Origin of the sequence: Halococcus hamelinensis 100A6 (assembly GCF_000336675.1) — an archaeon.
Classification (GTDB): domain Archaea; phylum Halobacteriota; class Halobacteria; order Halobacteriales; family Halococcaceae; genus Halococcus; species Halococcus hamelinensis.
The window spans coordinates 1-49,487 of record NZ_AOMB01000044.1 but is presented as its reverse complement, the minus strand read 5'-3'; the positions used below and the strand labels follow the sequence as shown (position 1 = coordinate 49,487).

The window sequence follows — 49,487 nt, the reverse complement described above, 5'->3', positions numbered from 1 at the left end:
TCGCCGTAGCCGTCTCGGTGGCTGTCGCGGTTGCGGTGGTGTCGGACACCGCTTCCGCCGAGGCGGCCGTGACGGCGGTCGCCGTCGGTGTCGATGGGTCGACGGTCGAGGAACCGACCGCGACACTGGCTTGTGCGGTTTGCTCCGCCGTCGGTGTCTCGGTGGCCGTTTCGGTCTCGGTGGCCGTCTCGGTCTCGGTTGGGGTGTCAGTCGCCGTATCCGTGGCCGTCGTCTCCGTCGTCGTAGCGGTGTCGGTTGCCGTCGCGGTTTCAGCCGTCGTCGGTGTCGAGGTTGTCGTTTCAGTATCGGAGCCGGACTCCGTATCCGTGTCGGCCTCAGTATCGTCGTCAGCTCCGGTATCGGAACTGGACCCAGTACTGTCGTCAGCTCCAGCACTCTCGTCAGCTCCGGTATCCGTGTCCGTCTCGGTATCGGTGTCGGCCCCAGTACCGGAGTTAGGGCTAGCTCCAGTATCGGAACTGGCTCCAGCATCGGAACTGGCTCCAGTATCGGGATCGCCTCCAGTATCCGACTCCGTCTCGGTATCGGTGTCGGCCCCAGTATCGGCGTCCGCTCCGACATCGGCATCACCTCCAGTATCGCCCTCTGTATCGGAATCGGATCCAGTATCTGACGCCGTCTCGGTATCGTTGTCCGCTCCGGTGCTGGAATCGGCCCCACTATCGGAATCGTCCTCAGTACCCGACTCCGTCTCGGTATCGGTGTCCGCTCCGGTGTCGGAACCGGCCCCAGCGTCGGCGTCCGTTTCGTTGTTCGAGTCCGTTTCAGTATCGGAGTCAGCGGTTGCTGGGGCATCGGCGGTCGGCTCCGTGGCGTTCGTGGCCTCCGTAGTGGTCGGTGTCGCCGTGGCTGCTGTAGTCGAGTTCCCCGTCGCTGACGTCGTCGCCACCGCCGTCACGGTGTCGTTCGTCGCCACGTCGCGCGTCGTCGGGATATCGCTCGCCGTCGAGGTGCCGTTCCCGGCCGCGACGCCGACGCCGTTCGACTGGTCGGCACCCGCGCCCGCGGCGTCATCACCGAGGTAGTCGGTGAGGAGGAAGCCGACGCTGAACAGGAGGACGAGCACCACGGCGACGCCGACCGCCGGAGCCAGCCACTTCTCGACGGCGGACAGCCGCTCGTCGTCGGGAAGTACTGAGTTCGACTCCGGCTCCGGTTCGATCACGGTTGAGTTCCGTACGTTCCGTTGCCTTATCTGTCTTGTCCGAGGGTCGGTAGCGAGGCGGGCTAAATTCAATCGTCGAGCGGACGAATGGCCTTCGCGGGAAGTCGGTCGGCGGCCAGTGGCTCCGAGACGACCGTCCCGCTCGGCCGACCACCTACCGGCGACCCGAAGCGATTTGTGGTCGTCGGGGGTACGTGAGCCATGCCCACGGACATCGAGCGGTATCTCAACGTCCGCAGCGCCTACGGCGGCTCGTTCTCGTCCGACGGCGAACTCGCCTTCCTCCTCGACGCCACCGGTACCCCGCAGGTCTGGTCGCTCCGCGAACCGGGTGCGTGGCCCGAACAACGCACCTTCTTCGACGAACGCGTCACGTTCGTCTCGCACTCTCCCGAACGCGAGGAACTAATCTTCGGGATGGACGACGGCGGCAACGAGCGCGCCCAGCTCTTCCGGCTCGACGGCGGAGACGTGAGGCCGCTCACCGACACCCCCGAAGCCAAACACCGCTGGGGCGGCTGGAGCCACGACGGCGAGCGGTTCGCGTTCGCGGCGAACCGGCGCGAGAACTCGGTGTTCGATGTCTACGTCCAGGAACGCACCGAAACCGGCGACGAGGCGACCCTCGTTCACGAGGGCGAGGGCTGGCTCACCCTCGGCGGTTTCTCGCCCGACGACGACCGGCTGATCGTGAGTCAGGCCCACTCGAGCTTCGACCAGGACCTCTCGGTGCTCGACGTCGAGAGCGGCGAGATCGAGCACGTCACGCCGCACGAGGGCGACGTGCGATTCCTGAACGCCGCGTGGGGGCCACGGGGCGAGGCGCTCTACGTCGTGACCGACCACGACGCCGATACGCTGTCTCTCGCCCGACTCGACCTCGCGACCCACGAGCTCGCGTCGGTGGTCGACGGCGACGACTGGAACGTCGAGGGGTTCGCGCTCGACGAGGACACTCGAAGAGTGGTCTTCGCCCGCAACGTCGACGGCTACACCGAACTCACCGCCGGCCGCCTCGTTGACGAAACCGAGGTCGAGCCGTTCCCCGACCCCGACCTCCCCGACGGCGTCGCGGGCGGGATCGCCTTCGACGGGAACGCCGACCGGTTCGCGGTGACGGTGACCGGTCCCCGGGAGAACACCAACGTCCACGTCGTCGAGGTCGAAACCGGCGAAGCCGAGCGGTGGACCCGCGCCGCGAGCGCCGGGTTCGCGCGTGAGGACTTCCGCGAACCCGAGCTCGTTCGCTACGAGACCTTCGACGGCCGGGCGATACCCGCGTTCTTCTCGGTTCCCGCGAACGCGGCGGCGGGTGATACGCCCGTCGTGGTCGACATCCACGGCGGGCCCGAGGGCCAGCGCCGACCGTCGTTCAGCCCGGTCACGCAGTACCTCTGCGAGGCGGGGTACGCGGTGTTCGAGCCGAACGTGAGGGGGTCTGTGGGCTACGGGAAGGCCTACACCCACCTCGACGACAGGGAGAAACGGATGGATTCGGTGGCCGACATCGAGCGTGGCGTCGCGTGGCTTACGGAGCACCCGCTCGTGGATCCCGACCGGATCGCGGTGATGGGTGGCTCCTACGGGGGCTTCATGACGCTCGCCTCGCTCACGGAGTACCCGGACCTGTGGGCGGCGGGGGTCGATATCGTGGGCATCGCGAGCTTCGTGACCTTCCTCGAGAACACCGGGTCGTGGCGGCGCGCGCTCCGCGAGGCCGAGTACGGTTCGCTGGACGAGGACCGGGAACTCCTCGAATCCATCAGTCCTCTCACGCACATCGAGAACATCGACGCGCCGCTGTTCGTCCTCCACGGCGAGAACGACCCGCGGGTTCCCGTCGGCGAGGCCGACCAGGTCGCCGAGCGCGTCCGCGACCAGGGGGTCCCCGTCGAGAAGCTGGTCTTCGACGACGAGGGCCACGGGATCGTCAAGCGTGACAACCGGATCGAGGCCTACGGCCGGATCGCCCGATTCCTCGACGAACACGTGTAAATATAGCCAGTTATTTGAGAAAATACCACTATGAAACGTCTGAAAGGATGAAATGAGGTGAATCGGCGGCCGGTCGGCGGTGAACGATACACCGGATTTATACTGCCGACCGATGTGGTGGTGTCATGAGCGCTTCCGAGCGGTCGGAGGGCTGGGTCACCGACCAGCTCTCGCGACTGACGGACGAGTACGGCTCCGCGCCGGTCCACCAGGCGAGCTGGTCGGTCTCGGGCCCCCGGTACGAGGAGGCCGCCGCGGTCGACACCGCCGAGCACGCCGCGGCGGGCGTGCGGGTCACCAACGACGCCGACGAGACCCTGCTCGTTCGCGACCGCCACAACGAGTGGGCACCGCCCCGCGGCGCGGTCGCCGCCGACGAGTCGCTCGAAGCCGGGGCGAAACGGAACGTCCGCGAGGCGACCGGGATCGACTGCGAGGTCGAAGGGGTCGAACGGATCACGATCGTGAGCATCGGCGACGAATCCGACCGCGACCGCCCGCCGATCTACTGTCTCGTCGTGCTGTTCGTCGGCTCCTGTGGCTCGGACCAGACCGTCCAGTGTACCGAGAGCCCGGTTCGCTGGCGACACAGCCGGCCGGGCGACAGCCTCGACCCCGGCGTCCTCGCGATCTGAGGCGACCCCCCGATCCGACGGACAGATACATAGCTATCCGACGAGAACCTCCGATAGATGTTTCGCTGGCTCGTCGGCGCGGTCGGCTGGGTCGTCTCGACCCTCCTGCGGCTCGCGTTCGTGGTCTGTGTGGTCGCGCTCGCCGCCGGTTTCGCGTTCGGCGGGCTGCCGAGCCAGCCGTCCGACCTGGGCGAGGCGGTCGGGAACGCGACCGACCTCGGCCCGTTCGAGGGCGTGGACGAACTCGCCGACGTCGGCACGATCGGCGTGAGCGACGTCGCGGGCGACACCGGGTCCGTGGCCGATCCGGAAACGAACGCGTCGGTTCCGAGTTCGAACGCCGGCGAACTCAACGGCACGCGCCTCGAGTATCTCGTCCACGAGGGGATCAACGAACAGCGTGCCGAGCGCGGGCTCTCGAACCTCAGCTTCGACACCGGGCTCCGGTCGGTGGCGCGCTACCACAGCGCCGACATGGCGAACCGGAGCTACTTCGCCCACGTCGGCCCCGACGGCGAGACCGTCGCCGACCGCTACGAGAAGTTCGGCTACCAGTGTCGCGTCCCGATGGACGGGCTCCGGTATGCCACCGGCGGCGAGAACATCCTCTACACCTACTACGACGCCCCCGTTCGGATGGAGAACCGTACCGTCGAGTACGACACCCAGGAGGAACTCGCCCGCGGCATCGTCAACGGCTGGATGAACTCGACCGAGCACCGCGAGAACCTCCTCAAACCCTACTGGGAGAACGAGGGGATCGGGGTCTACATCCAGGAGACCGACGGCCAGACCAGGGTGTTCGCGAGCCAGGAGTTCTGCTGACGGCGACCGAATCTCTGCAGGTTACGGCGACGACGCCTCAGACGATCCGCCGAGTGAGGAAGAGAAGTACCCCCACCAGGATGAAGCCGATCCCCCAGTAGAACGATGGGTAGGGTGCGTAGACGAGGGCGAGGGTGAGGATCCCGGACGTGATGAGCGAGACGCCAGCGGTCGTGCGATAGGACACGTGTGATCAGGTATCTCTACACTGAAAACACGTTCCCTCAGCACTCCTCACCTGTGTACTCCAACTCCTCGAACTCGGACGAGCCACAGTCGGGACAGTCGACCGCTCCCATCGCGTAGTCGCCCGCTTCGGATTCGGAGACGACGAAGATGCACCCACACTTCCCGCACCGGGCGGGGTATTTCTCCTGCTCGGAGGTGTGCTCCATGCGACTCAATTCCTGCATTCGGGACAGACCCCGTCGCCCAGATACGCCGCCAACACGCTCTCGCCGCATTCGTCACACGTCTCCGTTGGCGATTCCGTCGTCTGGTCGTCCGGTTTGGACATGCATGAGTCACCAAGCCCCACTTTCATAACGTTTAGGAAGCCACGACGGATCTCAGTCCGCCTCGCATCGAACACTGCGGACACGTCTCGGATGAGAACTCCCGCGAGCGTTCAGTGAAGAGGGCGAGGGTCGTGACCATAAACGGTATCCGGCCGGGCCAGCGAGGGCGCGCATGGTCCAGAAGTCCACGGTGTTGATCCTCGCCGGTGTCGTACTGCTCTTCCTCCCGGTTCCGCCGATCATGAGCGCCATCGCGGGCCTCGCGGTGATCGCCCTCGGCGTCGCGCTCCGGTTCGTCGGCGACGACTGACCACCCCTTTCGCGACCGTGGGTACGAGGGATTCCCGACCGCTCAATAGCGGTAGCTGTTCTACGGCTAGTGATACTTCCACTCGAAATCGAGGCTGGTCGGGTCGGTGAACGCCTCGTGTACCGAATGTGACGTAGCTAAATTCGAGATGTGAGGGTACACACAAAGCTTATGGCGAACTGGCATCGAGGATCGGGTAGGACCACCGCGGGGATCCGTTGCCTGGCATCACTCGTAACTACTCCCCCCGGTCCTGTCCTTCCCCTCCCCCTGTTTTCGACTCGAAGAGCGCGCCCGCCGTCGGTTCCGCCCTCGTCACTGTTCCCGCGACCACCCGTTCTCCGACGACCGACTCTAGCCGATCGGTCGGAACAACCGTTCTCGATGAGATGGCTCTCGGCGTCCGAAGACCCTCGTCGGGACCGCAATCCTACGAACGGCTACCGGTCCCGACAGTGATAGCAGATCCCGTCGTTGATGTAGGGGCTCGACATCCCCTTCCCACACCGCTGACAGGTTCGTGTGCGCCCGTTCTTCCGGTCGGCTCCGTTGTTCCCTTGCATGGCATCACCCACCGGGAGCCAGCACGGGAACGCACATAAACGTCACCGATCACTCAGAGCGGGTTCGGGCGGCTCGGTTCGTCCCGAGGATCGCGTGCTCCGTCCATCGATCCCGGTTCGGTGACTCTCGACGATACTCCAAGCGGTTCCGGCCGTCAAGAAAACCTCAACTGGCCAAAAGGACCATAACGAGCGCACCGAAACGCCCACTTGCCGGGTAGGTTCGATCCAGTCACCCCCCACATCCGTCGTCTGTCAACCCGTTCCCCTGCTCGGCTGGTCACGAGAACGTGGGCCCGGGCCACCCCCCGGCCCATCGGCCCACGACACGAACGTCTCAGCGGCTGGCCTCGTCCTGCAACTCGAAAGTACGTACGACCGTCAGCGTGTTCTCCGTTCACCGAACCCGGGATGCTCGGTGCCGAACCGGTTGACAACCGTCTCCACGAACATCGGCGTCAGCGTCACGAACTCCTCGCGCTCGGCGTCGGGGCTGTCTCTTATACACATCTCNCAGAGATGTGTATAAGAGACAGCCTCGGGCCCGCGGATGACGCGACCGATGGCCTGACGCGCCCGCCGGACCGCGGGCACCGTGAGCGCGTACCGGAACGCCTTCGATTCGTCGAAGGCGGCCCCGTAGGCCCGCCGCACCGCCCGGATCCGGGGTGAGGCCACGTTGACGAGCGGCACCCCGACCACCGCACACGTCCCGAGTTTGTCGCCGTCGTAGTCCACGCCCTCCGTGAGGGTTCCCCGGGTCGAGGTCACGAGCACCTTGCCCCCGCCCGCGAAGAACTCGCGTTTGAGCGCCTCGGTCGCCGCGTCGCTCGACGGCTCGTCGACGAGTACGGGTTTGTCGAGCGCCTCCGCGAGGCGCTCGCCCGCCCACGCCGCCTCGCGATAGCTCGGGAGACAGAGCAGGACGTTGCCGGGGTTCCGCGCGAGTTCGCGGAGCGCGTAGGCGTAGGTCTCGCGAACGTCGTTGCCCTCCGTCGGCGGGCCGCGGTTTCGGGCGGTGAACGCCGGCGCGTCGACCACCCAGCTCGCCCGGTTCTCCGGGGGAAACGTCAGGTCGTAGGTCCGCTCGACCACCGGGCGGGGTTCGGCCGCCTCCTCGTCCGTCCCTTCGTCCGTTTCGTCGTCCGTCCCGTCCGAATCCTCGACCGCGACCCCGTCGAGCCCCACGCACTCACGGAAGACGTCGATCGGTTCGAGCGTCGCGCTCATCAGCACGCCGCCGCCGAGGTTCGCGAAGCGCGCCTTCAGGTCCTCGGCGGGCAGACAGTCATAGCAGAACAGCGCGGCGGTGTAGTGGCGCTCCCAGCCCTCCAGATGCTCGCGGTCGGTGCTCGTGAGCGTGACCTCCCGGAAGTAGGAGGCGTGGTCGCGGGTCCACCACCGCGCGACGAGCCGGCCGACGTCGCCGCAGACGCACGAGCGCTCCGGCGCGACGGTCCCCAGCACGTCCTCGACCGCCGCACCGACCGAGTGGAGCGACTTGCAGAAGGAGGCCGAGTAGCCCGCCTCGCGTGCCCACTCCGAGAACTCGTCGCGTTCCTCGACCTCGGGGTCGCGAAGCGGGATCTCGATGTCGTCCGGGAGGTCGCCCGCCGCCCGGTCGAGGTTCCCGTATTCGTTCGCGAGATACGTCTCCACGCGGTCGTCGAGCCAGTCGATGGCCTCGTCGAAGAACGCCTCGACGCGTTCGAGCGAGTCGGTGCCGACCTCGTGGGGGTCGAGCAGTTCGGCGACCTGGGCGCGGTGCTCGCGCGACTGACCCGCCCGCGTGCGGAGGTACTGGACGTCGTTGCGCGCCCGCCGGAGCGAGTGGATCCCCACTCGATCGCTCAGCATCTCCCGAACCCTCCCCTCCAATCGGTGGGCCTCGTCGACGATCACGAGGGTCCGGTCGTCGACCGCGCCGTCGGTGAGCGCGCGGGTTCGCGGGTCGAAGAGGTGGGTGTAGTTCCCCACGATCACGTCGGCGTCGTCGAGCAGCGTCCCCATCGAGCGGTGCGGGCAGGTGCCCGCCGGAACCGACCCCGCGAGGAGTTCGTCCGTCGTGACGACGTTCCCCTCGCCGGCGTCGAAGCTCACGGGGACCGACTTGTCACGCGCGTACCAGTCGGCCTCGAACGGGCAGAAGGTGGGTGCGTGGTCGCCCTCGGCCAGCGAGTCGGGCGCGGTCGGCCGTGCGGTGGGGTACGGTGCGGTGTGGCCCGCCGTCGTGAGGTTCTCGTCGAGCGTGTTCCAGGTGTCGGCGTCGACCCGTGCCGAGGAGACGAGCTCGCCGGCACGCGCCGAGTCCCACCAGACCTCGCCCTCACCGCCGCCGTCGCCGTGCGCGACCAGCCCCGAAGTGTGATCCCGGAGCTCCTCGCAGGCCTCTTGTGTACTCTCCTCGAACGCGCCGACGCGCTCGTAGGGACAGAGGTCGGCTTTGCCGACCAGCGCCAGCCCGTCGAAGGGCTCGTCGACGCTCTCGTTGATGGCTCTGAGGTCCTCGATGAACTGCTGGCGCTGCTGTTTGACCGGCGTCACGACGAGGACGTTGTCGTAGCGGTCGGTCTCGCGGAGGAGGGTTCCGGCGGCGGTGAGCGCCGCCATCGTCTTGCCGGTCCCGCAGGCCCCCTCCATCACGAGGTAGCCACCCTGCTCGCCCGTCTCGATCGCGGTCTCGATCGCGTCGGCCTGGTTCTCGTAGGGTTCCTCGTAGCCGAAGACGTCGCGCCAGGCGGTTTCCGAACCGGGTCCGGTTGGGTTCTCGCGGGGCTCGCCGGTCGCGGCGGCCGTCTCGCTGCCGGTCCCTTCGCCGCTCATCGTTCGTGTGCCGGGTTCGTGCGCCCTCGGGTATAGGGCTTCGCTCGCCGCGGCCGGACGGTTCGGTGACAGCTGTCCCCGACGAAACCCGGTGTGTGGCTCACGCGAGACCGTAGTGGCCGGGTTCGTCGTCGGCGACGGGGTCGGCGAAGCAGAGCTCCTCGGCGTTCGTCACCATCCACGGGATCGCCCAGTCGAGCAGCACGTCCTCGGTCTCGATGTCGAGTTCGGTCTCGGGGTCGAGCCCCTGGAGCAGCCGGGCGATCTCGTAGACGGTGTACATCGTGTCGTCGTCGAGCACGTCACCGGGTTCACGGAACTGGAACGGGCGGAGCCGGTCGAACGAGGACTTCGGGCGTGGCATGGGTCGGATAGACGCGACCGGACTAAATCCTCGGCGGTCTCGTCAATGGCGGCCAACGGGAACGTGGGCCGGTATCGGTACGCTATTGACGGTGCGACCGAAGGGTCGATTATGGACTACGAGGACGTTCGGCACACGGACCCGGCGGTCGCGGAGGCGCTCGACGGCGAACTCGACCGGCAGCGTTCGACGCTCTCGATGATCGCGAGCGAGAATCACGTCAGTCCCGCGGTGATGGACGCCCAGAGCAGCGCGCTCACCAACAAGTACGCCGAGGGCTACCCCGGCGAGCGCTACTACGGCGGCTGTGAGTACGCCGACGAGGTCGAACAGTTGGCCATCGACCGCGCGACGGAGCTCTGGGGGGCCGAGTACGTCAACGTCCAGCCCCACAGCGGCTCGCAGGCAAACATGGCGGTCTACCTCGCCGCGCTCGAACCCGGCGACAAGATCCTCTCGATGGACCTCACCAACGGTGGCCACCTCTCACACGGCTTCAAGGCGAACTTCGCCGGGAAGGTGTACGAGGTCGAACACTACGGGGTCGACCCCGACACCGGGCGACTCGACTACGAGGCCATCGAGGAACACGCCAAGGCGTTCGATCCCGACATGATCATCTCGGGCTACTCGGCCTACCCGCGCGAGGTCGACTGGGAGCGCTTCCAGGCGATCGCCGAGAGCGTCGACGCCTACCAGCTCGCCGACATCGCCCACATCACGGGACTGGTCGCGGCCGGCGTTCACACCTCGCCCGTCGGGGTCGCGGACTTCGTCACCGGGAGCACCCACAAGACCATCCGCTCGGGCCGCGGCGGGATGATCCTGTCGAGCGAGGCGCACGCCGACGCCATCGACGCGGCGATCATCCCCGGGATGCAGGGCGGGCCGCTGATGCACAACATCGCGGGCAAAGCGGTCGGGTTCGGCGAGGCGCTCGAACCCGAGTTCGAGGAGTACGCGAACCAGGTGGTCGAGAACGCGACGGCGCTCGGCGACCGGCTGCAGGAACACGGCCTCGGCCTGGTTTCGGGTGGAACCGACACCCACCTCGTGCTCTGCGACCTCCGGGAATCCCACCCCGACACCACGGGAAAAGATGTCGAGGAAGCCCTCGAAGAGACGGGCATCGTGCTCAACGCGAACACGGTCCCGGGCGAGACCCGCTCGAACTTCGTCGCCAGCGGGATCCGAGCGGGCACGCCCGCGCTCACGACCCGCGGCTTCGATTCCGAGGCCTGCCGCGAGGTCGCCGACTGTATCGCGCGCGTCGTGGACGCCCCCGACGACGGGAGCGTCGTCGAGGAGGTCTCGGCCGACGTCGACGCGCTCTGCGAGCGCTTCCCGCTCTACGAGTAGGCCCGGACGGCACCGACCACTCCCCGGACCGAGGCATTGATTAGCACGGCTCCCAGTGGTCCCCTATGACCGACGTCATCGACGGCAACGCCGTCGCCGACGATATTCGATCGAGCCTCGAAGACTGTATCGCGACCTTCGAGGACGCCGGCGTGACGCCCGGGCTCGCCACCGTACTGGTCGGCGACGACCCCGCGAGCGAGACCTACGTCTCGATGAAACAGCGCGACTGCGAGGAGGTCGGGATCAACGGCGTCCACGTCGAACTCCCCGCCGACGCCTCGCAGGACGACCTCAACTCGACCATCGACGAACTCAACGACGACCCCGAGGTCCACGGCTACCTCGTCCAGGACCCGACCCCCGACCAGATCGACTATCGGGAGGTCATCCGCCGGATCGACCCCGCGAAGGACGTCGACGGCTTCCACCCCGAGAACGTCGGCCGCCTCGTCGCGGGCGACGCGCGATTCAAACCCTGTACGCCGCACGGGGTCCAGAAACTCCTCGCATCGGCGAACGTCGACACCGAGGGCAAGGACATCACCATCGTCGGGCGCTCGCGCATCGTCGGCAAACCGCTCGCGAACCTCCTGCTCCAGAAGGCCGACGACGGCAACGCGACGGTCACCGTCTGTCACTCACGAACCCAGGATCTGGCCGAGAAGACGCGAAACGCCGACGTCGTGGTCGCGGCGGTCGGCGCGCCCGAACTCGTCGACGGCTCGATGATCGGCGAGGGTGCAGTAGTGATCGACGTCGGGGTGAACCGGGTGGACGCCGACACCGAGAAAGGCTACGAACTCGTCGGCGACGTCGAGTTCGAGTCGGCGAAGGAGCAGGCGAGCGCCATCACGCCCGTGCCCGGTGGTGTGGGGCCGATGACGCGCGCGATGCTCCTCTACAACACCGTGAAGGCCGCGAGCGAACAGGAGGGCGTCGACGTCGACCTTCCGTAATTTCTCAGTCGAAGCTCGGCAGGACTTCGTTCTCGTAGAGGTCGAGGAGCGCTTCCTGGTCGTCGCCGATCTGGTGCATGTAAATGTGGCTATAGCCCGCGTCGATCGCGTTCTGGATGTTCTCGATGTGGGCGTCGGCGCTGGGTTCGGTGAGGATCGACCCCTCGCGGATGTCTTCCTTCGTCACCATCTGACTGGCCTGCTCGAAGTGGGTCGTGGTCGGGAGTTCGGCGGCGAGCTCACCGGGGAGCCCGGAGTTGGGCCACACCTCGTGGGCGGTCTCGACGGCCTCGTCCTCCGAATCGGCGTAGCAGGCGTGCAGTTGGCAGTACGACGGGTCCGAACCGCCGGCCTCCTCGTAGGTGTCGAGGAGGTCGTCCCGCGGACCGACGGACCAGAACGCGTCCCCCATCTCGCCCGCGCTGGTTGCGGCGCGCTCGCCGAAGGCCGAGACCACGATCGGCGGGAGCTCGTCGGGGAGGGTGAACAGCCGCGCGTTCTCGACGGTGTAGTGGTCGCCGTAGTGGCTGGTCTGTCCGCCCTCCCAGAGCTTGCGGATGACCTCGACGGCCTCTTCGAGCATTTCGAGGCGAACGGGTTGGGAGGGCCAGTGCTCGCCCACGACGTGCTCGTTGAGGAGCTCGCCGGTGCCGACGCCGAAGAAGAAGCGTCCCTCCAGCATCTCGGCGGCGGTCGCGGCGGCGTGGGCCACCACGGCGGGGTGGATACGCATGATGGGGCAGTTGACGCCCACACCGACGTTGATATCGTCGGTGGCCTCGGCGACCCCACCCAGCACGGGCCAGACGAAGGGCGCTTCGCCCTGCTCGCTGGTCCAGGGGTGGTAGTGGTCCGAGCTCGACACGAAGTCGAAGCCGACCTCCTCGGCGCGCTCGGCCTGGCGAACGAGTTCGTTCGGGCCGAACTCCTCGGTCGAGAGGGTGTAGCCGATATCCGTCATCGGGTCTCACCGGTAGTCGTCGACATGCGCCGGGGTTCGACGGTTGCGGGCTAAGGTCTGCTGCCGACGTGTGCCGGGTCGCGCTACCCGAGCCGCGAGAGCCGGTCGCGTGCGGCCGCCAGCGCGTTCTCGTCGTCCTCGCGGAGGTACGTGCCGACGTCGCGCGCGACCCCGAGGAGTCGTTCGGCGTGGTCGGGCGAGACGTCGCCGTCGAGCGCCTCGACCCGCCTGACGTGGTCTTCGAGGCTGTCGAGCGCCGCCCGCGCCTCGCTATCGGGGTGGTCGTCGAGATACGCCGTCGCGTCCCGTCGATAGGCGTCGAGCGCGCCCGCGACCGCCCGGCCGCGAGCCGCCCGCAGCGAGTCCGGGACGGCTTCGGGGGGCGGGCGCTCGCCCGTTTCGACGCCGCCGAGGAGGTCGAGGAAGTACCGTTCCTCGTCGTCGTCCGTTCGCAGCCCGCGCGCGAGTTCGGTGCCGACCTGTCGGAGTTCGCGTGCGCCGACGGCGGTCCCGTCGAGCGGCGCGAGCTCCCCGGCGCGGATGAACCCCTGTTCCCGAACGAACTCCCGGCAGGTCTCGGCGGCGCGTTCGGCCGCGGCGCGGGTGTCGGCGGCTTCGGACCCGAGCAGGCTTCGCGCCTCGGTGAGGTCGAGCGTCGCCGCGCTCGCGGTGTGCTGGGTACGCTCGTCGCGGCCGACGCTCTGGAGGCTCCCGCAGTTCGGGCAGTCGACGCTCCCGGTCTCGTAGTACGACCACCGCGTACCGCAGTTCTTGCACTCGCGTTCGCCCCGGATGCGCATACCCTCCCTCGAACCGCGAGCGTGAAAAGGTGGCCGTCGTGCGGGAGCCGAACGCGACCCGAACCACGGACGACAGCTCGGTCTGCACCACCGCTGGGATTTATGTTCGTGCCGCGCCGAGCGGTCGGTATGCCTTCGAGTTCCCGCGCTCGTGGTCGAGAAATCCCCTGGCGATGAGGTATCGGTCCGACGGACTCCGGGTTCGGTGACGGTTTCGGTCGCCGGTCGCACGCACGAACTCACCAGAGCGGAGGCCGTCTCGCTCCGGGAGGCCCTCGACGACTCGCTCGCACGACATCGAGAGTTCGTTCGTACCACCGGCACCCATCGCCCTGACGGGAGCTACGTCGTCGCGCGCCGGGGTGTGGAGTCGGCGGGCCACCGCAAGGTGTTCGACTCGTTCGAGGCCCTCCGGGACCTGTTCGGCTCGCTTCCGGCGTCGTTCACCGCCGACGACGTCGATACCCCCGCGGTCTCGGGTCGCCGCCGTCATCTCGTAGTGCGTCACCTCGCGGAGCATCCCGACTTCCCGTGCGAGCTTGTGGCTCGCCAGCCGCTGACCGCCGAAAAGCGCACTTCACCAGAGGTAGCTACCGAGGAGCTGTAAGAGGAGTGTCTGGCCGAACACCGCGCCCGCGAGGAGCCAGCGGTCCCGAAACCCCGGTCGGAGGCGGTGGACCACGGCGGCCACCGGCAGGCAGAGGTAGGGGTAGATGTAGAGCGCGCCGCGGGCGGTCTCGCCGGTGTGGTAGACGCCCGCGACGAGCATCGCACAGAACCCGACGACCGCGGCCGCCGCGATCACGAACGGCTCGCGCTCGCCGGTGTCCACGAGCCACCACCGGCCCTCGGGGCGGAGGTCACCCCAGAGGTCCCGGAGGCCACGGGCCGCGAGCAGACAGAGGAACGGGGTGAAGAACAGCCCGAGTTCGACGATATCCTCGAAGCGGCTGAAGACGTAGTCCGAGGGGTCGGCGAGCAGCATGAAGCCGTCGGGGTTCTGCTGGTCCGAGGCGATCGAGAGGCTGTGGAGGTAGTCGTACCCCAGCCCGAACTTCACGACCAGGTAGCACGCCACGAGCCCGACGCCGATGCCGACGAGCGGGAGCAGCTTCTCGCGTCGGAAGAACGCGATCCCGGCCAGGATCGGGAGGACGAAGACGAACAGGAACAGCTGGCTGGCGGCGACGAGCAGGCAGGCGAGCGTCGCGAGGCTCCACCACCACGACTCGCGGGTGAAGAAATACACCGACCCGAGCAACAGCGTGGCGATGACCGCGTCGATCGTCGCGAGGTAGAACACCTGGACGGCGGGGAGCAACACGAACAGCAGCGTGGTGTACTGGGCGACCGATCTCTCGTAGTAGGTCCCGACGAGCCGGTAGACCAACGCGGCCGAGGTCGGGAGCGAGAGGGCCGCGATGGCGGCCGTGACGACCGGGCGCGACCCGAAGACCCGATCGAGGAGGGTGAAGGTCAGGACCGTCCCCGGCGGGTGCGTTCGCGCGTGGACGACGTACGAGAGCTGGTTCGCCTCGTAGGTCCGGACGAACGCGACCGGATCGACGACGGTGGCGGCGAGCTGGTAGTAGCCCTCGCGGGTCGAGAGCGGGACGACGAACCCGTGGGTGAACCCGTGCAGGAGGTTCGAACAGACCAGCAGGACGACCCCCGCGACCACGACCGGCGCGAGGCGCGTTCGCTCCTCACGGAGGTACCACGCCGTCACCGCGAACACCCCGACCGCGGCGACGAGCATCGGGATCGCCCAGCCCAGCCGGAGCCGCCCCAGCCGGAAGACGAAGATGCTGACCGGCCAGTAGACGGGGGTGCCGTAGGGATTCCCGAGGAGCTGGCGGTTGACGAACTTGATGAAGACGTTGAAGAAGACGACGGAGGTGGCGGTCACCCACGCGATGACGGCGAGTTGGCGGGCCGAGAACAGCGCCCCCTCGCGTTCGTGGTGCCCACCGGTCATCGAGCGGGGGTGTGACCGGGCGTGATTAAGCGCTTACGAACCACTTTTTTACTTCGTCGGGTTCGCCGGAGGCGAACCACTCCTCGCAAAAACCTGGACTAAAAAAGGCCGCTCGTTCGCCTGCGGCTCACTCGCGGTACAACCACTAACTCCCCCGCCCCGCCTCCGCCACCGCCCCGCGACAGCCACATTCCTCCCCAACCGACTGTGCTTCTCGCTCGTTCGCCTGCGGCTCACTCACTGCGATGCTCATCCCTCGCACAATGTCCGCGACCGGCCCTCACTTTCGTTCGGACCGGTCGCGAGCGCGCGCCACTGCGGCTGATTCGTCGTGGAGCACGATAATCCCGGACGATCCATTCGCCGATTTCGTTGAAGTGGTGCGGGTCGAATCGCGAACTCGCTGTGCGATGGTATCCGGAACGACCAAATAGGCGGTGGGACAAGCCTCACTGAACGACATGGCCAGACCAGAGGTGCTCGACCGAATTCAGGGGGCAGAGCGCGAGGCCGAGGAGATAATCGAGGAGGCGGAAGCCGACCGCGAGGAGCGGATCGCCGAGGCCCGCGAGGAGGCCGACGAGATCCGTGAGGAGGCCGAACAGGAGGCCGACGAACTCGAAGAGGAACGGCTCGAAACCGCCCGCGAGGAGATCGAATCCGAGCGCGAGGCGATCCTCGACGAGGCCGACGCGGAGCGCGAGGAACTCGAATCCAACGCGCGCGAGAACCTCGACGACACCGCCGACTACGTCGTCGAGCGGTTCACCGAGGAGGTTCATGCTCAGACCTGAACGGATGAGCCGGGTGTCGGTCACGGGCGCGAAGCGCGTCCTCACCGACACCATCGAAACCGTCCACCGGCTCGACCTCCTCCACGTCACGGGCTACGACGGCGAGTGGGAGGGCTTCGAACCCGGGAACCCGGTCACGGGGGCCGACGAGGCCGCCGACCGTCTCGTCACCGTGCGCTCGCTCCTCTCGCTCCTCGACGTCGACGAGGACCGCGAGACGAGCCACATCGACCTCGACGGGATGGGCGACCGGATCGAGACCGTCCGCACGCGGGCCAACGAGCTCGACGACCGGCGCGAGGACCTCGAAGGCCAGCGTGCCGACCTCGCCGACCGGATCGACGCGCTCGAACCCCTCGCGGCGCTCGGGATCGACCTCGACCTGCTCTCGGGCTACGACTCGCTCGAAACCCGCGTGGGCGAGGCCGACGAAGCGGCAGTTCGCGAGGCGCTCGACGATTCGGAAACGATCGAACGCTACGAACTCTTCACCGACGAGCGCGCAGTCGCGGTGTTCGCCGAGCCCGCGCCGGGCGAGACGGACGTCCTCGACGACGCACTCACCGGTACCGAGTTCGTCGCGGTCGACGTGCCCGACGCCGAGGGCAGCCCCGAGGACCACCTCGACGACCTCGACAGTCGCCGGAGCGCGCTCGCCGACGACGTCGAGGACGTCGAAGCCGAGATCCGTGAGGTCCGCGACGAGCACGGGGACTTCCTGCTCGCCGCCGAGGAGGAGCTCGCGATCGAGGTCCAGCGCCGCGAGGCCCCGCTCTCCTTCGCGACGACGAAGAACGCCTTCGTCGCCGAGGGCTGGGTGCCAACCGACCGGTTCGACGACCTCGAATCGCGGCTCAGGGAGGCGGTCGGCGACCACGTCGTCGTCGAGGAACTCGAACAGGCCTCCTACAACAGCGACGGCCAGGTGACCGAGCGCGAGCCGACCGAATCGGGTGGTGACGGTGGATCGAGCGACGAGACCGAAGCGGAGGTCGCGGCCGACGGCGGCACCGACGTCGCCATCGGCAAGCGCGACCCGCCGGTGGTCCAGGACAACCCGGGCCCGGTGAAACCCTTCGAACTCCTCGTCAAGACGGTGAGCCGGCCGAAGTACTCGGAGATCGACCCGTCGATCGTCCTCTTCCTGACCCTCCCGCTGATGTTCGGGTTCATGATCGGGGACGCCGGCTACGGGCTGGTCTACCTCACCGTGGGCACCCTGCTGTTCAAACGCTTCGAGAGCGACGGGATCCGCGCCCTCGGCGCGATCACGCTGTGGGCGGGTGGGTTCACGCTCGTGTTCGGGATACTCTACGGCGAGATATTCGGCACGGAGCTCATCAAGCTGTACCTCTGGGAGGGCGCGCTCGGCCTCGAAAGCCAGCCCCTTCACAAAGGGCTGATGCCGACGTACGGGGCCTACGCGAACGCCTGGCTCCTGATCAGCGTGCTCTTCGGCCTGCTCCACATGACGGTCGGCTACCTCTTCGACTTCGCCGACAACCTCCGGACGAGCTTCAAGACCGCGATGCTCGAGAGCGGCTCGTACCTCGTCCTGATGCTCGGCGTCTGGGTCTGGCTCATGAGCCGCACCCTGATGGGCGTCAAACCCGAGCTGATGTTCCAGGCCTTCAACGGCCAGCCGTTCGCGTTCGGCTTCGCGGGCTTCTCGCCGACCGTCGGCTGGGCCGGCCTCGGCGTCGGACTGGTGGTCGGACTCACCCTCGTGATCGTCAACGAGGTCAACCACTTCGGGGGCATCGGTGTCCTCGTCGGGTTCCTCGAAGGGCTGCTTCGAGCGGCCTTCGTCAACCCCCTCTCGTACACCCGGCTCGCCGCGGAGGTGCTCGCGGAGGTCGGGCTGGCGTTCGCGGTCAACCTGCTGGTCTTCGGGGCCTACGAGCACAACGGCGAGTTCCACCTCCTGTTCACCCACGGACCGGGCTACGTCGAGACCCTGAGCGGCGAGGCCTCGCTGATGTTCGGCGGGCTGATCCACATGGGCATCGCCGGTGCGGCCTTCGGGATGGTGCTGCTCGTGGTCGGCCACCTGCTGGTGCTCGGCGTCGGCGTCATGAGCGCCGGCCTCCAGGCCGTGCGGCTTGAGTACGTCGAGTTCTTCAACCAGTTCTACGAGGGCGGCGGCGACCAGTACGAACCGTTCGGCCACGAACGGACCCACACCCTCGAAGAGTAGGGCGGGTTCGTTTCGAAACCGGCCGATTTCGAGAACTACTCAAACCACGTATTTGAGCCTGTTCGTTCGGTCTACGGCGAATATTTTGAGAAGTTTTATGTGGCTGGTGCGGGGACTTTAGCCCGTTCGACAATGACCGACGACACACGGAACGAGGACAACTGACGCCATGCTAGAACTCATCAGCGCGCTCGTCGATCCGGGGGTACTGCTACAACAGGGCGGCGGTGGCGGTGGAATGTCGACCGAAGCCGCGGCGGCGCTCGCGAGCGGTCTCGCGGCGATCGGCGTCGGCCTCGCCGGGGTCGGTACCGGGAACGCACAGCGCGGCATCGGTGCCGCGGCCGTCGGTGCGTACTCGGAAGGCTCGATCTCGCTCGGGATCGCCATCTTCCTGACGGTGATCCCCGAGACCGTGATCATCATCGGATTCGTGGCGTTCTTCCTCGCCGGCGCGTAAGGTGATGGAATGAGTCTCGAAACCGTCGCCGAGGACGTCAAGGAGGAAGCACGCGAACGCGCCGAACGCATCCGCGAGGCGGCCGACGAACGCGCCGCGGAGATCGTCGACGAGGCCGAAGCCGACGCCGAGGAGACGGTCTCCGAACGCGAGCGCGAGGTCGAAACGCAGATCGAGCGCGAACGCGACCAGCGGCTCTCGAGCGTGAAGCTCGAGGCCAAACAGCTCCGGCTCGAAACACGGCGGGAGGTCCTCTCCGACCTCCGCGAGACGGTCGAAGACCGGGTCGCGGGTCTCTCGGGCGAGGAGCGCGAGGAGCTCACGCGGGCGCTGCTCGAGGACGCCGCGGCGGAGTTCGACGACGGCGCGTCGGTCGGCCTCTACGGTCGAGCCGACGACGCCGACCTGCTCGCCACGCTCGCCACGGAGTACGACGGCTTCGAGCACGCCGGGGAGTACGACTGTCTCGGTGGTGTAGTCGCCGAGAGCGAGGCCTCGCGGGTTCGGGTCAACAACACGTTCGATTCGATGCTCGATTCGGTCTGGGACGACGAACTCAAAGCCGTGAGTTCCAGGCTGTTCGACCAATGAGCACGCGCGCCACCGACTCGAACTACGAGTACGTCACCGCCCGGGTACGATCGCGCCGGGCGAACCTGTTCGACGAGGAGGACTACCAACAGCTGGTGCGGATGGAGCCAAGCGGTATCGCGCGATTCATGGAGGAATCGCAGTACGAAGAGGAGATGAACGCGCTCGGGACTCGCCACTCGGGCGTCGACCTGGTCGAGCACGCGCTCGCCCGGAACCTCGCGAAGGACTTCGAGGACCTCCTGCGGTGGGCGAGCGGCCCGCTCTACGACGACATCGCGCGCTACCTCCGGAAGTTCGACGCGTGGAACGTCAAGACGATACTCCGGGGGATCTACGCCGACACCGGTCGCGAGAGCGTCGAGAACGACCTGGTTCGAACCGGCGAGTTCGACGAGGACCGTCTCGACCGGCTGCTCGAAGCCGACTCGATCGAGGCCGTCGTCGAGGGGCTCTCGGACACCGTCTTCGGGCCGCCCCTGGAGAGCGCGCTCGACGAGTACGAGTCGACCGGCACGCTGGTGCCGATCGAAAACGCGATCGACCGGGCCTACTACGAGGAACTGCTGGCGGTGCGACCCGGCGAGAGCAACGCTCGACGGCTCTACCTCAAGTTCCTCGAAGCCGAGATCGACTTCCGGAACGCCCGGAACGCGCTCCGGCTGGCGCGCTCGGGCGCGGACACCGACCCCGCGGCCTACTTCATCGAGGGCGGGCGGCTGTTCGACGAATCGGACCTCGCGGGGGTCGCGGACAACCCCGACGAGCTCGCCGCCCGGCTGGCCGACAGCCGGTACGGCGACGAACTCGACGCGGCGCTCGACGCGCTCGACGACGCGGACAGCCTGACGGGTTTCGAGCGCGCGCTCGACGCCGCGCTGGCGGAGTACGCCGGCCGGCTCGCGAACTGGTACCCGCTCTCGGTCTGTCCGGTGTTCGCCTACGTGCTCGCGAAGGAGCGCGAGGTCGACAACGTCCGGGCGATCGCCCGCGGTCGGGCCGCGGGGCTCGACCCCGAGACGATCGAGGAGGACCTCGTCCTCCGATGAACCGACACGCCGAAACCGGTGGGTCGCGTAGGGCGGGGGACGAACACCAATGAGCCAGGAGATCGCGGTCATCGGCACGCCGGAGTTCACCACCGGCTTTCGCCTCGCGGGCGTTCGCGAGATCGAGAACGTCGCGGAGGACGAAAAGGACGAAAAGCTCGACGACGCCGTCGAGCGGGTGTTCGCGAACGATGACGTCGGGATCGTGGTGATGGCCGACGCCGACACCGAGTACCTCTCGCGCGGCGTACGACAGGACGCCGAAACCAGCATCGAACCCACGCTGGTGACGCTCGGCGGCGACGAGGCGGGCAGCGGCGGGCTGCGCGAGCAGATCAAACGCGCCATCGGCATCGACCTGATGGACGACACCTAAATCATGAGTCAAGCAACAGAGACACGAACGACGGACGACGGCACCATCGCCAGCGTGAGCGGTCCCGTGGTGGTCGCCACGGGCCTCGGCGCGCGGATGAACGACGTGGTCTACGTCGGCGACGAGGGGCTGATGGGCGAAGTGATCGAGATCGAGGGCGATCGGACCACCATCCAGGTCTACGAGGAGACCTCGGGGATCTCGCCGGGCCAACCCGTCGAGAACACCGGTGAACCGCTGTCGGTCGACCTCGGTCCCGGCATGCTCTATTCGATCTACGACGGCGTCCAGCGCCCGCTCGACGTGCTCGAAGACCGGATGGGCGCGTTCCTCGACCGTGGCGTCGACGCGCCGGGGATCGACCTCGACGAGGAGTGGGAGTTCACGCCCACGGTCGAGGTTGGCGACGAGCTCGAAGCCGGCGACGTCGTGGGAACGGTCCCCGAAACCGAGAGCATCGAACACCGCGTGATGGTGCCGCCCGACTACGAGGGCGGCGAGGTCACGAACGTCGAGGAGGGGTCGTTCTCGGTCACCGACTCGATCGTCGAACTCGACTCGGGCGAGGAGGTCACGATGCACCAGGAGTGGCCGGTGCGCGAGACCCGCCCGACGGTCGACAAACAGACGCCGACGACGCCGCTCGTCACTGGCCAGCGGGTCCAGGACGGCCTCTTCCCGCTCGCGAAGGGCGGGACGGCGGCGATCCCGGGGCCGTTCGGCAGCGGGAAGACCGTCACCCAGCAGAGCCTCGCGAAGTTCGCCGACGCCGACATCGTGATCTACATCGGCTGTGGCGAGCGGGGCAACGAGATGACGGAGGTCATCGACGACTTCCCGGACCTCGAGGACCCGAACACGGGGAAACCGCTGATGAGCCGGACGTGTCTCATCGCGAACACCTCGAACATGCCGGTGGCGGCACGCGAGTCGTGTGTCTACACCGGGATCACGATCGCCGAGTACTACCGCGACATGGGCTACGACGTCGCGCTGATGGCCGACTCCACCTCGCGGTGGGCCGAGGCGATGCGCGAGATCAGTTCGCGGCTCGAAGAGATGCCAGGCGAGGAGGGCTATCCCGCCTACCTGGCGGCACGGCTCTCGGCGTTCTACGAGCGTGCGGGCTACTTCGAGAACATCAACGGCACCGAGGGCTCGATCTCGGCGGTCGGGGCGGTCAGCCCGCCGGGCGGCGACTTCTCCGAACCCGTCACCCAGAACACGCTGCGTATCGTGAAGACGTTCTGGGCGCTCGACTCCGACCTCGCCGAGCGCCGGCACTTCCCGGCGATCGACTGGAACGAGTCGTACTCGCTCTATCGAGATCAGCTAGATCCGTGGTTCGAGGAGAACGTCGCGGCCGACTGGCCGGAGACTCGTCAGTGGGTGATCAACACCCTCGACGAGGAGGCCGAACTCCAGGAGATCGTGCAACTGGTCGGCGAGGACGCGCTGCCGGACGACCAGCAGCTCACGCTCGACGTGGCGCGCTACCTCCGGGAGGCGTTCCTCCAGCAGAACGCGCTCAACCCGACCGACGCCTACTCCTCGCCGGAGAAGACCTACCGGATGATGGAGGCGATCCAGACCTACAGCGAGGAGGCCTTCGACGCGCTCGAAGCGGGCGTTCCGGTCGAGGAGATCACGAGTATCGACGCCGCACCCCGGCTCAACCGGATCGGGACCACCGAGGAGTACGGCGAGTTCATCGAGAATATCGAGTCCGACATCCAGGACCAGCTCCGGGAGAAATACTAACATGAAGGAATATCGAACGATCGAGGAGATCAGCGGGCCGCTGGTGTTCGTCGAGATCGACGAGCCGGTCGGCTACGACGAGATCGTGGAGATCGAACTCCCCGACGGGGAGCGAAAGCGCGGCCAGGTGCTCGAATCCTCGGAGGACTTCGTGTCGATCCAGGTCTTCGAGGGCACCGGCAGCATCAACCGCGATGCCTCGGTCCGCTTCCTCGGCGAGACCATGACGATGCCCGTCACCGAGGACCTACTGGGGCGAGTGCTCGACGGCTCGGGCCGACCGATCGACGACGGCCCGGAGATCGTCCCCGACAGCCGCGAGAGCATCGTCGGTTCGGCGATCAATCCGACGGCCAGAGAGTACCCCGAGGAGTTCATCCAGACGGGTGTCTCGGCCATCGACGGCATGAACACCCTCGTCCGGGGTCAGAAACTCCCGATCTTCTCGGCCTCGGGGCTGCCGCACAACGAACTCGCCCTCCAGATCGCGCGCCAGGCAACGGTGCCGGAGGAGGACGAGGCGGACGAGGAAGGTGACGGCAGCGAGTTCGCGGTGGTGTTCTGTGCGATGGGTATCACCGCCGAGGAGTCCAACGAGTTCCTCGCGGACTTCGAGCGCACGGGCGCGCTCGAACGCTCGGTCGTCTTCTCGAACCTCGCGGACGACCCCGCCGTCGAACGCCAGATCACCCCGCGGCTCGCGCTGACGACCGCGGAGTACCTCGCGTTCGAGAAGGACTACCACGTGTTGGTGATCCTGACGGACATGACCAACTACTGCGAGGCGCTCCGGGAGATCGGGGCGGCGCGCGAGGAGGTTCCGGGTCGCCGGGGCTACCCGGGCTACATGTACACCGACCTGGCGCAGCTCTACGAGCGCGCGGGCCGGATCCGCGGCCGGGACGGCTCGGTGACGCAGATCCCGATCCTCACGATGCCGAGCGAGGACGAGACCCACCCGATCCCCGACCTCACGGGCTACATCACCGAGGGACAGATCATGCTCGACGGCGACCTCAACAGCCAGGGCGTCGAGCCGCCGGTGAACGTGCTGCCGAGCCTCTCGCGGCTGATGGACGACGGCATCGGTGAAGGGCTGACCCGCGAGGACCACGGCGACGTCTCCGACCAGCTCTACGCAGCCTACGCGGAGGGCGAGGACCTCCGGGACCTGGTGAACATCGTGGGCCGCGAGGCGCTCTCCGAACGCGACAACCAGTACCTCGACCTCGCCGACCGGTTCGAGGCGGAGTTCGTCGACCAGGGCTACGACACCAACCGCGACGTCGAGGAGACCCTCGACATCGGGTGGGAACTGCTCTCCGCGCTCCCGAAACAGGAACTCAACCGGATCGACGAGGAGCTCATCGAGCGCTACTACAACGAGGACGCCGACGACGCCCCGGAGGAGGGCGAGGAGTCGAGCGGAGCCGAGGCCGAGGCTTAAGGACCTCGGTGTCATAACACCAACCAACAATGGCCAACGACGTCAAACCCACCCGCAAGGAGCTGATGGGGATCGAGGACCGCATCGACCTCTCCGAGCGGGGCCACGACACGCTCGAACAGAAGCGTGACGGCCTCATCATGGAGTTCATGGATATCCTCGACGAGGCCCAGGACGTCCGTTCGGGGATGGGCGACGACTACGAGCAGGCCCAGGCGAAGATCGACATGGCGCGGGCGATCGAGGGCGACGTCGCGGTCCGCGGTGCGGCCGCGGCCCTCGAGGACCACCCCGAGATCACGATCCAATCGAAGAACATCATGGGCGTCGTGGTGCCCCAGATCGAGTCCTCGAAGGTCAAGAAGCCGCTCGACCAGCGGGGCTACGGCGTGCTCGGGACGAGCGCCTACATCGACGAGGCCGCCGACGCCTACGAGGACCTCATCAACTCGATCGTGCTCGCCGCCGAGGTCGAGACCGCGATGAAGAAGATGCTGAACGAGATCGAGACCACCAAGCGCCGGGTCAACGCCCTCGAGTTCAAGCTCCTGCCCGAACTCCGGGAGTCCCAGGAGTACATCGAGCAGAAGCTCGAAGAACAGGAACGCGAGGAGATCTTCCGGATGAAGAAGGTCAAGGACAAAAAAGAGGAACAGGAGCGCGAGGCCCGCGACGAAGCCGACGCCGAGGCCGCCGAGCGCCCCGAGGGCGAAGTCGCGGTTACCTCATAGACCTCCTCCACCCACCTCTCGCACTCCCACCTTTTGTTGCGGTCGCTCGTTCGCCTTCGGCTCACTCGCTCCCTGGCAAAATGTGGATCAAAAGCCTGTCGTTCGAAACGGCGAAGCCGTTTCGTGATGACGAGGGAGCTCCGCTCCCTCGAACCACGTCACCCCCTCGCTCCGCTCGGGGATTCCTTGGTCCGCTCGCTCGCTTCACTCGCTCACGGTACAATCACTAACGTTCCCGCACAGCACCGCCGAAGCCCTCGCTCACTCCGCTCACGGTTCACTCCGTTCCACCGTTCGCATCGAGGTGCTCGCGCTGCTCGCACCTCGCTCCGTTCGCTCGCCCTTCATCCACCAGGACATCAGAACCGCAACCGCACCACTGGCCGCCAGCCGCCGCACCGCCACCGGCCCGCGGCCGGCCGACGGCGGCCAACGTCGCGGCTTCGTTCGAATCGTCGGTCGGGATCGGCGACTATCGGCGATGCGGTCGTTCCCCGCTGCGACGAAACCCTCCTCAGACCTCGCGTTCGACCATGAATCGGGTGAATTCGGCGAGCTGGGTCGCGGACTCCTCGTCGAGGTCGAGCGCCGCGAGGTGGTCGCGGGCCTCGGAAGCGATATCGAGCGCGCACTCGCGGGCGTAGGCCACGCTGTCGGTCTCGCGGAGGAGGTCGATGACCTCTCGGACCTCCTCGTCGGTGTTCTCGTCGGCCCAGAGGATCGCCTCCAGTCGGGCGGCGCGTTCGGGGTCGGCGTTGCGCGCGGCGTGGATCGCCATCAGGGTCTTCTTCCCCTCGCGGACGTCGTTGCCGATCCCCTTGCCGAACGCGCCGCCGTCCTCGGTCGCGGTCTCGACGTCGAGGATGTCGTCGCCGATCTGAAAGGAGATGGACATGAGCTCGGCGTAGCGTGCGGCGTGGCGTTCGTCCTCTGCGAACTGGCCGGTGAGGATGGCGGCGAGCCGCGCGACGATCCGGCCGAGACACCCGGTTTTACACGCACACATCTCGAGGTACTGGGCTTCGGTCATCCGGATCTCGCGCTCGTTGTGCCACTGGATGTCCATCCCCTGCCCGAGGTGGGTCCGGTTGAGCTCGTGCATCAACATCTCGTAGAGCGCGAGCCGGGTTTCGGCGTCGAGGTCCCCCGGGTTCCGGGCGACGATCTTGAGCGGGAAGAAGTAGAGCGCGTTGCCCGCGTTGAGCGCGATGTCGGTGCCGAAGTCGTGGTGGAGGGCGGTCTCGCCCCGGCGCATCGTCGCGCCGTCCTCGACGTCGTCGACGATGATGGTGCCGTTGTGGAGGATCTCGGGGATACAGGCGTAGGGGAGGTAGTCGTGGGGGTCCGCGCCGAACCCCTCGATCAGGAGACAGCAGACCACGGCGCGCCAGCGTTTGCCGCCGCGGTCGAGGAGGTCCCAGGTGAGGTCGGGGAGGGCGCGCTGGATCGCGGTCGAATCGTACTCGTAGGTCGGCTCGCCGAAGAAGGAAGCGACGTACTCGGCGTCGATCTCGCGCGGGAGCAGCCGCTCGATCTCGGTGTCGATGACCGGTCGCCACGTCGCGAGCACGTCACGCATACGAATACGGGTGGGGGTGACGAGTGAAAAAGTCTCCTCTCCGTCCTCGATCCCCCGCTGGCTCGCGAAAACGCGCCGTGCGTGGAGCTTTGTCCGTCCCCCTCTTCCGGGGCTCATGGCGAACCCGATGCCCGAGGCGGTCGCCCGGCTCTGTCGACGCGCCGCCCCCGAACCCGACGACGTACTCGACGAGATGGAGACCACCGCCCGCGAGTCGGGCTTTCCCACCATCGGACCGGACGCGGGCGCGTTCTATCGGCTGAGCGCCCGGCTGACGGCCGCCTCGTCGGTCTTCGAGTTCGGCTCCGGTTTCGGCTACTCGGCCTACTGGGTGGCCCCGGCGCTGCCGAGCGATGGTCAGATCGTCCTCACCGAACACGACCCCGACGAACTCGACATGGCTCGCGAGTTCTTCGCACGCGGCGGCTACGACGACCGCGCGGTCTTCGAGGAAGGCGACGCCATCGAGACCGTCGAGCGGTACGATGGTCCCTTCGACCTGGTACTCGTGGACAACGAGGACGACCGCTACGTCGAGGCGTTCGAGGCGGTTCGGGGGAAGGTGGCTCCCGGGGGGATCGTCCTCGCCGACAACGTCCTCGCGGCCGGCGAACAGTTCGGACCCGACGCGGTCCTCGATGCGCTCGACGGCGACGAGGCCCCGGCCACCGCCCACCACATCGCCGACTACTACGAACGGGTTCGGGCCGACCCCGACTTCGAGACGGCGCTCGTCCCGGTCGGCGAGGGACTCCTCGCGAGCGTGCGGCTGTAACGGGATCCGTCCCCGACGCTCTCACCGAATGGTCAGCGATTTACTCCCCGTCGGCCACGGGAGCGTATGGCAGACTGGATCGGTGAGACGTTCACCAGCCGGACGGGATGGGACCACCTCGAAACCCTGGTCGATATCGAGAACGGGGAGCGAATGGCGGGCAGCGAGGGGGAACGCCGCGCCGCCGAGGCGACCCGCGACGCGCTCGCCGAGGTCGGGGCGCGAAACGCACGCCTCGACGAGTTCGAGATCCAGGGCTGGACGCGCGGCGAGAGCGGTGTCGTGGTCGACGGGATCGAACACGACTCCATCGCCCTCCCCCGAAGCCCGAGCGGCGAGGCCACCGGCGAGTTCGTCGACCTCGGCTACGGGCTGCCCGCGGATTTCGAGAACCACGACCTCGGTGGCAAGGTCGTGATGGCGGCCAGCGACGTGCCCGACCACCACGACCGCTTCATCCACCGGACGGAGAAGTACCACCGCGCGGTCGCGGCCGGCGCGGCGGCGTTCGTCTTCCGGAATCACGTGCCCGGCCAGCTTCCACCCACCGGGAGCGTGAGCGGTGCCGACGGCCCGATCGGCGAGATCCCCGCCGTCGGCGTCTCGAAGGAGGTCGGGCTCCGGCTCGGACGGCGGTTCGCCGGCGAGGCGCGCGCCTCGGACCGGTCGAGCGAACGACGTCCACGAGACGGCGAGCCGGCGACGGTTCGGGTCGAGGCCGACGTTCACGACGCTACCAGTCAGAACGTCCGCGCCGAACTCGGTCCGGAGAGCGGGACGCGAGTCCTGGTGACGAGCCACGTCGACGCCCACGACATCGCCGAGGGGGCGGGCGACAACGGCGCGGGCACGGCGATGGTGGTCGAGCTCGTACGAGCGCTCGCCGGACGCGAGGACGAACTCGATCGTACTGTGGAGTTCGTCGCGTTCGGGGCCGAGGAGGTGGGGTTGCGGGGTTCGGAGTACATGGCCGACCACGCCGACCTCGACGGGATAAAAGCGATACTCAACCTCGATGGGGTCGTCGTCGGGCGGACGCTCTCGTTTATCACCCACGGGTTCGACGAACTCGACGCGGCCGCCGAGCGCGTCGGCGACCGGTTCGACCACCCCGTCGAGGTCGTCCCGAAACAGGGTCCCCACAGCGACCACTGGCCGTTCGTCCGCTGGGGCGTGCCGGGCTATCACGTCGGGAGCGACACCGGCCCGGACCGCGGCTGGGGCCACACCCACGCCGACACCCTCGACAAACTCGAATCCAGAACCCTCCGCGAGCAGGCGGTCCTCCTCACCGACCTCACGGTGGACCTCGCGAGCGACGACCTCTCGGTGGCCCACAAGGACCCGGAGGACATCGCGGCGGCGCTCGAAGCCGAGGACGAGGCCCCGGGCATGAAGGTCACCGGCGACTGGCCGTACTGACGCCACGGCCGACCGCTTTCGACCGTCTCGACTCGACCACGGAATCCCCGGAGAGAGCGGTTTTCAGCAGGTTCATCCGGTCGGGTGGCGAAGGCGGTCCATGACCGGCCTGATGGAGACGTTCATCCAGAATCGGACGATGGTCCAGCCCCACCACGCCAACAACCTCCAGACCGCCCACGGGGGAAACGTGATGAAGTGGATGGACGAGGTCGGCGCGATGAGCGCCGCGCGGTTCTCGGGCAACCCCTGTGTCACGGCCCGGATCAACCGGGTCGACTTCGAGCGACCGATCCGGGTCGGCGACGTCGCGCTGATCGAGGCCTACGTCTACGAGGCGGGCCGAACGAGCAGTCACGTACGCCTCCGGGCCTACCGCGAGGACCTCGCGGAGGACGAGCGCGAGAAGACCACCGAGTCCTACTTCGTCTACGTCGCGGTCGACGACGACCTCGAGCCCACGTCCGTTCCGGAACTCACCGTCGAGACCGCCGACGGCGAACGCCTCTACGAGGCCGCGGTCGAGGGCAACGGCGACGGCGAATAACATCAGTTCCGCTCGACGGACGTTACTACTCGTTCACACCGCTCGATCCCCTCGCTCAGATGGCCTCCCGACCGCTGGTCGCGGAGGGCTGTTCCTCCTCGAAGCCGAGCGTTTCGTCGTCCTCCATCGCGGTGAGCTCGGTGTAGGCCGACGCGAGCACCGCGACCGAGAAGACGCTCGTGATGGCGCTGCCGACCGCCGCGATGAGCCCGCCGAGGACGGGGCCGGTCACCATGCCAATGCCGAAGACCGCCTGGACGACCACCGTCGCGAGCATCACCGCGACGCCGAGCCCAAGGAGACTGAGGCGGTGGCCCTTGGTGAGCCGCCAGCTCCCACGGAACCCGTCGAGGAAGTTCCGGTCCTCGACCGCGACGAAGACGGTCCAGAACGCGAGGGTCACGAGCAGGAAGACCCCCGGGACGATCAGCAGGGCGAACCCGGCCGCCACGGCGATGCCGAAGACGACCCCGCCGACGATGGCGTTGAGCGCGACCCATCCCATCCGCCGGGTGAAGGCCTCGCGGGGCAGTCGTTCGGTCTCGTCGCTGACGAACACCCGGATCGCCGCGATGCTCACCACGAGGCTCGCGAACGCGAGGACGAGCGAGAGCACCCCGGCTCCCACCGCCGGCAACGCGAACAGCGCGTCCGCTGCCGCGTCGGGCGAGGCGAAGCCCTGGTCCGGGACGTACCGCGCGACTCCGGCTCCGAGGAGGCTGCTGACGGCCGAGAGCACGAACAGGATCCCGACCAGTAGCAGGCCGTTCCGTTCACGGGTTCTGTCGACGCCGCTCCGCAGTATTTGTGTTATCTTTAATGACATAACGTGTTCCTAGAGGTGCCCTCAGAGCATAACGGTTCCGTGATAGATAATATCCTTGAGACGGGACTGGTGGCGTCGGGGTTCGTCGAGCCTGAAGACTGGAAACGGCCGCCCTGGTGGTCGGATCCGTCGCCTCGTGCTCGTCCGACAGGGGTAAGAAAGCCGGGTTCATCCACTCGCCAATGAGCGATCCTGCGGCGACCACGGACGCCGAGGGCAGCGTCCGGGTCGTCGGCACGGCTCACGTCTCGCCCGAGAGCGTCGGCGAGGTCGAGGAGACCATCCGCGAGGAACGACCCGACGTCGTCGCGGTCGAACTCGACGAGGGCCGGTTTCGCCAGCTCAAAGGCGAGGAGCCCGACGACCTCGCGGCGGGCGACCTCCTCCGAGGGAACACCGTCTTCCAGTTCCTCGCCTACTGGATGCTCTCGTACGTCCAGACCCGCCTCGGCGACGAGTTCGACATCACCCCCGGTGCCGACATGCTCGCTGGCGTCGAGACCGCCGAGGAACTCGGGCTCGGGCTCGCGCTGGTCGACCGCGACATCCAGATGACCGTCCAGCGTTTCTGGGCCCGGATGACGGCGGGCGAGAAGTTCAGTATGCTCCTCAGCCTGCCGCTGGCGTTCGCCTCGCCGATCGCGGTCGGTCTCGGTATCGGGCTCTCGCTCGGGGTCGTCCTCGGGATCCCGGTCGAGGCCTTCTTCGGCCCGCTCGTCGTGCCTCCGGCGCTCGCTATCCCGGGACTGGCGGTCTCGATCCTCGACTACACTCTCGTCGCCATCGTCCTCGGGCTAGGGCTCGCGGCGGTGCTTTCCCTCGCCTTCGTCTGGAGTCTCCCCGAGGAGGACGAAGTCGAGGAGTTCGACATCGCGGACATGACCGACACCGACGTCGTGAGCACGATGCTGGAGGAGTTCCGGGGGTTCTCGCCCGGTGGGGCCGAGGCCCTGATCGACGAACGCGACGCGTTCATCGCCCACCGGCTGGTGGCGCTCCGCGCGGGCGGCCATCGGGTGGTCGCGGTGCTCGGCGCTGGCCACATGGAGGGCGTCGAACGGTATCTCGAGAACCCCGAGACGCTGCCCCCGATGGAGTCGCTGGTCGGCCACGAGAGCGGCCGGCGGTTCTCGCCCTACAAGGTCGTCGGCTACCTCATCACGCTCGGCTTCCTCGCCTTCTTCGTTCTGCTCGCGATGGCGGGTGCGCGCAACGAGTTCCTGCTCACGCTCTTCGGCGCGTGGTTCCTGATCAACGGGGTCTTCTCGGCGACCCTCGCCCGGCTCGGCGGTGCCCACTGGACCAGCGCGCTCGTCGGCGGCGCGGTGGCGTGGCTCACGTCGGTCAACCCGCTGCTCGCGCCCGGCTGGTTCGCGGGCTACGTCGAGCTCCGCTACCTCGACGTCAACGTCGGCGACGTCGGCACGCTCAACGAGATCCTGAGCGACGAGGAGACGCCGATGGGCGAGCTCTGGACCCAGTTGAAAGCGGTGGGACTCTTCAGGCTGATCGCGGTGGTCGCGCTCACCAACGTCGGCTCCATCGTCGCGAGCTTCCTGTTCGCGGCGGTCGTTCTTCCGGTACTGGCCTCCGGGGTCGGCGGCGTGGGCGGCGTCGCCGACCTGATGGTCGAGGGGGCACGCAACAGCGCCGACCTGATCTGGGGGACGGTGACGTGAGATTCCACACCCGCGAGGTGTTCGACCTCGCGATCGCCTGGCTCGCGCTCGGCGTCGCGTTCGCACTGTTCTTCGATTCGTTCCTCGGCATCGACCTCAGAGCCGCGCTGCTCGCCGGCGACCCGAACGCCCTGCTCTCGCCGGCCATCCTCCAGGTGTTCGGGCTGAGCATGCTCACCGCCGGCGTGGGATTCCTGTTCCACGAACTCGCCCACAAAGTCGTCGCCCAGCGCTTCGGCCAGGTCGCGGCCTTCCGCGCCGACTACGGGATGCTCTTTCTGGCCGTCGCAAGCGCCTTCGCGGGTTTCCTGTTCGCCGCGCCCGGCGCGGTCTACCACCGGGGGCGGATCACGAAGCGCCAGAACGGGCTGATCGCGCTCGCGGGGCCCGTCACGAACCTCGTGCTCGCGGTCGGGTTCGCGACCCTCGCGCTGTTCTCGACCGGGTTCCTCGGCGCGGTCGGGGTCTTCGGGGTCGGGATCAACCTCCTCCTCGCGGGCTTCAACATGCTGCCGTTCGGCCCGCTCGACGGCCGGACGGTGTTCGCGTGGAGCAAGACGGTGTTCGCGGTCACGTTCGTCGTGAGCGCTGGCTCGGCGGTGTTCGTGCTCCTCCAGTTCGGGTTCGGGCTCTGAATCCGGCGCATCGATGGGCTTTTGCGCGCCTCACCCCCGGGTTTCGCCATGAGCGACGACGAGGAACTCACCTACGCCGACTCGGGCGTCGACATCGAAGCCAGCGAGGCCGCGACCGCGGCGCTGGTCGGCGCGGCCGGCGAGGGCGAGGGCGACTACGCCGGTCTGGTCGACATCGGCGGGCAGTACCTCGCGCTCGCCACCGATGGAGTGGGCACCAAACTCCTCGTCGCCGAGGCGCTCGACGACTATTCGACCGTGGGCATCGACTGCGTCGCGATGAACGTCAACGACCTCGTGGCCGCCGGGGTCGAACCCGTGGCGTTCGTGGACTACCTCGCCGTCGACGAACCCGACGACGGGACCGCCGCCGCCGTGGGCGAGGGGCTCGCCGTGGGGGCCGAACGCGCGGACGTGGCGCTCGTCGGCGGCGAGACCGCGGTGATGCCCGAGGTGATCAAGGGCCTCGACATCGCGGGAACCTGCGCGGGGCTGGCGGACGAGGACGACCTCTTCGGGGAGGCACGGGCGGGCGACGCGCTCGTCGGCTTCCCCTCGACGGGCATCCACTCGAACGGGCTGACACTTGCTCGGGAGGCCGCGGGCCGCGCCGGCGGCTACGACGAACCGTTCCCCGACGACTCCGAGCGAACCGTGGGTGAGGTCCTGCTGGAACCGACGCGGATCTACACCGACCTCCTCGACCCGCTCGCCGACCACTCCGCCCACGCCGCCGCCCACGTCACGGGTGGCGGCTGGACCAACCTCTCGCGGATGGGGTCGTTCCGGTACGAGATCACCGACCCGCTACCCGTTCCCCCCGTCTTCGAGTTCGTCGCGGACGCGGGCAACGTCCCGGAAGAGGAACGCTACCGGACGTTCAACATGGGGATGGGGTTCGTCGCGGCGCTCGACCCCGCCGACGCCGACGACCTGGCCGCGGCGACCGACGGCGCGGTCGTCGGCCACGTCACCGAGGGAACCGGAGTGGGCGTCGGTGGGCTGGCGCTCGACTGAGTTCACACCGCGGGACGCAACGCTTTTGATTACCGCTGGTTATCACCGTGTATGGAGCTCCCGACGCCGGAGGAGTTACGCGAGCGTCGCCACCGGGTCGACCTCACCCAGAGCGCGCTCGCCGAGCGCGCGGGCGTCTCCCAGCCGCTGGTCGCCCGGATCGAGGGTGGCGACGTCGACCCGCGGCTCTCGACGCTCCGGCGGGTCGTTTCGGCCCTCGACGCCGCCGAGGGGAGCATCCGGCGTGCGCGCGACCTGATGCACGAGTCGGTGGTCGCGGTCGCGCCCGACGACAGCGTTCGGGACGCCATCGACCGGATGCGCGCCGAGGGCTACTCACAGCTTCCCGTCGTCCACGACGGTTATCCGGTGGGGATCATCTCGAACGGCGACGTCCGCCAGGCCGGCATCGACGACGCCGCGTCGCTGCCGGTGGCCGACGTGATGCGCGAGTCGATCACCACGGTGGCCCCCGACGCGGCCCTCGACGCGGTCGATACCCACCTCGACCACCACGACGCCGTGATCGTCGTCGAGAGCGGCGAACTGCTCGGGATCATCACCGAGGCCGACGTCGCCGCCCACCTCTCCTGACGAGGCTCGGCCCGAACGATCGACCGTGCTTCCCGGTCAGCCCTGCCCCACGAGCCGTTCCTCGCCTTCCCAGTACTCCTGGCGGAGCTGATATTTTTGGACCTTTCCGGTCGCGGTCTCGGGGAGGTCGTCGACGAACTCGACGCGTTTTGGAACCTGGTACCGCGCGAGGTGCTCGCCGGCGAACTCCCTGATGGCCTCGGCGCTCGGCGACGCACCTGATTTCGCGACCACGAGCGCCGTCACCGCCTCGCCCCACTCGTCGCTCGGGGTCGGGATCACGGCGGCCTTCGCGACGTCGGGGTGGTCGTAGAGCACGTCCTCGACGCCGATCGAGGAGACGTTCTCGCCGCCCGAGATGATGATGTCCTTGCTTCGGTCCTGGATCGCCACCATCCCGTCCTCGTCGATGGTCGCGAGGTCGCCGGTGTGGAAGTAGCCCGGCAGTTTCGCGTTGAACGCCTCGTGGGTGGCGTCGGGCTTGTTGAGGTAGCGGTCCATCACCTGATTCCCGCGCACGACGATCTCGCCGATGGTCGCGCCGTCGCGCGGTACGTCCCGACCGTCGTCGTCGACCACGCGGACGTCGGTGGCGATCATCTCGGATCCCTGATTCACTTTGAGGTCGCGCCCGCGCTGGGCGAGCCGGCGCGGCGAGTGCGAGGTCGTGATCATCGGGGCGGTCTCGGTGAGGCCGTAGAGGTGGATCACGCGCCACCCGATCTCCTCTTCGACGGTCGAGAGCGTCGCGGTGGCGGGCGCGCTCCCGGCGGTCGAGATCCGGACCTCGCGCTCGCCGGTCGTCACGGCGTCCGGGTGGTCGTCGTAGTAGGCGATGAGCCGGTTCAACACCGTGGGCGCGCCCGAGAGGTAGGAGACGTCGTGTTCCCTCACTCGGCGAAGTGTCCCCTCGGGATCGAAGGTGCGCTGGCAGACGTGCGTGCCCCCCATCCCGGTGATGGCGTAGGTGTGCCCCCAGCCGTTACAGTGGAACATCGGCAGCGTCCAGAGGTAGGTGTCGTCGTCCGCGACCTCCATGTGCTGGTTCAGAACGAGGGCGTGCCAGTGTTCGGTCCGGTGGGTTCTGACCACCCCTTTCGGGTCGCCGGTCGTCCCCGAGGTGTAGTTGATGCTCGCGTCGTCGTCCTCCGCGATCTCCGGCCGGTCGGGCGCGTCCGCCGACGCGCCCGCGAGCCAGTCCTCGTAGTCGGTCCACTCGCCGTCGATATCGTCGGCGCGATAGCCGACGAACCCCTCGGCGGGCACCGACTCACGGACGGCCTCGACCTTCTCGGCGTAGTCGTAATCGGCGATCACGACCCTCGCCTCGCAGTCGTCGAGGATGTACTCGAAGTCCGAGGGAGTGAGGAGGTAGTTCATCGGGACGAAGACCGCCCCCAACTGGTTCACCCCGTACATGGTTTCGAGGAAGTAGTGGGTGTTCGGCGCGAGCAGCGCCACCCGGTCGCCCTGGCCCACACCCATCCCCGAGAGCGCGTTCGAGACCCGGTTCACCTGCTCGGCGAACTCCGCGTAGGTGTACTCGGTGCCGTCGTGAGCGACGACGCCGACGACGTCGCTGTAGCAATCGACCGCTCGATCGAGGAAATCGGTGGTGCGCATCTCGACATTCATGAACTACCAGGAGGATTGGCCGGCTCGGGACTAAGCCTTTGCGCCCCCACCTTTTTTCGCCTCGGGTCCGCTTCGCGGACCGCTCGGCCAAAAAATGTGGATCAAAAAAGGCCGCTCGCTCACTCCGTTCGCTCGCGGAACGATAACTGACACCTCCGCAACCGCCACCACACAGCACCGCCGAAGCCCTCGCTCACTCCGTTCCCGTGAGCGGAGCGAACGGAAGGACGGAGCGCGCGAAGCGTGCTCCGAAGTTCGCTCGCCCTTCATCCACCAGGAGAACACCGTTCTCCTGAGCCTCGGCTCGCGCCTTCGGCGCTCGCCGAGACACCAGGAACCGCAGCCACGACCACCGTAACCGCACTGCGGCGGCCGCCCCGCACCGCCACACCACGACCGCACCGCAACCGCCGCGACCGCACCGGCGGCCGCAGCACCGCGAAACCCGCCTCAGCCGTCGTTTCCGTCGCGGGTCTTCACCGCGACGCCGGTCTCGAAATCCGCCATCGCGTCGGCCGAGAGTCGCGCCCGACCGACCCCGAGCAGGTCGTCGGCGGGGTCCACGATACAGACCTCGTCACTGGGCCGCACCGCGGGGTCCACCTCTTGTACGAACTTCGCGAAGGCGTTCTTGCCGTCCCTGACGAACGGGTCGCTCTCCTCGCCCACCACGACCCGCGCGGTCGGCGCGTCGAGCCCGAGGAGCCGCCGCCCGCCTGCGACTCCGAGGGTGAATCGCCCGTCCGTGTTGTACGAAACCAGCCGTCGCTCGCCGTCGAACACCTGCTGTGGGCGGCCGCTCACCGACCGCCGCACCGCGAGGTCGGCATCGGGGAACAGCGCCGCCCCCGCCCCTGCACCGAACTGGTAGTCGGCGATCGTTCGGAGTCGCGCGGTCTCGTCCTCGTCCATCGGCCGAACCTCGGGCGCGGCGGGCAAAAGCCCGGCCATCCCGCTCGACGGCTTCCGAAGCTGTTTATATCGGCGGCGGCCACTGGTCCCCATGGATCAACGCACACAGACCATGGCCGGTGGCGGGATGCTCCTCGTCAGTTCGATCGTCGTACTGCTCTACGCCATCCCCGAGTTCGACTGGATCCCGGGTCTCGTCGCGTTCGTCGCGGCGCTCGTGATGGCCGGCGGCACCCTGCTCCTCGGCGTCTCCGACGGCGGCGTGTAGACGACCTACAGCAAAAACCGGTCGACGCGCTCGGAGAGGTCGGTGAACGAGTCCACGGCGTCGACCATGTCCTCGGAGGTCGATTCGCCGAAGGCCATCCCCTCGACCCGAACGCCCTCGTGGCGGAGGTGCGAACAGAGCCTGGAGAAGTCGCCGTCGCCGGTGCAGATCACGGCGGTGTCGATGTGCGGTGCGAGGGTGACGGCGTCGAGGATCATCCCGACGTCCCAGTCGGCGGTCTTCGACCCGTCGGCGTGGGTCTTGAGGTCCTTGATCTTGGTCTCGAAGCCGATCTCCGCGAGCGCCTCGAAGAAGCTCTCCTCCTTCGGCGAGTCCGCCCGGATGACGTAGGCGATCGCCCTGGTGAGTTGGCGACCGTCGACGGCCTCCTCCAGGAGTTCGCGGTAGTCGATGTTGCGCGAGTAGACGCTCTGGGTGGTGTGATAGAAGTTCTGCGCGTCGACCAACACCGCGACGCGCTGGGCCGGATGGACGTTCGACATGCCGGTAATCGCTCGACTGAGCGCTAAAACGTTTCGTCACGAGCAGGTGACGAAAACCACCGGGTCAGGTGTCGGCGGTCTCGGCGTTCCGTCCCTCGATCTTCGAGAGGAGTTCCCGTTCGGTGCGTTCGAGCAGCCGACGGTGGTGAACCGCCTCGCCCGAGCCCCGATCGAAGAGGTAGAAGGTGTCCTTCGGGACGTGGACGAACCACGTCTCGCTCGACTCGACCGGGAGCTGGCCGTCGACCTCGGCCACGAAGGTCTCGTCGCTCCCGTTCTCGTCCTCCGGGCGGGTGAAGTAGACGTACTTCCGGCTCCCCATCGGCTCGACGACGTCCACGACGCACTCGAAGTCGTCGGGCGAGTCGGCCTCCTCGCGGAGCTCGATGTCCTCCGGACGGACGCCGAACAGCAGCTCCGTCCCGTCGTCGATCCCCTCGGTCGCGTCGGGGTCGACGTCGTAGGAGATGCTGTCGGCCGTCAATCGGTCGCCATCGAGCGTGACCTCGAAGAAGTTCATCGACGGGCTGCCGACGAACCCCGCGACGAACGTGTTCGCCGGGCGGTAAAAGCACTCCAGGGGTGTGCCGACCTGCTGGAGCTTGCCGTCGTTGAGGATCGCGAGCCGGTCGCCCATCGTCATCGCCTCGGTCTGGTTGTGGGTGACGTAGACCGTCGTGACGCCGAGCTCGCGCTGGAGGCGCTTGATCTCGGTGCGCATCTCCGCGCGGAGCTTCGCGTCGAGGTTCGAGAGCGGCTCGTCCATCAGGAAGGCGTTCGGGTCGCGGACGGTCGCCCGCCCGATCGCCACGCGCTGTTTCTCCCCGCCGGAGAGCTGGCTGGGGTCGCTGTCGAGCATGTGCCCGATGTTCATGGTTTGGGCGGCGTCCTCGACCCGGCCGTCGATCTCGTCGTCCGAGAGGTCGGTCGACATCTTCAGCCCGAAGCTCATGTTCCCACGGACCGACATGTTCGGGTAGAGCGCGTAGTTCTGGAACACCATCGCGATGTTGCGCTCGCCGGGTTCGAGGTCGCCGATCGGCTCGCCGTCGATCGTGATCTCGCCCTCGGTCTGTCGTTCGAGCCCCGCGATCATCCTGAGGAGCGTCGACTTCCCGCTCCCCGAGGGGCCGACCATGATCAGGAACTCGTCGTTCTCGATCGTGAGGTCGACGTCGTCGACCGCGACGATCTCGTCGCTTCCCTCCGCGAACGTCTTCGTGATGCCGTTGAGTTCGATTCGTGCCATTAGTGGGTCTCCGTCTGTCGGTTGTCGGTCGTCGTTGCGTGGGCGGGTCGAAGGATCATTCCTTCAACACCACCCCGAAGCTCAGCCCGGAGGCGAGGTACCGGTTCGCCGCGATCAGGAAGATCAATACTGGGACGATCATCGCCATCGAGGCCGCCGCCAGCATGCTGTACTCGATGTTTCGCGACCCGATGAAGGTGTAGACCTGCAACGAGACGGTCACCGCCTGGTTGTTGGTGAGCACCAGCGAGAACAGGAGCTCGATCCACGCGAAGATGAAGCTGATCACGGCGACCGAGATGATCCCCGGCACCGCCGAGGGCAACACCACCTTCCGGAACGCCTGCGAGCGCGTCGCACCATCGACCATCGCGGCCTCTTCGAGGGATTCGGGGATCCCATCGAAGAAGGACTTCATCACCCAGACCACGACGGAGATGTTGATGGTGATGTACATGAACACCAACCCGATCAGGGTGTCGTAGAGGTCGAAGGTCCGGAAGATCACGAAGAACGGAATGACGACCGCGACCGGCGGCAACATCCGCGAGGAGAGGATCCAGATCAGGACGTCGGGCTTCTTCGGGACGTCGTAGCGCGAGAGCACGTAGGCTCCCGGGACCCCGACTAGGAGCACGAGCACCACGGAGGCGCTCACGCTGATGAGACTGTTCGCGTAGGCGTGGACGAACGCCGCGTCCTGCACCAGTTGGATGTAGTTGTAGACCGTCGGCAGGAAGATCCAGTCCGGGGGGAGGGTGATCGCCTCGCCCGGCGGCTTCAGCGACATGAACGTGATCCACGCCAGCGGGAACAGCGCGACGACCGTCCAGAGGACGAGGACGGCGTGGCGGCCGACCTCCTTCAGCCCGCCGTCCGAACTGCTGGTCGCCATCAGTCGAGCACCTCCCCGAAGCCGACGACGCGGATCAGGACGTTGCAGATGATCAACACGACCACGAGGTAGACGATCGCGAGCGCGCTCGCCGCCCCGAGGTCGACGTAGGTGAAGCCGGTCTGGAAGATCTGGATCCCGATCAGCATCGTCGCGTTCCCCGGTCCACCCTGAGTGAGGGTGTAGACCAGCCCGAACGACCGAAAGAGGTCGATCAGTCGGATGAGTATCGCCACGAACAGCACGGGTTTGAGGTAGGGGATCACGACGTGGACGTAGCGCCGCCACATCGGTGCGCCGTCGATCCGGGCGGCCTCGAGCAGTTCGTCGGGCACCGACGAGAGGCCCGCGTAGAAGATCAGGAACATGAACGGCGTCCAGTTCCAGGTGTCGATCAGGATCACCGTGAGCAGCGGGACGTCGGTGAGGAAGGCGGGCGCGGCGAACGGGGTGTAGCTGTTGATCAGGTAGGGGACGATCCCGAGCTGGGGCTGGAGCATCACCTGGCCGATCGTCGCGAGGCTCACGGGCGCGACCGCCATCGGCAGGATGAACGCCACGCGGTAGAACGACTTCGCCCGCCCGCTCGCGACGTCGTTGACGAGCGCGGCGAGCCCGAACCCGAGCACGGTCTCGAGCACGAGCGCGCTCAGGACGAAGACCGTCGTCACCATCACCGACTGCCAGACGGTGGGGTCGGTGAAGACCACCGCGAAGTTGTGGAGCCCCGCGAACGTTCCCAACCGGTCCGGGTTGACGTAGGTGTAGTTGACGAGGCTGAGATAGAGGTCGTAGACCCCGGGGAAGATCGTGATCAGGAGGACCACGAGCACCATCGGGGTCGCGAGCCAGACCGGGAGGTAGTCGTTCCAGACGCCCTTGAGCGAGCCGAGCGCGCCCTCGCCCTGGTCCGAGCCGACCGACCGGGTGTCCGTGCTCATCGGATCACCCGCTCCCCGCGGTGAGTTCGGCTTGCTGGGCGGCCTTCTCGAAGGCCGACTGAACCGACTTGTTGCCGGCGATGGCCTGCTGGAGCTGGATCGAGTACTTCTGCCCCCAGACGGGATACTGCGGGTCGAACGGCTCGATCTTCGCCTCCTGGAGCGACTGGAGGGAGACGTCGGCGAAGTTCTGGCCGTACTTCTGGCGGTACGGGTCGGCCTCCCAGACCGACCGTCGGACCGGGAACGACGCCGAGCCCTGAATGGCCATCGCGCGCTGGGTGGGCTTCGCGGTCGCCCAGATCATGAACAGGAACGCGGCCTCGGGGTTGGCGGCGACCGGCGAGGTCGAGAGCTGCCAGACGAACGCGCCCGGCACGAACGAGGTGTTCTGTCCCTTCGGCACCGGCATCTTCGCGATCGCGATGTCGTCGGCGACCTGCGAGGAGCTCGGGTCCGAGAGGCTCCCCCAGAACAGGTTGGCGTCGTTCAGGATGTGGCCGGCCCCGCCCTGTTGCATCGTCGCGACCACCTGGGACCACTCCATCGTGGCGGCCGAGGCCGAGCCGTACTGCTGGAGGGTGTCGACGTAGAACCGACCCGCCTTCATCGCCGTCTCCGTGTCGAGCCCCGAGTCGTTGGGATAGGACTCCCAGAGCTGCCCCCCGAACTCCCGGATCCACGGGTCCATCGTGTAGATGTTCATCCCGTAGCCCTTCTGGCCACGGTTGACGACCCCGACGGTGTCGGACTCGTTGGCGTGGATCGTCTTCGCGTTCTTTAGGAACTGGTCGGTGGTCTTCGGCACCGAGAGCCCGTGTTTGTCGTAGAGGTCCTCCCGGTAGAACATCGTCTGGACCTCGACGGTGATCGGCAGGCCGGTCCAGTAGGGCTGGCGACCCGCGCCGTGGGCGGCCTGTCGACAGACCTGGAGGAGGTCCTGGGTGCCGTACCAGTCCTCGTCGAAGAGGGTGTCGCTGTCGAAGTACGGGTCGAGGTTCTCGAGCCAGCCCGCGCGGGCGAACTGGTTGACGACCTGGTCCATGAAGAACAGGTCGAAGTTGCCCGCACCGGTGCTCACGTCGGTGAGGCGTTTGGTGCGGAACTGCTGTTCGGGGAGGATGCTCCAGACGACGTCGATCCCCGTCAGCTCCTCGAAGACCGATACGTAGGGTCTGACGTTCGTCACCCAGTCGTGCTGGACGGCCCCGAGGTTGATGCTGGTCCCCTCGTGGGCCCGCCAGTCGATGTTCGCGTCCCGATAGGCCGCGGGGTCGAGTTCCGACGACGGGGACGTCGTCGACGAGTTCCCCGACGAGTTGCCGCCGGAGCTCGTGCCGCCTCGGGTACAGCCCGCGAGCCCGACACCGGTCGCGAGCCCGGCCGTCGTGAGGAACCGACGACGTGTTTGTTTATTAGTCATAGATACGATGCCACCGGTTATTTTCCCACATTTTTATACTTATCGTCCGGTCTGGATCTAACCCGACGCCATCGGTAGCCCGAACCGCTATGACTCGTTCCACAGGCGGTAGGCCTCTCTACAGGCGTTTTGCAGGCACTACGTGTCGTCGCCGGTCGTGATGGCCTGCGGTCCGGGCGTCGAACTCTCACCAGAACGACTATTGAAGCCACCGCCGTCTCTGAAGGCATGACCGACGCGGCCGTCGTCGCCGAGGAGTACCGTCCGAAGCTCGAAGCGGTGTTGCGGGAGAACGTACTCGACTTCTGGTTTCCCCGGTGCATCGACGAGCAGGGTGGCTTCCTGACGAGCTACGAGAGTGAGGGCGAGTTCGCGGGCAACGGCCACAAACAGGTCGTCACCCAGGCCCGGATGGTCTGGTTCACCGCACGCCTCGCGCGCGAGGGCTACGGCGAGCGATATGAGGGGATCGCCGACCACGGCCTCGAGTTCCTGCTCGACGAGATGTGGGACGAGGAGCACGGCGGGTTCGTCTGGGAGGTCGAACGCGACGGCACGACTTCGAAACCAAACAAACACCTTTACGGCCAGTCGTTCGGCCTCTACGCGCTCTCGGAGTACCACCGCGCGACCAGCGACGAGCGCGCGGCCGAGTACGCCCACGAACTCGTCGACCTGCTCGACGAGCACGCCAAGGACGAGGCTCACGGCGGCTACGTCGAGTACTTCACGCCCGAGTGGGAGCCGATTCTCGACGGACGGACCTACCTCGACAACATCGAGCCCGACTGGTCGCCGAAGGAGTCGGGCGACGATGCGCTCGACGCCTCCCTGAAACTCATGAACACCCACCTCCATCTGATGGAGGCGTTCACGACCTACTACGAGGTCTTCGAAACCGATCGGGGACGCGAATGTCTGCACGAACTCCTCGACATCCTCACCAACACGGTAGTCCGAAAGCGGTTAGGCGCGTGTTCGGACAAGTACACCCCTCGATGGGAGCCGAAACTCGACGGCGAGGACCTCCGAGTCGTCTCGTACGGTCACGACATCGAGAACGTCTGGCTCTCGATGGACGCCGCCGACGCGCTCGGGGTCTCGAAGGACCTCTACACGGACCTCTACGAGACCCTCTGGGAGTACACCCTCGAATACGGCTACGACGACGAACAGGGAGGGTTCTACTTCTACGGTGGCTTCGACGAGCCGGCGAGCTTCCGGGTCAAGGCGTGGTGGGTGCAGGCCGAGGGGCTGACGAGCGCGCTCAGGATGTACGAACACACCGGGGAGTCGAGATATCTCGACGTCTTCACCGAGACCTACGACTTCCTCGACGAGCACGGCATCGACCACGACGTGGGCGAGTGGCACTCCGGCGTGACCGACGAGCTCGAACCCGTCGGCCGGAAGGGCGCGGTCTACAAGGCCGCCTACCACAACGGTCGTGCGCTGCTCGAATCCATCGCGGCGCTCGAACGGCTGTAGGGCGGCACTGGCAGGTATCGCACCCGTCACAACGCCTAAGTCCTCCGGGTGCCGTGGTCGTGATATGCCACGCGTCACACCCTCACAGACCCGGTCGGCGAGCGATGGGTGTGACGAGTTCGAGGCCGCGGCGGGGACGAAATCGAAACGCGAACCGGCTGGTTCGCGGCGGGTGTAGCGCCCCGTTGCGCACCGTTCTCGTGAATCGACTTCAGAGTCCCCACTCCACCACCACATGACACACCAGATCGACCTCGACGGCGTCTTTCCCGCGATGGCGACGCCGTTCGAGGCGGACGAAAGCATCGATTTCGACGGACTACGGGCCGAAGCCCGACGGCTCGCACAGGCGGGGGTCGACGGCCTGGTTCCCGTCGGCACCACCGGCGAGAGCGCGACCATGACCCACGACGAGCACGTCGCGGTCGTGGAGACCGTGGCCGAGGCGGTCTCGATACCCGTCGTCGCCGGCGCGGGGTCGAACTCGACACGCGAGGCGGTCGAACTCGCCGAACGCACCCGCGACGCCGGCGCGGACGCGCTGCTCCTCATCTCGCCGTACTACAACAAGCCCGAACCCGCCGGGATGGAGACCCACTTCCGGACCGTGGCCGACGCCGTCGACCTCCCGCAGGTCGTCTACAACGTCCCCGGCCGGACGGGCCGCACGATAGAGGTCGACACCGCCGTGACGCTCGCCGAGCACCCCAACGTCGTCGGCTACAAGTCCGCGAGCGGCGACCTCGCCGCCGTCAGCGAGGTCATCGAGCGAACCCGCGAGAGCGACTTCGCCGTGCTCTCGGGCGAGGACGCGGTCACACTCTCGACCCTCGCGACCGGCGGGCGCGGCACCATCAGCGTCGCGGCGAACGTCGAACCAGAGCGCGTGAGCCGGATGGTTCACGCCGGGCTCGACGGCGACTTCGAGCGCGCCCGCGAGCGCCACCACGAGCTCGGACCCCTGTTCCGCGCGCTGTTCTGGGAGACCAACCCGATCCCGTTGAAGGAGGCGCTCTCGATCCGGGGCCACATGGACCCCACGATGCGCTCGCCGCTCTCGCGGCTCTCGGCGAAGCGTCGCGACGCGCTCGCCGAGATCCTCGCCGACCTCGATACCGACGACCGACGAACCCCCGCGGAGGTCGAACGGTGACGGCGGTCGGGGTCACGGGCGCGACGGGGACGATGGGTCGGGCGGTCCTCGACACGGCCGCCGGGCGCGACGATACGACTGTCGCTTTCGCGACGAACCGCGACCCGGCGGCCGAGCACGTCGCGGGTCACGAACTCCGTCCGGCGGTCGACTTCCCGGATCTCCTAGCAACCCACGCGCCCGACGTCGTGGTGGACTTCACGGGACCGGAGTCCGCCGTCGAGTACGCGTCGGCGTGTGCGGAGGCGGACGTGGGATTCGTCACCGGCACCACGGGCTTCGACGAGGCCCATCGCGACGTGCTCCGCGGCGTCGCCGACCGAGTTCCGGTTCTCCGGGCGACGAACTTCTCGCGCGGGGTCCACGCGCTTGCCGAGGCGCTCGCCGAGACGGTCGAAACCCTCCCCGACTACGATATCGAGCTCACCGAGACCCACCACAACCGAAAGCGCGACGCGCCGAGCGGCACGGCGACCACTTTACTCGACCGTATCGACGACGCGAGCGGGGCGAATCACGACCGGACCTACGGCCGCGAGGGCGAACAGCCCCGCGACGGGGACGAGGTCGGGGTTCACGTCCGGCGGGCGGGGAACGTTCGTGGCGAACACGAGGTCCTGCTCGCGGGCAACGACGAGGTGCTCACGCTCACTCACCGTGCCGAGAGCCGGGGGGTCTTCGCCGCCGGCGCGCTCGACGCGGCGGTCTGGCTCGCCGGGCGTGATGCGGGCTGGTACGAGTTCGAGGAGGTGCTCGCGTGAGCCTCGAAACCGAGATCGAGGACCTCTGGGCGCGCGCCGACGAGGGACTGACCGCGAGCGAGGCGGGCACGGACGAACGCGACACCCTCGACGCGTTCCTCGACGCGCTCGAAGCCGGCGAGGTCCGGGCGGCCGAAAAGCAGGGCGACGACTGGGTGGCGAACGAGTGGGTGAAGCAGGGAATCCTGCTGAACTTCAGTCTCCGTGAAACCCAGCGTCGGGAGTACGGCGATGTCGCCTACCACGACGTGCTCCCGCTTCGCTCGACCGACGACCTCGGCGAGCGCGGCACCCGGAACACCCCGGACGGAACCGTCGTGCGACGGGGCGCGTCCATCGGCAGTGACGCCATCCTGATGAGTCCGTGTTTCCTCAACGCGGGCGCGTACGTCGGCGACGGCACGCTCGTGGACTCGTGTGATACGGTGGGGTCGTGTGCCCAGGTCGGCGCGGACGTGAAACTCGGCGCGAACACCCTCCTGGGTGGCGTGCTCGAACCCGTCGAGGATGCTCCAGTCGTGGTCGAGGAGGGCGTCTCGCTCGGCGCGGGCTGTCGCGTGACCTCGGGGTTCGTAGTGGGTCACGACTCGGTGGTAGGTGAGAACACCCTGCTGACGCCCCGAATCCCGGTCTACGATTTGGTAGAAGAAGAGGTCGTCTACGGCGAACTCCCGCCCGAGCGGCGGGCGTTCACGCGGTTCGTCGAGTCCTCCGTGGGCGAGCACGACCTCTTCGAGGGCGGGGCCTACAAGCCCGCCGTGGTCGCCACCGCCGTCGAGAACAGGACTCTGGAAGCCACCGAGCGCGAGGAGGCGCTTCGGTGATGGCGGGGGCCGTCGCGGACCTCGACGGGAACCCGGCCGTGCGACGGCTCGGGGACTGGTCGGCGGCGCGGCTGCGCGACCTCGCCGCCGACCACGGCACGCCGCTCTACGTGGTCGACCTCGGTCGTGTGCGCGAGAACGCGGCTCGTCTTCGAGCGGCGTTCCCCGACGCCGCGATCGACTACGCGGTGAAGGCCAACGCCAGGAAGCCGGTTCTCGAAACGCTCGCCGAGGAGGGACTCGGTGCGGAGTGTGCCTCCGCCGGCGAGGTCGTCCGGGCGTACGAGGCGGGCGTTTCGACCCTGCGATACACCGCGGTCAACCCGCCCGCCCGCGACCTGGATCGAGTCGTCGAGATCGCCGCCGAACGTGAGGTCACGATCACCGTCGGCGCGCGCGATACCCTGACCCGACTGGCCGACCGGGACTGGACGGGCCGGGTCTACCTCCGGGCGAACCCCGCCGTGGGCGCGGGCCATCACGAGAAGGTCAGAACCGGCGGCGACCCGACGTTCGGCATCCCGGCCGAACGGATCGAAGCGGTCGCGGCCGACGCCGAGGGGATGGGGTTCGACCTCGTCGGGCTCCACGCCCACGCCGGCAGCGGCATCCTCGGCGACCTGAGTGGTCACGCGGCGCTGGTCGAGCGGGTGAGCGAGATCGCCGCCGACCTCGCCGACCACGACATCGACGCGGTGAGCATCGGCGGCGGGTTCGGGGTCCCTTACCACGAGACCGACCCCCCGCTCGACCTCGGGGCGCTCGCCGAGGCCACTCGCGACGCGTTCGGGGCCGACGCGCGGCTCGGCATCGAGCCCGGCCGGTATCTCGTGGCCGACGCGGGCGTCCTCCTGGCGCGTGTCAACACCGTCAAGCCGACGCCCGAGACCACTGTCGTGGGTGTCGACGCCGGAATGACGGCACTCGCCCGACCCGCGCTCTACGACGCCTACCACGCGATCCGCTCGCTCGCGGCGGATGCGTCCGAGCGCGGGACGGTCGCGACGACCGTCGCCGGGCCGGTCTGTGAGTCCTCGGACACCCTCGCGCGCGGCCGGAGCCTTCCCGTGCCCGAGCGCGGGGACCTCCTGGCCGTCGGCAACGCCGGCGCGTACGGCTACGAGATGGCGAGCACCTACAACTCCCGCCCACGACCCGCGGTCTGTGCCCTCGACGGCGACGAGTCCTGGGTGTGCGTGCGGCGCGAGACGGTAGACGACCTTTCGAGGCTCGACCAATGATATCATTCGACAAGTTCCACGGCACCGGCAACGACTTCTTCGTCATCGACGCGGCCCAGCCGGTGACGGACCGACGACGACTCGCGATCGACCTCTGTGACCGCGACAGCGGGATCGGGGACGGAGACGGCTCCACCGGCGCGGACGGCGTGCTCTTTCTCGCGCTCGAAGCCGGCTACGCCTCGCCGCGGGTCGTCATGACGCTGGTCCAGCCCGACGGCTCGACCGCCCCGATGTGTGGCAACGGCGCGCGGTGTGCGGCGGCCTGGGCCGCCGAACGAACGGGCGAGCGTGTCGTGATGGTCGACACCCAGTCGGGAACCCGCCGTGCGACGGTCGACGAAACGGCGGTCTCGATCGAGATGGGGATGCCGCGCTTCTCGCCCGAGGCCGTCCCGCTCGCGCGCGACGAGCCGCTCGTCGAGGAACCCATCGGCGATCTCGACGCCACCGCGGTCGACACCGGGGTGCCCCACGCGGTGGCGTTCGTCGACGACGTTTCGACCATCGACCTCGAATCGGTCGCGCCGCCGGTCCGTCACGCCGAGGTCTTCCCGCGCGGGGCGAACGTCACGGTCGCGAGCCCCGACGGCGCGGGTGGGTTCGACCAGCGGACCTACGAGCGCGGCGTCGAGGGCGAGACCCGGTCCTGCGGGACCGGCGCGGTCGCGGTCGCGGCGGCCGCCCGAAAGCTCGGCCGTACCGAGGACGATTCGGTGACGGTCTCCCCGCCGGGTGGCGAACTCGACGTCGAATTCTCGGGCACCGAAGCGATACTCCGCGGCCCCACCGAGCGCGAGTTCGCGGGCCGGGTCTCCCTGGGTGGCTCGCGCTCGGTCGAGATAGACGGCGACGCCGGCGCGACCGCCGACGACTGATGACCGACTTCGACCCGCGGGGGTTCCTCGAACGCGCGGTCGAGACCCCCTCCCACGAGAACGTCGACGAGATGCGCTCGTTCCTCCGTGAGACGCTTTGCGAGCACGACGTCGAACCGACGGTCGACGACGCGGGCAACGTGACCGCGACCCGCACTGGCGACTCCGATGGCCCCCACATCGTCCTCAACACCCACATCGACACGGTCGCGCCCCACGTTCCGCCCTCCCGCGACGGCGACATCCTCTCGGGGCGGGGGTCGTGCGACGCGAAGGGTCCGCTCGCGGCGATGCTCGCGGCGTTTTTCGACTCCGACCCCGACGACGGCCGCGTCACGCTCGCCATCACTCCCGACGAGGAGGTCTACTCGACGGGGGCGGCGGCGCTCGTGCCGGAGCTCGACCTCGACCCCGAACGCGGCGACGCGGTCATCGTCGGCGAGCCCACCGGATTGGACGTCTGTACCGCCGCGAAGGGTCGCTTCGAGGGGCGGATCGAGCTTCGTGGCGAGAGCGCTCACGCCGCCGAACCCGAGAGCGGGACGAACGCCATCCCGCTCGCCGCTCGCGCCATCGAGGCGCTGTCGGGTTTCGACGACCGGCCCGACGGGCTCGACGCCCACCCCGACCTCGGCGCGCCGACGCTCACGCCCACGGTGATCGAGGGTGGCGACGCCACGAACCAGGTCGCCGGCGCGTGTGAGGTCGTCCTCGACCGCCGGAGCGTGCCCCCCGAGACCGCCAACGGCTACGAGACCGGCCTCGACGGGTACCTCCGCGAGCGCCTCGGTTCCGGGGTCTCGTTCGAACTCACCGACCGGAAGACGCCGTTCCTCGAAGCCTTCGAGACGGACGCCGATGCGGGTGTCGTGCGGGCGTTTCGGGACCTCGGCTGTGCGGCGCGGCCGTTCACCGCCGCGACCGAGGCCTCGTACTTCGCTCGGCGTGCGCCCACCGTCGTCTTCGGCCCGGGTGTGCTCGCCGACGAGGAGGGGCCAGTGGCCCACGCCGACCGCGAGTACGTTCGACTTCCAGCGGTCGAACGTGCGACCGAACTCCTCGACGAGGTGGTGGGGAAGTGTCTCCGCGAAACGGGTTCTTAAGTGGCCGACGGCCCTCCCTGCAAACATGAGCACCGACGGTGACGAGGACGTTCTCGACCTGCTTCACGCCGCGCGCAACGACGAGTTCGAGACGGTGATCAACTACCAGACCGACGCCATCGCGATCGAGGGCGTCACCGCCGAGGAGGTCGCCGAGGGCCTCCGCGCGGACGTCGAGGAGGAGCTCGGCCACGCCGAGACCCTCGGCGAGCGCATCACCCAGCTCGGCGGCCAGCCGAAGGGCTCGTTCGAGATGGAGATGGGCCAGGAGAGCCTCCAGCCGCCCGAGGACACGACCGACGTCCTGAGCGTGATCGACGGCGTCATCGAAGCCGAGCAGGGCGCGGTCGAGACCTACCGCGACCTCATCGAGGCGGCGGAGGCGGCCGACGACCCCGTGACCGAGGACCTCGCGGTGACGCTGCTCTCGGACGAGGAGTCCCACCGGGCCGAGTTC

50 protein-coding genes are annotated in these 49,487 nt (G+C 67.8%); 32 read left to right on the top strand and 18 right to left on the bottom strand.

Annotated features, from left to right (window positions below):
• On the bottom strand, nucleotides 1–1,186 hold a 1,186-nt coding region (locus tag C447_RS16930; protein ID WP_007696102.1), incomplete at its 3' end, for a hypothetical protein.
• A 201-nt stretch (nucleotides 1,187–1,387) separates the two neighbouring features.
• Here C447_RS16930 and C447_RS16925 point away from each other — a divergent pair.
• From C447_RS16925 to C447_RS16915, 3 genes are all read left to right on the top strand, one after another.
• Nucleotides 1,388–3,181: a S9 family peptidase gene (locus tag C447_RS16925; RefSeq protein ID WP_007696100.1), complete on the top strand. Its 1,794-nt coding sequence runs from the start codon at nucleotides 1,388–1,390 to the stop codon at nucleotides 3,179–3,181.
• A gap of 125 nt (nucleotides 3,182–3,306) precedes the next feature.
• Entirely contained in the window at nucleotides 3,307–3,816 is a 510-nt protein-coding gene (locus tag C447_RS16920; RefSeq protein ID WP_007696098.1) for an NUDIX domain-containing protein, read from the top strand.
• A gap of 57 nt (nucleotides 3,817–3,873) precedes the next feature.
• Nucleotides 3,874–4,641 carry a CAP domain-containing protein gene (locus C447_RS16915; RefSeq protein ID WP_007696096.1) on the top strand — a complete coding sequence of 256 codons (768 nt, stop codon included), beginning with the start codon at nucleotides 3,874–3,876 and terminating at the stop codon, nucleotides 4,639–4,641.
• Nucleotides 4,642–4,678: 37 nt separating this feature from the next.
• Here the strand turns inward: C447_RS16915 and C447_RS18290 are convergent, their stop codons facing one another.
• Complete coding sequence (locus C447_RS18290; protein WP_007696094.1) at nucleotides 4,679–4,828, bottom strand: hypothetical protein; 150 nt, start codon at nucleotides 4,826–4,828, stop codon at nucleotides 4,679–4,681.
• Nucleotides 4,829–4,865: 37 nt separating this feature from the next.
• Entirely contained in the window at nucleotides 4,866–5,054 is a 189-nt protein-coding gene (locus C447_RS18005; RefSeq protein ID WP_160162932.1) for a hypothetical protein, read from the bottom strand.
• 277 nt (nucleotides 5,055–5,331) lie between these two features.
• Between C447_RS18005 and C447_RS16910 the strand changes: the two genes are divergently transcribed.
• Nucleotides 5,332–5,469, top strand: coding sequence for a hypothetical protein (locus C447_RS16910; protein ID WP_029601719.1), 138 nt, complete (start codon nucleotides 5,332–5,334; stop codon nucleotides 5,467–5,469).
• Nucleotides 5,470–5,909: 440 nt separating this feature from the next.
• Here C447_RS16910 and C447_RS18845 read toward each other — a convergent pair whose 3' ends face one another.
• The 3 genes from C447_RS18845 to C447_RS16900 form a co-directional block, all read right to left on the bottom strand.
• Nucleotides 5,910–6,032, bottom strand: a complete 123-nt coding sequence (locus tag C447_RS18845; protein ID WP_272942144.1) for a hypothetical protein — start codon at nucleotides 6,030–6,032, stop codon at nucleotides 5,910–5,912.
• Between the two features lie 381 nt (nucleotides 6,033–6,413).
• Nucleotides 6,414–8,855, bottom strand: coding sequence for an ATP-dependent DNA helicase (locus C447_RS16905; protein ID WP_007696091.1), 2,442 nt, complete (start codon nucleotides 8,853–8,855; stop codon nucleotides 6,414–6,416).
• A 100-nt stretch (nucleotides 8,856–8,955) separates the two neighbouring features.
• A complete protein-coding gene (locus C447_RS16900; RefSeq protein WP_007696088.1) occupies nucleotides 8,956–9,219 on the bottom strand; it encodes a DUF5827 family protein in 264 nt (87 codons plus the stop codon).
• Nucleotides 9,220–9,330: 111 nt separating this feature from the next.
• Between C447_RS16900 and glyA the strand changes: the two genes are divergently transcribed.
• Both glyA and folD read left to right on the top strand, forming a co-directional pair.
• The gene (glyA, locus tag C447_RS16895) at nucleotides 9,331–10,578 is read left to right on the top strand and encodes a serine hydroxymethyltransferase (RefSeq protein ID WP_007696086.1); all 1,248 of its coding nucleotides are present in this window, start codon (nucleotides 9,331–9,333) and stop codon (nucleotides 10,576–10,578) included.
• A 65-nt stretch (nucleotides 10,579–10,643) separates the two neighbouring features.
• Entirely contained in the window at nucleotides 10,644–11,537 is an 894-nt protein-coding gene (gene folD / locus C447_RS16890; protein ID WP_007696084.1) for a bifunctional methylenetetrahydrofolate dehydrogenase/methenyltetrahydrofolate cyclohydrolase FolD, read from the top strand.
• A gap of 4 nt (nucleotides 11,538–11,541) precedes the next feature.
• Here folD and C447_RS16885 read toward each other — a convergent pair whose 3' ends face one another.
• Nucleotides 11,542–12,498, bottom strand: coding sequence for a TIGR03557 family F420-dependent LLM class oxidoreductase (locus C447_RS16885; protein ID WP_007696082.1), 957 nt, complete (start codon nucleotides 12,496–12,498; stop codon nucleotides 11,542–11,544).
• Between the two features lie 83 nt (nucleotides 12,499–12,581).
• Complete coding sequence (locus C447_RS16880) at nucleotides 12,582–13,298, bottom strand: DUF7117 family protein (protein WP_007696080.1); 717 nt, start codon at nucleotides 13,296–13,298, stop codon at nucleotides 12,582–12,584.
• Nucleotides 13,299–13,503: 205 nt separating this feature from the next.
• Between C447_RS16880 and C447_RS17490 the strand changes: the two genes are divergently transcribed.
• A complete protein-coding gene (locus C447_RS17490; RefSeq protein WP_079254997.1) occupies nucleotides 13,504–13,905 on the top strand; it encodes a DUF7528 family protein in 402 nt (133 codons plus the stop codon).
• Here the strand turns inward: C447_RS17490 and C447_RS16870 are convergent.
• Complete coding sequence (locus tag C447_RS16870; RefSeq protein ID WP_007696076.1) at nucleotides 13,876–15,276, bottom strand: glycosyltransferase family protein; 1,401 nt, start codon at nucleotides 15,274–15,276, stop codon at nucleotides 13,876–13,878. The two genes, C447_RS17490 and C447_RS16870, sit on opposite strands and share 30 nt — an antisense overlap.
• A gap of 461 nt (nucleotides 15,277–15,737) precedes the next feature.
• Between C447_RS16870 and ahaH the strand changes: the two genes are divergently transcribed.
• From ahaH to C447_RS16825, 9 genes are all read left to right on the top strand, one after another.
• Complete coding sequence (gene ahaH, locus C447_RS16865; protein ID WP_007696075.1) at nucleotides 15,738–16,070, top strand: ATP synthase archaeal subunit H; 333 nt, start codon at nucleotides 15,738–15,740, stop codon at nucleotides 16,068–16,070.
• The gene (locus C447_RS16860) at nucleotides 16,057–18,267 is read left to right on the top strand and encodes a V-type ATP synthase subunit I (RefSeq protein WP_010612032.1); all 2,211 of its coding nucleotides are present in this window, start codon (nucleotides 16,057–16,059) and stop codon (nucleotides 18,265–18,267) included. Before ahaH ends, C447_RS16860 begins: the two co-directional genes overlap by 14 nt.
• Nucleotides 18,268–18,436: 169 nt before the next feature.
• Nucleotides 18,437–18,727 carry a hypothetical protein gene (locus C447_RS16855; RefSeq protein WP_007696071.1) on the top strand — a complete coding sequence of 97 codons (291 nt, stop codon included), beginning with the start codon at nucleotides 18,437–18,439 and terminating at the stop codon, nucleotides 18,725–18,727.
• A 9-nt stretch (nucleotides 18,728–18,736) separates the two neighbouring features.
• Complete coding sequence (locus C447_RS16850) at nucleotides 18,737–19,318, top strand: V-type ATP synthase subunit E (protein WP_007696070.1); 582 nt, start codon at nucleotides 18,737–18,739, stop codon at nucleotides 19,316–19,318.
• Entirely contained in the window at nucleotides 19,315–20,367 is a 1,053-nt protein-coding gene (locus C447_RS16845; RefSeq protein WP_007696068.1) for a V-type ATP synthase subunit C, read from the top strand. The genes C447_RS16850 and C447_RS16845 overlap by 4 nt, the downstream gene beginning before the upstream one ends.
• A gap of 49 nt (nucleotides 20,368–20,416) precedes the next feature.
• Nucleotides 20,417–20,743 (top strand): V-type ATP synthase subunit F, encoded by a 327-nt coding sequence (locus C447_RS16840; RefSeq protein ID WP_007696066.1) that lies wholly within the window; start codon nucleotides 20,417–20,419, stop codon nucleotides 20,741–20,743.
• A 3-nt stretch (nucleotides 20,744–20,746) separates the two neighbouring features.
• Nucleotides 20,747–22,504 (top strand): ATP synthase subunit A, encoded by a 1,758-nt coding sequence (locus C447_RS16835; RefSeq protein WP_007696064.1) that lies wholly within the window; start codon nucleotides 20,747–20,749, stop codon nucleotides 22,502–22,504.
• A gap of 1 nt (nucleotide 22,505) precedes the next feature.
• Nucleotides 22,506–23,951: a V-type ATP synthase subunit B gene (locus C447_RS16830; protein ID WP_007696062.1), complete on the top strand. Its 1,446-nt coding sequence runs from the start codon at nucleotides 22,506–22,508 to the stop codon at nucleotides 23,949–23,951.
• A 29-nt stretch (nucleotides 23,952–23,980) separates the two neighbouring features.
• Complete coding sequence (locus C447_RS16825; RefSeq protein WP_007696060.1) at nucleotides 23,981–24,682, top strand: V-type ATP synthase subunit D; 702 nt, start codon at nucleotides 23,981–23,983, stop codon at nucleotides 24,680–24,682.
• A gap of 514 nt (nucleotides 24,683–25,196) precedes the next feature.
• On the opposite strand, the gene C447_RS16820 is transcribed toward C447_RS16825, so the two are convergent.
• On the bottom strand, nucleotides 25,197–26,261 hold the full coding sequence (locus C447_RS16820) for a polyprenyl synthetase family protein (RefSeq protein ID WP_007696058.1): 1,065 nt from the start codon (nucleotides 26,259–26,261) through the stop codon (nucleotides 25,197–25,199).
• Between the two features lie 115 nt (nucleotides 26,262–26,376).
• Between C447_RS16820 and C447_RS16815 the strand changes: the two genes are divergently transcribed.
• The 3 genes from C447_RS16815 (at nucleotide 26,377) to C447_RS16805 (ending at nucleotide 29,005) form a co-directional block, all read left to right on the top strand.
• Nucleotides 26,377–27,036: an O-methyltransferase gene (locus tag C447_RS16815; RefSeq protein ID WP_007696055.1), complete on the top strand. Its 660-nt coding sequence runs from the start codon at nucleotides 26,377–26,379 to the stop codon at nucleotides 27,034–27,036.
• A 66-nt stretch (nucleotides 27,037–27,102) separates the two neighbouring features.
• Entirely contained in the window at nucleotides 27,103–28,458 is a 1,356-nt protein-coding gene (locus tag C447_RS16810) for a M20/M25/M40 family metallo-hydrolase (protein WP_007696054.1), read from the top strand.
• Between the two features lie 100 nt (nucleotides 28,459–28,558).
• A complete protein-coding gene (locus tag C447_RS16805; RefSeq protein WP_007696052.1) occupies nucleotides 28,559–29,005 on the top strand; it encodes an acyl-CoA thioesterase in 447 nt (148 codons plus the stop codon).
• Between the two features lie 55 nt (nucleotides 29,006–29,060).
• Here the strand turns inward: C447_RS16805 and C447_RS16800 are convergent, their stop codons facing one another.
• Nucleotides 29,061–29,831 carry a hypothetical protein gene (locus C447_RS16800; protein ID WP_029601692.1) on the bottom strand — a complete coding sequence of 257 codons (771 nt, stop codon included), beginning with the start codon at nucleotides 29,829–29,831 and terminating at the stop codon, nucleotides 29,061–29,063.
• A 182-nt stretch (nucleotides 29,832–30,013) separates the two neighbouring features.
• Between C447_RS16800 and C447_RS16795 the strand changes: the two genes are divergently transcribed.
• Genes C447_RS16795 through C447_RS16780 form a run of 4 tightly spaced genes read left to right on the top strand, consistent with a single transcriptional unit; the run spans nucleotide 30,014 to nucleotide 33,756 of the window.
• The gene (locus tag C447_RS16795) at nucleotides 30,014–31,510 is read left to right on the top strand and encodes a TraB/GumN family protein (RefSeq protein ID WP_007696046.1); all 1,497 of its coding nucleotides are present in this window, start codon (nucleotides 30,014–30,016) and stop codon (nucleotides 31,508–31,510) included.
• Nucleotides 31,507–32,145: a zinc metalloprotease gene (locus C447_RS16790; protein WP_007696044.1), complete on the top strand. Its 639-nt coding sequence runs from the start codon at nucleotides 31,507–31,509 to the stop codon at nucleotides 32,143–32,145. Before C447_RS16795 ends, C447_RS16790 begins: the two co-directional genes overlap by 4 nt.
• A gap of 48 nt (nucleotides 32,146–32,193) precedes the next feature.
• Nucleotides 32,194–33,162, top strand: a complete 969-nt coding sequence (gene purM / locus C447_RS16785; RefSeq protein ID WP_007696043.1) for a phosphoribosylformylglycinamidine cyclo-ligase — start codon at nucleotides 32,194–32,196, stop codon at nucleotides 33,160–33,162.
• Between the two features lie 51 nt (nucleotides 33,163–33,213).
• Entirely contained in the window at nucleotides 33,214–33,756 is a 543-nt protein-coding gene (locus tag C447_RS16780) for a CBS domain-containing protein (protein WP_007696042.1), read from the top strand.
• Nucleotides 33,757–33,792: 36 nt separating this feature from the next.
• Here the strand turns inward: C447_RS16780 and C447_RS16775 are convergent, their stop codons facing one another.
• Both C447_RS16775 and C447_RS16770 read right to left on the bottom strand, forming a co-directional pair.
• Nucleotides 33,793–35,391 (bottom strand): long-chain-fatty-acid--CoA ligase, encoded by a 1,599-nt coding sequence (locus C447_RS16775; protein ID WP_007696041.1) that lies wholly within the window; start codon nucleotides 35,389–35,391, stop codon nucleotides 33,793–33,795.
• 450 nt (nucleotides 35,392–35,841) lie between these two features.
• Nucleotides 35,842–36,303 (bottom strand): PUA domain-containing protein, encoded by a 462-nt coding sequence (locus C447_RS16770; protein ID WP_029601693.1) that lies wholly within the window; start codon nucleotides 36,301–36,303, stop codon nucleotides 35,842–35,844.
• A 91-nt stretch (nucleotides 36,304–36,394) separates the two neighbouring features.
• On the opposite strand from C447_RS16770, the gene C447_RS18285 reads away from it, so the two are divergent.
• A complete protein-coding gene (locus tag C447_RS18285; RefSeq protein WP_169316564.1) occupies nucleotides 36,395–36,571 on the top strand; it encodes a hypothetical protein in 177 nt (58 codons plus the stop codon).
• Between the two features lie 5 nt (nucleotides 36,572–36,576).
• Here C447_RS18285 and C447_RS16765 read toward each other — a convergent pair whose 3' ends face one another.
• From C447_RS16765 to C447_RS16745, 5 genes are all read right to left on the bottom strand, one after another.
• Nucleotides 36,577–37,074: a LabA-like NYN domain-containing protein gene (locus tag C447_RS16765; RefSeq protein WP_007696039.1), complete on the bottom strand. Its 498-nt coding sequence runs from the start codon at nucleotides 37,072–37,074 to the stop codon at nucleotides 36,577–36,579.
• A gap of 64 nt (nucleotides 37,075–37,138) precedes the next feature.
• Nucleotides 37,139–38,323 carry an ABC transporter ATP-binding protein gene (locus tag C447_RS16760; protein ID WP_007696038.1) on the bottom strand — a complete coding sequence of 395 codons (1,185 nt, stop codon included), beginning with the start codon at nucleotides 38,321–38,323 and terminating at the stop codon, nucleotides 37,139–37,141.
• 55 nt (nucleotides 38,324–38,378) lie between these two features.
• On the bottom strand, nucleotides 38,379–39,218 hold the full coding sequence (locus C447_RS16755) for a carbohydrate ABC transporter permease (RefSeq protein ID WP_007696034.1): 840 nt from the start codon (nucleotides 39,216–39,218) through the stop codon (nucleotides 38,379–38,381).
• The gene (locus C447_RS16750; RefSeq protein WP_007696032.1) at nucleotides 39,218–40,159 is read right to left on the bottom strand and encodes a carbohydrate ABC transporter permease; all 942 of its coding nucleotides are present in this window, start codon (nucleotides 40,157–40,159) and stop codon (nucleotides 39,218–39,220) included. The genes C447_RS16755 and C447_RS16750 overlap by 1 nt, the downstream gene beginning before the upstream one ends.
• Before the next feature lie 4 nt (nucleotides 40,160–40,163).
• Nucleotides 40,164–41,582: an extracellular solute-binding protein gene (locus C447_RS16745; protein ID WP_007696030.1), complete on the bottom strand. Its 1,419-nt coding sequence runs from the start codon at nucleotides 41,580–41,582 to the stop codon at nucleotides 40,164–40,166.
• A 228-nt stretch (nucleotides 41,583–41,810) separates the two neighbouring features.
• On the opposite strand from C447_RS16745, the gene C447_RS16740 reads away from it, so the two are divergent.
• The 8 genes from C447_RS16740 to C447_RS16705 all read left to right on the top strand — a co-directional run.
• On the top strand, nucleotides 41,811–43,070 hold the full coding sequence (locus tag C447_RS16740; RefSeq protein ID WP_007696026.1) for an AGE family epimerase/isomerase: 1,260 nt from the start codon (nucleotides 41,811–41,813) through the stop codon (nucleotides 43,068–43,070).
• 235 nt (nucleotides 43,071–43,305) lie between these two features.
• Nucleotides 43,306–44,223 (top strand): 4-hydroxy-tetrahydrodipicolinate synthase, encoded by a 918-nt coding sequence (gene dapA, locus C447_RS16735; protein WP_007696024.1) that lies wholly within the window; start codon nucleotides 43,306–43,308, stop codon nucleotides 44,221–44,223.
• The gene (gene dapB, locus C447_RS16730; protein ID WP_007696022.1) at nucleotides 44,220–44,984 is read left to right on the top strand and encodes a 4-hydroxy-tetrahydrodipicolinate reductase; all 765 of its coding nucleotides are present in this window, start codon (nucleotides 44,220–44,222) and stop codon (nucleotides 44,982–44,984) included. Before dapA ends, dapB begins: the two co-directional genes overlap by 4 nt.
• Nucleotides 44,981–45,808, top strand: a complete 828-nt coding sequence (locus C447_RS16725) for a 2,3,4,5-tetrahydropyridine-2,6-dicarboxylate N-succinyltransferase (RefSeq protein WP_007696020.1) — start codon at nucleotides 44,981–44,983, stop codon at nucleotides 45,806–45,808. Before dapB ends, C447_RS16725 begins: the two co-directional genes overlap by 4 nt.
• Entirely contained in the window at nucleotides 45,808–47,049 is a 1,242-nt protein-coding gene (gene lysA / locus C447_RS16720; protein ID WP_007696018.1) for a diaminopimelate decarboxylase, read from the top strand. Before C447_RS16725 ends, lysA begins: the two co-directional genes overlap by 1 nt.
• On the top strand, nucleotides 47,046–47,927 hold the full coding sequence (dapF, locus tag C447_RS16715) for a diaminopimelate epimerase (RefSeq protein ID WP_007696016.1): 882 nt from the start codon (nucleotides 47,046–47,048) through the stop codon (nucleotides 47,925–47,927). The genes lysA and dapF overlap by 4 nt, the downstream gene beginning before the upstream one ends.
• Nucleotides 47,927–49,030, top strand: coding sequence for a M20 family metallopeptidase (locus tag C447_RS16710; protein ID WP_007696015.1), 1,104 nt, complete (start codon nucleotides 47,927–47,929; stop codon nucleotides 49,028–49,030). The genes dapF and C447_RS16710 overlap by 1 nt, the downstream gene beginning before the upstream one ends.
• 25 nt (nucleotides 49,031–49,055) lie before the next feature.
• Nucleotides 49,056–49,487: ferritin-like domain-containing protein (locus C447_RS16705; RefSeq protein WP_007696013.1), on the top strand; the 432-nt coding region annotated here is incomplete at its 3' end.

What these genes read in the sequence shown, in the direction of transcription:
- C447_RS16740 (WP_007696026.1), top strand. Translation starts at nt 41,811, where the DNA reads ATGACCGACGCGGCCGTCGTCGCCGAGGAGTACCGTCCGAAGCTCGAA.
- C447_RS16760 (WP_007696038.1), bottom strand. Translation starts at nt 38,323, where the DNA reads ATGGCACGAATCGAACTCAACGGCATCACGAAGACGTTCGCGGAGGGA.
- C447_RS16915 (WP_007696096.1), top strand. Translation starts at nt 3,874, where the DNA reads ATGTTTCGCTGGCTCGTCGGCGCGGTCGGCTGGGTCGTCTCGACCCTC.
- purM (WP_007696043.1), top strand. Translation starts at nt 32,194, where the DNA reads ATGAGCGACGACGAGGAACTCACCTACGCCGACTCGGGCGTCGACATC.
- C447_RS16880 (WP_007696080.1), bottom strand. Translation starts at nt 13,298, where the DNA reads ATGCGCATCCGGGGCGAACGCGAGTGCAAGAACTGCGGTACGCGGTGG.
- C447_RS16710 (WP_007696015.1), top strand. Translation starts at nt 47,927, where the DNA reads ATGACCGACTTCGACCCGCGGGGGTTCCTCGAACGCGCGGTCGAGACC.
- C447_RS16770 (WP_029601693.1), bottom strand. Translation starts at nt 36,303, where the DNA reads ATGGACGAGGACGAGACCGCGCGACTCCGAACGATCGCCGACTACCAG.
- C447_RS16845 (WP_007696068.1), top strand. Translation starts at nt 19,315, where the DNA reads ATGAGCACGCGCGCCACCGACTCGAACTACGAGTACGTCACCGCCCGG.
- C447_RS16910 (WP_029601719.1), top strand. Translation starts at nt 5,332, where the DNA reads ATGGTCCAGAAGTCCACGGTGTTGATCCTCGCCGGTGTCGTACTGCTC.
- ahaH (WP_007696075.1), top strand. Translation starts at nt 15,738, where the DNA reads ATGGCCAGACCAGAGGTGCTCGACCGAATTCAGGGGGCAGAGCGCGAG.
- C447_RS16805 (WP_007696052.1), top strand. Translation starts at nt 28,559, where the DNA reads ATGACCGGCCTGATGGAGACGTTCATCCAGAATCGGACGATGGTCCAG.
- glyA (WP_007696086.1), top strand. Translation starts at nt 9,331, where the DNA reads ATGGACTACGAGGACGTTCGGCACACGGACCCGGCGGTCGCGGAGGCG.
- C447_RS16780 (WP_007696042.1), top strand. Translation starts at nt 33,214, where the DNA reads ATGGAGCTCCCGACGCCGGAGGAGTTACGCGAGCGTCGCCACCGGGTC.
- lysA (WP_007696018.1), top strand. Translation starts at nt 45,808, where the DNA reads ATGGCGGGGGCCGTCGCGGACCTCGACGGGAACCCGGCCGTGCGACGG.
- C447_RS16885 (WP_007696082.1), bottom strand. Translation starts at nt 12,498, where the DNA reads ATGACGGATATCGGCTACACCCTCTCGACCGAGGAGTTCGGCCCGAAC.
- folD (WP_007696084.1), top strand. Translation starts at nt 10,644, where the DNA reads ATGACCGACGTCATCGACGGCAACGCCGTCGCCGACGATATTCGATCG.
- C447_RS16860 (WP_010612032.1), top strand. Translation starts at nt 16,057, where the DNA reads ATGCTCAGACCTGAACGGATGAGCCGGGTGTCGGTCACGGGCGCGAAG.
- C447_RS16900 (WP_007696088.1), bottom strand. Translation starts at nt 9,219, where the DNA reads ATGCCACGCCCGAAGTCCTCGTTCGACCGGCTCCGCCCGTTCCAGTTC.
- C447_RS16800 (WP_029601692.1), bottom strand. Translation starts at nt 29,831, where the DNA reads ATGTCATTAAAGATAACACAAATACTGCGGAGCGGCGTCGACAGAACC.
- C447_RS16755 (WP_007696034.1), bottom strand. Translation starts at nt 39,218, where the DNA reads ATGGCGACCAGCAGTTCGGACGGCGGGCTGAAGGAGGTCGGCCGCCAC.
- C447_RS16825 (WP_007696060.1), top strand. Translation starts at nt 23,981, where the DNA reads ATGGCCAACGACGTCAAACCCACCCGCAAGGAGCTGATGGGGATCGAG.
- C447_RS16855 (WP_007696071.1), top strand. Translation starts at nt 18,437, where the DNA reads ATGCTAGAACTCATCAGCGCGCTCGTCGATCCGGGGGTACTGCTACAA.
- C447_RS16810 (WP_007696054.1), top strand. Translation starts at nt 27,103, where the DNA reads ATGGCAGACTGGATCGGTGAGACGTTCACCAGCCGGACGGGATGGGAC.
- C447_RS18005 (WP_160162932.1), bottom strand. Translation starts at nt 5,054, where the DNA reads ATGCAGGAATTGAGTCGCATGGAGCACACCTCCGAGCAGGAGAAATAC.
- C447_RS16795 (WP_007696046.1), top strand. Translation starts at nt 30,014, where the DNA reads ATGAGCGATCCTGCGGCGACCACGGACGCCGAGGGCAGCGTCCGGGTC.
- C447_RS18845 (WP_272942144.1), bottom strand. Translation starts at nt 6,032, where the DNA reads ATGCAAGGGAACAACGGAGCCGACCGGAAGAACGGGCGCACACGAACC.
- C447_RS16830 (WP_007696062.1), top strand. Translation starts at nt 22,506, where the DNA reads ATGAAGGAATATCGAACGATCGAGGAGATCAGCGGGCCGCTGGTGTTC.
- C447_RS16870 (WP_007696076.1), bottom strand. Translation starts at nt 15,276, where the DNA reads ATGACCGGTGGGCACCACGAACGCGAGGGGGCGCTGTTCTCGGCCCGC.
- C447_RS16765 (WP_007696039.1), bottom strand. Translation starts at nt 37,074, where the DNA reads ATGTCGAACGTCCATCCGGCCCAGCGCGTCGCGGTGTTGGTCGACGCG.
- C447_RS18285 (WP_169316564.1), top strand. Translation starts at nt 36,395, where the DNA reads ATGGATCAACGCACACAGACCATGGCCGGTGGCGGGATGCTCCTCGTC.
- C447_RS16750 (WP_007696032.1), bottom strand. Translation starts at nt 40,159, where the DNA reads ATGAGCACGGACACCCGGTCGGTCGGCTCGGACCAGGGCGAGGGCGCG.
- dapA (WP_007696024.1), top strand. Translation starts at nt 43,306, where the DNA reads ATGACACACCAGATCGACCTCGACGGCGTCTTTCCCGCGATGGCGACG.
- C447_RS16920 (WP_007696098.1), top strand. Translation starts at nt 3,307, where the DNA reads ATGAGCGCTTCCGAGCGGTCGGAGGGCTGGGTCACCGACCAGCTCTCG.
- dapF (WP_007696016.1), top strand. Translation starts at nt 47,046, where the DNA reads ATGATATCATTCGACAAGTTCCACGGCACCGGCAACGACTTCTTCGTC.
- C447_RS16835 (WP_007696064.1), top strand. Translation starts at nt 20,747, where the DNA reads ATGAGTCAAGCAACAGAGACACGAACGACGGACGACGGCACCATCGCC.
- C447_RS16775 (WP_007696041.1), bottom strand. Translation starts at nt 35,391, where the DNA reads ATGAATGTCGAGATGCGCACCACCGATTTCCTCGATCGAGCGGTCGAT.
- C447_RS16745 (WP_007696030.1), bottom strand. Translation starts at nt 41,582, where the DNA reads ATGACTAATAAACAAACACGTCGTCGGTTCCTCACGACGGCCGGGCTC.
- C447_RS16925 (WP_007696100.1), top strand. Translation starts at nt 1,388, where the DNA reads ATGCCCACGGACATCGAGCGGTATCTCAACGTCCGCAGCGCCTACGGC.
- C447_RS16815 (WP_007696055.1), top strand. Translation starts at nt 26,377, where the DNA reads ATGGCGAACCCGATGCCCGAGGCGGTCGCCCGGCTCTGTCGACGCGCC.
- C447_RS16820 (WP_007696058.1), bottom strand. Translation starts at nt 26,261, where the DNA reads ATGCGTGACGTGCTCGCGACGTGGCGACCGGTCATCGACACCGAGATC.
- C447_RS16840 (WP_007696066.1), top strand. Translation starts at nt 20,417, where the DNA reads ATGAGCCAGGAGATCGCGGTCATCGGCACGCCGGAGTTCACCACCGGC.
- C447_RS16850 (WP_007696070.1), top strand. Translation starts at nt 18,737, where the DNA reads ATGAGTCTCGAAACCGTCGCCGAGGACGTCAAGGAGGAAGCACGCGAA.